Below are 57671 nucleotides of genomic sequence, written 5' to 3'. Positions count from 1 at the left end.
TAAAAAGTTAAGACTTAGCCATAGAATAAAGCCCACTAAAATACCTGCATAAACCCCCATCAAACTGGCTCTGCGCCAATAAAAAGCGGCAATTAGTGCGGGGGTTAACTGTGCGAAAGCACCAAACGCTACCTCACCTAGCGATGATAAGGTATCTGGCGATGCCATAATAAACACACCATAACCTAACAGAATCACCATCAAAGCCAGTAGTTTACGGATATTTAATAATCGCTGCCTAAAGTTATCATAATCTGTTTGAGCAACCTTCTGGCGTCGATACAGTAAAGGAAAAACAATTTCATTACTCAGCATAGTACTTAACGCGATGGATGAAATAATAACCATTGAGCTTGCTGCAGACACAGCACCTAAAAAGGCAAATAAGGTTAACCAAGTTTGATCTGCTAAACCCGGCAAGAAAAGTACATAAGCATCTGACGGTACGGTATCAGCAAGTAATAAATGCCCCGCTAAACCCAACGGTGCTGCGAAAAAAGCAAAAACTAACAAATAAATAGGGAAAATTCTTCGGCTCAGCCAAGTATCTCTTTGGTCTTTAAGTTCAACTACCATTACTTGAAATTGTCGAGGTAGTGATAAAAAGGCTGCCATAACAATGACTAACATCGCAACCATAGCAGCCATTTGGTCAACATTAAGTTGCTGATCTAATAAAACATTAGCATTAGCTTGTCGCCAAATGTCTAAAGGTGAATCAAATAGTGAGAAACAAACAAATAAACCAACAGCCAAAAAAGCAAACAACTTCACTAAGGATTCAAATGCAATTGCAAACATTACACCGGGATGGCGCTCCGTTACATCAATATGCCTTATACCAAAAAGCACAGTAAAACCTGCTAGTACTATGCTAACCACCAAACCGATATGCCAACTATTTAGGCTATGATCCACTTGTAATTGCTGAAATGAATACACCATCGCTTTTAGCTGCAGTGCTATATAAGGCATTGTGCCTACTAAGGCGACCAAGGTAACAATAATGGCTAAGTTATGTGATTTACCAAATCGCGCTGCTAATAAATCAGCAATAGAGGTCAGGTTCAGCTTTAAACTGACACGAATTATCCGTTGAATAAAAGGCCAAGCAAAAATAAATAACAGTATTGGACCGATATAAATAGGTAGATGAGAAAGGAAATTGCTAGATGCTTGCCCAGTTGTGCCTAAAAAACTCCACGAAGTACAATAAACGCCTAGGGTTAAAGCATAAATTAAGCTTTGCCCTTTTTTAGCCAGTTGATGACGGTATTTATCCCCCAAAAATGCAATTAAAAACAGTAGGCCTATATAAGCCAAACTTAATAATACTAATTGCCAATTTGGAAACATATCCACCCACGAGAGATAAAAGAAAAATCCTAATGCCAATATACCTAAGCGCATCAACAATAAAAAGATTCTTAATAAATTTTTTGCTAGAATAGCGCGCAACCAAGGGGTGCCTCTCTTATTTACTAGAAAAATAAGCCGTGGCTGAGAAATATACTCTTTGAACCTGGGCAGTGACTACATTCACTGGCATAGGGATGGTTAGCGATAATAAACATATCATCGTACATATCTCTTTGTTTTCCCTTACTTTGCTTAATATTGTTTTTAATTGAGATATCTATGACACTGTCTAAATCGATCATTAGCCTTGCTATCGCTTCCGCTTTATTTAACGTTTCCGCCTTCGCCAATGAATTATCAAGTAATGATACTGATGATATGGAAGTAATCACCGTTAGCAGTGATTTTCGCCAGCAAAACCTCCAATCTACACCATCATCGTTATCTGTACTTACTGCTGACGATATTAAATTGCGTAATGCACAGCATTTGGAAGAGCTAATTGCCATTAGCCCTAATGTCAATTACGCAAGTGGTTCTCAACGAGCTCGTTATTTTCAAATACGTGGCATTGGTGAACGTAGTCAGTTTAAAGAGCCTATTAACCCATCAGTGGGTATGATAATTGATGATGTCGACTTTACCGGCATCGGCAGTATCGCCACATTATTTGATGTTAGTCAGGCAGAAGTATTTCGTGGACCTCAAGGTACCCGTTTTGGCGCCAATGCCCTTGCAGGTATGATTAACATTCAAACTAATGTACCAACAGAGGAATTTGAAGGTGCTATCAAGCTCGATTTAGGCAACTATAACACTGCAGGTCTTGGCGTTGCCTTATCAGGCCCTGCAACCGAAAAAATCAACTATCGCTTTGCCATGAATAAACTTGTCAGTGATGGTTATATGGAAAATATCTTCTTAAACACTGAAGATACCAATAACCGTGATGAACTTAATATACGTGGCAAATTATCAATTGCAGCAACAAACGACCTTACCATTGATTTAACTGGCTTTTATTTCGATTTCAACAATGGTTATGATGCTTTTTCATTAGACAACAACAGAACCACCTATTCAGATGAACCTGGTTTTGATGAGCAAGAAACTACAGCACTAGCAGCTAAATTTACTTACGATGGTTTTGATAATTTTACTTTTGTCTCTATCCTCACGGCTGCAGACTCAGATCTTGGTTACGGATATGATGAGGATTGGGCTTATGTCGGTATCTCTGATCCTGACGTTATTGAAAATCCTGATTATGCTTATTGGGAGTACACTTCAACGGATCACTACTATCGAGAAAAGTCATCTCAATCACTTGAATTTAGAGCACTTTCAAAAGCAGGTAGTGAACTCTTTAATGGTAGTACTTCATGGGTTGCAGGCCTTTACTATAAGAGCGATGAAGAAGACTTACTTCGTCAGTATACTTATGCAGACAGCGATTTTAGCTCCAATAATCAAAGCGACTCTTTTGCCCTTTACGGTCAGTTTGATACTCAGTTAAATACAAAACTTACCTTAACGACTGGCTTACGTTTAGAAAATCGCGCTGCAGATTACCAAAACTCCGATCTTTTTACTGATGATACCAGCGACACTATGGTTGGTGGAAAAGTCGTATTAGCTTATCAAGCAAGCAATGACAGTCTTTGGTATGGTTCAATCAATCGCGGGTATAAAGCTGGCGGACACAATACTGATGGCAGTTTATCTGAAGAGTTTCGTAGTTTTGATCCTGAATACCTTGTGAACTATGAAATTGGCTATAAAGTCTCTTTATTGAATGATGATGCTTATTTACGTACTGCCATGTTCTATATGGACAGAACAGATATGCAGGTTAAATCATCACAAACAATCGTAAGAGAAGACGGTAGTACTGAATTTATCGAGTTTTTAGGAAATGCCGCTACAGGTAATAACTATGGCCTTGAACTTGATGCAGCTTGGCAAATCAATGAGCTTATTGATATTTATGGTTCTCTTGGCTTATTAGAGACTGAGTTCAACGATTTTACTGATTCTCAAGGTCAATCACTAAGCGGTGAAGCTCAATCACACGCTCCTTCTTATCAATTTAATCTTGGCTTTAATTATCGCCCATCAGACGCTTGGTTAGTTAACATCTCCGTTGACGGTAAAGATGAATTCTACTTCTCAGATACCCGCTATTATGATGGTGAACGAATTAGCAAAGCTGACTTAACTTCAGAATCAATCGTGTTACTTAATGCTTCAATATCATACTTGGCAGAAGCGTGGCAGCTTAAACTGTGGGGCCGTAACTTAACTGATGAAGACTACGCAAACCGTGGTTTTTATTTCCCTAATGACCCACGTGATGGCTATACTCCAAAACAATACACTCAATTATCTGAACCATTAGTGTTTGGCGTAACCTTTGATTATCAATTTTAACTAGGTGAACTGATGAACATCTCCATTGAATTAAGTTTGTATCCACTAGCAGAGCAGGAATTCAAGTCCGAAATCTGGGCTTTTATTAAACGATTACGTCAAGTTGACGGCTTAAAGGTAGTTACCAACGGCATGAGTACACAAGTATTTGGTGATTATGACTTAGCCGTCAAACATGTCATGGAAGAAATCAAGCTAGTTCATGAAAAGCTTGATGCTGCCGTGTTTGTCTGCAAATTTATTAATGGTGATCGCTCACACGTAGAAGCGGAAAGTTAATGTCGGAAATACTTAATTACTTCACTAATTTGCCCTTGCTAGAGCTAACAGCCATGCTGTTAGCGCTAGCCTATGTGATTTTAGCGGCTAAAGGCTCTTTATGGTGCTGGCCAGCCGCATTTATCAGCACTGCTTTGTATACCTATATTTTTTACGACGTATTGCTCTTAATGGATAGTGCCTTAAATGGCTATTACTTAGTCATGGCGGTCTATGGTTATTGGTGCTGGCAACAAAAACCTAGCAATAACAATGATAGTGATACGGCACTAGCTATCGTTTCTTGGCAACTAAGCTGGCATATAAAAGCTTGCTTAATCTTAGCTGTAATAGCTAGCGCACTCGGCTATTTCATGGCTAATTATACGCCAGCGGCCTTTCCCTACTTAGATACCTTCACTACCGTTTATGCGGTATTTGCCACTTATTTAGTGACGCAAAAAGTATTAGAGAACTGGCTGTATTGGATAGTGATCGATCTAGTGTCCATTTATCTTTATATCGAAAAATCACTCCTGCCAACAGCCGTACTTTTTGTTATTTATGTAGTGATTGCTGGATATGGCTATCTAGCTTGGCGCAAGCAATATCAACACAAAAAAATAACACTAGAGCCAGCTATTTTAGGTGAAAATTAGCAAATAAAAATGCCAGATAAATACTTAGCACAGCTGCAACAACTCCCTTGTTTTACTGTAGTTGAACAGATTGACCCCATCACAACAGGCTTAAGTCAGCCAAGTTATCGGGTCTTTGCTGATCACAAGCACTATTTCGCTAAATATGTGGCGCAGCCATACCTAAGTGACGAATTTGCCATTAGCCAAATTACCGCTAAAGAAAATTTGAGCCCTCGAATTATTTATCGTGATAAGCACTGGTTAATTAGCGAGTTTATTCGCAGCAAAGATATATACCAAACAACGCAGCCACTAGTGGATAGTATTAGCAATGCAGTAACATTGATGACTCGATTTCATCAACTCTCTGTTCCCTGTGAACCTCTCGATGTTACCGCCATCTATAACGGCTTAATCAAATCAAAGCAAAATCACTACAGTTCGCAACATCTTGCTCTATTTCAGCAATTAATAGCTACCATCAAAATCAACACTGATGCCACTAGCAAGCAAGTCAATTGTCATGGTGACTTAAATTTCAACAATATTCTAATGGATGAAGCAGGGCGTAACTGGTTAATTGATTTTGAGTGTAGTTGTAAGGCGCCTGCCGAATTTGATATTGCTATGCTCGTTGCTGTAAATGAATTACCACACTCGCATATTACTGCGATAACCAAGCAGTACTTAGCAGAAAAGCCACAGAATACACTCAGCCTGAAAGTAATTAACTACTTTCTTCTGTTTAGCTATTTAATCAATAGTTTATGGTATAACAATAAAAGAATTACTGAACAAGAATATGGTGAAAAGTTTGCCGTTTTAGCTAAGGCACAGTGGAAAAATTTACAAACGCAAATCATAAAAATGGAGCTACCCCTAGATAGCTCTATTTTAACTAAGCTTATTTAACGGTTTGCGTATAAAATTCAGAAATATATTGACCACCTTTGATTTTAGCGATCAAGCGCAATTTATAACTATCGCCTTTACCACTAGCTACATTTCTTAAATGTGTAGGGCTCTGCCAATAGTATGGGCTTTTTTGCATACCTAGTGGGTAAGGTGTCATCTTATCACTCTTATCTACCAAAAATAACGTAGCGCTATCTAATGGGAAAGTAGAGTTAATTTCTGTGATGCCTCCTTTATCTGAAACATTAATCTTAAACTCTCCCGAACTAAGAATGCAGTTTTGATTAATAACGTCACAATGTCCTTCAGTGACCAACTGTATTAATTTAGTTTCTTGTGCCTGATTCTCTTTATATAAGTCAGCGCCAATATAACCGAATATGGCTAAAAAAGGAGCCACCATAAAAGCAAGTTTAGTATGTCTATTCATCGCATTTTCTTCTTATAAAATTTTAGGCGTTTACTCATCACATTAATAACAAATTTAGGTCATTGATACAAACAAAAGCGTATTTTATTCAATATGTTATCTTAGTATATAAAAAGGCCAGACGACTTAGTTACTCTGGTCGGCTGGCCTTAAACTTTATAATTCAATGGGAGTATGAATTATTTGTCACTTAGCTTAGTGATCGTGTGCAGCACCTGCACCTGTTGGTATACGCATATTGTCAACAATATCTTGAATATGCGCTGGTGCTGGACCAGTTGCTTTCAATACTGCGAATGCTACACCGAAGTTCACTAATGCACCTACTGAACCGAAGGCATTTGGAGAAATACCGAAGAACCAGTTAGGACCCATATCACCTAAGAATGATGTACCTGGGATGAACATAATGCCTTTGTGTTGGAATACGTATAGCATTGTTACACCAATACCTGAAATCATACCCGCTATCGCAGCTTTACCAGACATTTTCTTAGAGAAGATGCCCATCATTAGTGCTGGGAAGATACTTGATGCTGCTAAACCAAATGCTAGGGCAACTGTACCGGCAGCAAATCCTGGTGGATTCATGCCGAGATAACCCGCAAATAGAATGGCAATGGTCATAGTGACACGCCCCGCTAATAGCTCATTCTTCTCAGACATATCAGGTACAAAAACACCTTTCATTAAATCGTGAGATACTGATGAGGATATCGCTAATAATAAACCTGCTGCTGTTGAAAGTGCTGCAGCTAAACCACCCGCGGCAACTAAAGCAATAACCCAGTTAGGTAAGTTAGCAATTGCTGGGTTAGCTAGTACCATAATGTCACGGTCAACTTTTACCATTTCATTAGTTTCAGCATTAGCTGTGTACTGAACTTTACCATCGCCATTTTTATCTTCAAACTTCAACAGACCTGTTTTTTCCCAGTCTTTGAACCACTGTGGACGCTCGTCATATACAAGGTTTTCACCTGCTGCTGGTTCAATGGTGTTCATTAAGTTGAAACGAGCCATAGCACCAACTGCTGGAGCAACAGTGTAAAGTAAAGCGATACAGATTAATGCATAACCTGCAGACTGACGTGCCGCTTGCACTGAAGGTACAGTAAAGAAACGCATGATTACATGAGGAAGACCCGCAGTACCAATCATAAGTGACATAGTGTAAGCGAACATATTTAATGTGCCACCTAAGTTACCTGTGGTGTACTCTTTAAAGCCTAAATCAGTCACTACCATGTCTAACTTATCTAATAAGTAAACACCGCTACCGTCAGCTAACGTAGAACCTAAACCTAATTGTGGAATCGGGTTACCTGTTAATTGAAGAGAAATAAACACTGCTGGAATTGTGTAAGCAAAAATCATTACTACATACTGTGCGATTTGCGTATAAGTAATACCTTTCATACCACCAAGTACTGCATATACCCAAACAACAACCATACCGATGACTAGACCTAAATCGTAATCAACTTCTAGGAAGCGAGAGAATGCAACACCTACACCTTTCATTTGACCAATAACATAAGTTACTGAAGCAATGATTAAACAAATAACCGCCACAATACGTGCAGTTTTTGAATAATAACGGTCAGAGATAAACTCAGGTACAGTAAACTTACCATGTTTACGCATATATGGCGCAAGTAACATAGCTAGTAATACATAACCACCGGTCCAACCCATCAAGAAGACTGAGCCACCGTAACCTAAGAAAGCAATTAAACCTGCCATTGAGATGAATGACGCTGCAGACATCCAATCGGCACCAATTGCCATACCATTTTGAAATGGTGTTATACCACCACCTGCTACATAGAAATCACTAGTTGAACCAGCACGTGCCCACCAAGCGATACCAAAATACAACGCGAACGTACCAAAAACGGCGATGTAAGTATAAAGTTTTAACTCATCCATTCTTAGCCCTCCGAGTGATATTTTTGATCAAGCTTGTTCATTTTGGCGCCATACCAAAAAATCAAACCTAAAAATGAATAAATTGAACCTTGCTGTGCAAACCAAAAACCAAGTTTGTATCCACCTAAACGAATTGCATTTAATGGTTCTACTAAAAGTAGACCTAGACCAAATGAAACCGCAAACCAGATTGCAAGACAGATAAAGATCAAGCGCAGGTTTTCCTGCCAATATGCTTCTTTATTTTCCACAATAGTCTCCTAGCGACGTAGCGTTTTTTGTATTGTTATTACGCTGTTTATAGTAATAATTATTTAGTTAAAGTCTGGATATAGATTTTTGTCTGAGCTTATTGTGCAAAAAGACACAGTGGCAAAAATCCATATTCAACTTCGACTATAAAAGACACTAACAAGCTTTCTTGTAACGAGATATTAAACTTTAGTCTAGATCAAAGTTTTCCTTGATTATTTTATCCAGTCTAATTCAATCTAAGACTCTATTTTTACTGGCCTTAACGCTTTTCAACCCCTTATATCACCTAAACACTGCAACTTTAGTCTAAATTACCCTATTTACTATTGCGTAACCCATAACAACCCTCTAAATTATCCATGTCACTCACCTATGCTATGTAATGAGCACTATGGACACTGAACTTTCAGAAATATCAGCTTTTATACAAAGTATTCCTCCCTTTGATAGCTTACCTAAACAAGTGCTTGCGCAGCTTGTTCGTGAATTAACCATAAATTACGTCAGAAAAAATGAAGCCTTACCACCACAAGGTATTACTGACCCTAGACTCTACATCTTGAGAAAAGGTGCCATTAGCTGTTTATCAAGTGGTAATGAATTGATTGCCCGATTAGGTGAAGGTGATTTATGTACAGCATTTTGCAGTGAAGATATTGCCCAACAAGATGGAATACATATTGTTCAAACTGATGAAGATAGCTTAGTTTATAGTGTAAGCATTGAAGTACTAGCTGATATCGGTGAAAGATTCCCTAGCATTAGCGATTTTTTCAGTAACGACTCAGCTCAACGACTGAAAAATAAAATGAATAAGGTGAACGAAGAAGCCATCATGGCGTCCACCTTAATGAATACCTCGGTAAGCAACTTTTATCAATCACCTGTAGAAACCATAGAATGCTCTAGTTCGATTCAACAAGCCGCTATTCAAATGACTGAACAGGGCTATTCCTGTTTAGTCGTCGTTGATGGCGAAGAACCTGTTGGTATTGTCACTGATAAAGATATTCGTCGCCGCTGTGTTGCTGCAGGGCTCTCAACCGAGCAAGCGATCAGTGAAATAATGACCACAGATATGTGCACAATAGACATTAAAAATAATGCCTACGATGCATTGATGACCATGACCGCCAAACACATTCATCATTTACCAGTGACTAAATACGGTAATCTTGCCGGAATGGTCAGTGTCACTGATTTAATTAATAATGAAGGTCATAATGCTATTAATTTATCTAGCATTATCCACAAAGCCAACTCTTTAGAAGAGTTAAAGCAAATCAGTGACTTATTACCAAAATTACAAATACGTTTAGCAAAACTTGGCAGTAGTGCAGATCATGTTGGTAAAAGTATTAGTGCTATCACTATGGCATTTACCAAGCGTCTTATTGAAATGGCTGAATATAAATTTGGCCAAGCCCCTGTACCTTATGCTTGGTTAGCTGCAGGGTCGCAAGCAAGACAAGAGCAACTGGCACATTCCGATCAAGATAATGCCATTATAATATGCGACACCATGAAACCCTATGATGATGCATGGTTTGAGAATCTAGCCAATTTTGTCTGTGATGGCTTGGCAGAATGCGGCTTTATTTATTGCCCTGGCGACATTATGGCAACTAACCCCAAATGGCGTCAGCCACGTAAAGTATGGCAAAGCTATTTTACTGACTGGGTTGAAACCCCAAGTCCTAAAGCATTACTAAACAGCAGCGTCTTTTTTGATTTAGATACTATCTACGGTGATAAAACATTACTGGAAGACGTTCGTCAAAATATGCTTAAAAGCACACAAAAGAGTACCTTGTTTATTGCTCATTTATCGAAAAATGCTTTAGGACTAAGGCCGCCTTTAGGCTTTTTTAGAGACTTTGTTTTAAAACCTAATGGTAAGCACAAAGCTACACTCGATTTGAAACATAATGGCATTGCGCCTGTTGTTGATTTAGCTCGAATTTATGCTCTTGCTGAAGGTATAAGTGCCGTAAACACCATTGAAAGAATTCAACAAGCTGCTGGCACTCGCTCATTAACAAAGGCTTCGGCGGAAAACCTGATTGATGCCTACGAATTTTTAGGCATGTTACGTGTTGAGCATCAAGCGCAAAAATTAATGCGTGGTGAAGAACCAGATAATTATTTATCGCCAAAAGAAATTTCAAAGCTTGAACGAGAACACTTAAAAGATGCCTTCAAAGTCATTAAAACGTTGCAAGATGCAAGACAATCGAGTTTCTAATGACTAGTGCCACCATCGCAAATAATGCATTACTTAATTGGCTAATCGGCTATGAAGCTAAGCGCAAGAAGCTATTACATAAATTACCTGACGGAGCACTGAAAGATTTCCTTTCAGTGCCTTTTCCTGATTTAAAGACGCCTATTCAACAAATACCAATACTATCTGTTGATTTTGAAACCACAGGCCTTGATGCCAAACAAGACAAATTGCTCAGTGTGGGTTTTGTTGAAATCGACCACCAACAAATTAAATTGAATTCGTGCTATCACCAAATCATCAAGACCAAGGCACAACTTGAAGAAAGCAACGTAATTATTCACCACATCACTGATGAGCAAAAAGATCGCGGTGAAAAACTGCGCATCGTTGTTGAAGCGCTTCTTAAAGCCTTAACAGGCAAAGTCATGCTGGTGCACTTTGCCCGCATTGAAAAGCAGTTTTTGCAGCAAGCCTGCTTTGAACTTTATGGTGTAATTCCGCCATTTCCGATGATAGACACTTTAGTGCTTGCAAAGCGAAAGCTTGATAAGCGAGATGTCGCTTACGACCCATCTGAATTAAGGTTATCTAACCTAAGAAATAAATATAAACTTCCTGAACATCACGCGCACAACGCCTTAAATGATGCCATTGCTACAGCTGAACTTTATCTTGCCCAAACCAGTAAACAACGTAAAAAGCAGCAAATTACGCTTAAAGATATCTTGCTATAACTTTCACTTCGAGCTCTATTTTATTCAACGTAGCTCTATTCTTTGTGTTTTTATTTCCTATCACTACTTTTAGTCTTTTTGACCCATTACTACGAATTAATTCGTAAATAATTTTGACTCTACGCAATCTTTCGTACATAGTGAAGTTGTCGTTTATTTTTTAAACGACAAGTTGAATACCTACCAATAATTACAATTAAAATTCAAGGAAGCACATATGCGAAGAAGAAAATTACCTACCGAACAAGATGCTCAAGTAGACATGACCCCTATGTTAGATATTGTCTTCATTTTATTAATATTTTTTATTGTGACCACCTCATTTATTAAGGAAGAAGGCATTATGGTTAACCGGCCAAAAATGAATAAATCAAATTCACCTTCAGCGCCTGCCATGTTAATTCAAATTAATGAATCAGGTGTCACTACTTTTAATGGTGATTTAGTAGATATAGAACGAATTCCTGCCAGAATAGAGAGCTTCATCGCGACAAATCAAAGCAACTCGGTCATCGTTATCCCTGCGTTTGATACTAACCATAATGATGTTGTTCAAGTACTTGACCAAGTAAAACAATTCTCGCAACTAACTATTTCCATTGGAAAATAGTTCACCTACTTAACTGCCATGAATAATTAACAAAAAGTTGATTAGAATTGAAAAAGAAATGAGTAAATTATGCTCTTCCTTTGCTATCTTAGGTTACAATCAAGACATACTTATAAATACAAAATGACACCAAGTTAGCAAAGGAATCTCATGAACAACTTACTTATTGCAGGTAGCCAAGGCACGCCACTTTCAGTTATCGAGAAATCAGAATATAACGATTGGTTAGCAAAACAAGATCAAGCTAGCCAAAACTGGTTAAAAAATATTAATTACACTGGCGATGGCTTGGCCATTTTTCCTAATGAGGCCGGTGAATTAACACAAGCATTATTTGTGGTCAGTGATGCTAGCCACTACTTTTCCTGTGGTGATTTAATCAATCAATTACCTAGTGGAAACTACCATTTAAATGCTGATGAGAAAAATCATCCAGCAATTTGTTTTGCTTGGTTAATAGGTGCATATCAATTTGATAGATACCTCAGCAAAAAGAATGAAAAGACGTTACCGATATTATCTATCAATAATCAACAAACCGTCGACGCAGCAATCAATTACGTACAAGCAACGAGCTTAGTCCGTGATCTTGTCAACACACCCGCTGCCGATATGATGCCTGAAGATTTAGCACATGCAGCACAAGATTTAGTTGATGAGTTTGGTGGCAATGTTAAACACACTATCGGTGATGAATTATTAGAACAGAACTACCCAACCATTCATGCTGTTGGTCGCGCTAGTGTTCATGCACCACGATTGATTGATTTAACTTGGGGTGACACCAACCACCCTAAAGTAACCTTAGTGGGTAAAGGTGTTTGTTTTGATAGTGGTGGTCTAGATGTAAAACCTGCCGCCGGAATGCGCAATATGAAAAAAGATATGGGTGGTTCTGCTCATGTTCTAGGTTTAGCGCGATTAATTATGGCAACTAAATTGCCTATTAACTTACGAGTATTAATTCCAGCGGTAGAAAATGCCGTATCAGGTAATGCACTTCGCCCGGGTGATGTTGTTGTTACACGTAAAGGAATTAGTGTAGAAATTGATAATACCGATGCTGAAGGCCGCTTAGTATTATGTGATGCCTTAGCAGAAGCAGAAAATGATAACCCAGACTTAATCATAGATTTTGCCACCTTAACAGGCGCTATGCGTGTTGCTTTAGGTGTTGAACTGCCTGGATTTTTCTCAACCAGCGATGAAGTTGCTGCAGGTATTACCTTAGCTGGTAGCAAAAACACTGACCCAGTATGGCGTATGCCACTGTATACCCCTTACCGTGACTTATTGAAAAGTACCGTTGCAGATATGACTAACTGTGCAACGGTTCCGTTTGGTGGTGCAATTACTGCCGCACTTTACTTACAAGACTTTGTGAATAAAGATACTGATTGGGTTCACTTTGATGTAATGGCGTTTAATATTCGCCAACAATCGGGTCGTCCACTAGGTGGTGAAGCTTTTGGTGTTCGCGCCGTGTTTGATTATCTAGAACAGCGCTTTAAATAGAGCTAAAGCGCTTTAGCCTTCTACAAGCCGCCATAATTATTGGCGGCTATCTTTTACCAGTTATCATTGTACCCACCTCAGCACAAACTGAGATAACAACGCTTTCATATTAACTAACCAACTAATTTTATAAAAGAAATTAGTATTGCACTCGATTTATCATGTCTTTAGTATAATGCCCATTATCTGGTAACTAAGAACTGATAACTAAAACGAATAACTGCAAAAGCTACCAGTTCATAGCACATTATTTTATCAATAGGGAAATAGATGAAACAAATTATACTCACTGTACTTTTATGGATGTTAATGCAGCCATGTTTCGCCACCGAGAACATAAGTACCCTTGGAAAACATCATATCATCGGCATAAACTTAGGCGTTGGTAAAATTACTACCGATTTACCTATAGAGCAGGATGATAACGAGATTTCCTCTGGTATTTATTACGGTTATAAATATGATACAAACTGGACTATTAATGCCGGAATATCTGAAGGGGATAGTATTGGTTGCGCAATACAATGTGTAGCAGATACCAATCTTTATCGGAAAATAAAATACAAAAGCTATCTATTAAATCTAAAAGGCTCTATTCCATTAAGTAATCGTTGGTCTATGTTTGGCAAGATTGGCGCCAATTATTATCAGTCTGAGTTTAGTGGTGAATATCGCGCCAAAATTTCGGAGAATGGTGTCGGGGCATTATTTGCCGCTGGATTTGAAGTGCGTGCTTTTAATGGTGTTGGTTTTGCTTTTGAAGCTAAGCGATTATCAATGGGTGATATAGCGGCAACAAATTATACTTTGAATTTCAGCTATATGTTTTAAAGCTTTCTTTGCGATTAAATCACCAGCGTTGTATTTATTCGTTTTGTTGCGAACAAATCAGTGAACCAAATGATAAACAACTAATTTATATGATATTTATCGTATATTTGTTCAAACACGCCTGCTGTAGATAACTCCGTGATGATCTTATCAACTGTATTTCTCAAAGCTTCATCTTTAAAAGCCATATGACTGTATACATCAGGCCAAAGTCGATGAATAGTAAAGTCATTTCTCTTTATATTCATGCCATTGCTGTATTGTTTATGGGTTAGGTCGTATAAGAAGATATTAATATCACCTATTCGCACTTGCTTTTTACCCGTTGCCAATAAATAAGTCGTCTCTTTCGGGTGTGAGTATTCAGCATAATTAGGATTATTTTTGGCAATAATATCTAGCTCTTTGCCAAGTAACTCTTTTGCTCCTTGATATGCAGCAATAGACAAGTTTTTCAAATCAGATACTTGCTCAATTACAAGGTTTTTGCTCTTTTGAGTTACCGCTACATCGGTATACCTGAATATTGGTTTAGAAAGGTGGCCTTTGACCTCAGAGCCAGCAAAAATATTGCATGCTACATCCAGTAATTTGCCCGAATTAATTTCATGAGCTAAGCGGCTATTACTCATAAAAATAAATTTGACTTGGTATTCAGGTAATTTTTCAAAAATAGCTTCTGTAATTTCAAGAAAGAGTCCAGACTGATCTTCCTCAACAAAAAAAGGGGGAAAATTGCCAACACCTATCTTTAACTCTTGCTTTGCAAACAGTTGAAATGATGCACTGAACAACATGCAAAACAAAATTCCTTGTAAAAATCTCAACATATATCCACTGTAGAAAAGCTATTTATAAATTTAGTATAACCAAGTGGTTAAAAAATAAAACCTTTGTTTTCTTATTAAGTAGTGCAAATCAATAATTCTCATGAAAGCACAAGCTAGTTATATAGTTGATTATTACATAAGGCTACAAATGTCTATTTAGTCTCAATTTTATCTCCATTTATCGAATTATTAGAATTCTTTATTGGTTTGCTTGCTAAAAACACATAAAATCAAGGGGTACTTTACTAGGATTTCCCGTGATCTAATGTAAGGGGTCATTACAACATGATGGTTAATACATTAGATTGTTTACTAGGACAAAGAATAGGAACTCAAATGAAATTGAAGATGAAATCAATTAAGCAAGCCCTAGCATTAGGATTAGGCTTACTTAGTTACTCTGCCTTAGCAGCTGAAAATACCATTACTGCTGAAAACTTAGCGACTTTACAAAGTGTAGGTCAAGTGCAAGTAAGCCCTGACGGCGAAAGCATCGCTTTTACTCGCTCAATTCCACGTGAAATTTACGTTGAAAAAGACGGCAAGAACTGGGGTGAATTATACTTAGTTGATGACAAAGGTGTTGAGCGCCCTTTCATCACGGGTAAAGTGAATATCCGCAATATCCAATGGTCACATGACGGTGCTTTCATTTACTTTTTAGCGAAGATGAAAGGCGACAAACACACCGCTTTATATCAAATCGCTTCAGATGGCGGTGAAGCACAGAAGCTTATCGGCTTAAAGAACACAAGTGTTAACTATTACACCTTAAGCGAAGACAACAAACAAGTCGCTATTTTAGCGAAAAAAGCCAAAGATAAATCAATTAAAAAATTGAAAGATCTCGGCTTTAAAGCAGAAGTTTATGAAGAAGATTTAACAGACCAATACCTATATGTTGTTGACTTAGCAAAAGCAGATAAGCCTTTAACACCAACGGCGTGGGATATTAAAGATTACGTTTCAGGCGTTCACTTTTCTCCTTCAGGTAAGAACTTATTGGTTAAAACACAGCCAAGTGCTCTTATCGATGATCAATACATGCGTTCACAGTGGCACTTAGTTGACGTTGAAAAGCAAAGTATTACTACGTCTTTTGCAACTGAAGGTAAGCTTGGCACAGCTGAATTCTCTCATGACGGTCAATACATAGCTATTTTAGGTGCTCAAGACAAGCACGACCCTGCGACTGGCAGACTTTACCTTGCTGAAACAAATACAGGTAAAATCAAGGAATGGTTACCAAATTTCATGGGCCATGTAAGCGACATTGAATGGGCAAATAAGCGCAACGAATTATACTTCATTGGTAATATCGATACGCAATCTATCGTCGGCAAAATTAAAGCTAGCTTAACTAAATACAAAACCGTTGTTAAAGGTGGCAAGTTCATCGCTGGTAATTTAAGCATTTCAGATTCAGATAAAACGGTAGCATTACGAGGTAATACTGCCAATCATCCAAATGAAGTGTTCATGTTGCGTGGTAAAAAGACGACACGTTTAACTGATTCAAACGAATGGTTAAACGACGTTAAATTTGCTAAACAAGAAAGCATTACCATTAAGGCGCGTGATGGTGTTGAAATTGGTGGTGTACTTGTTTATCCACTTAACCATGAAGAAGGCAAACGTTACCCGTTAATTATGTCTGTACACGGTGGCCCTGAAAGTCATGACAAGGATGGCTGGGTAACTGCATATTCACGTCCTGGTCAGCTAGGCGCAGCGAATGGCTATGCGGTTTTCTACCCTAACTACCGTGGCAGCACAGGTAAAGGCGTTGATTACTCAAAACTAGGTCAAAACGACTATGCAGGTAAAGAATTTGATGATTTAGTTGATTTAAAAAATCACCTAGTTGATATCGGTCTTGTTGACGTGAAGAAAGTAGGTATCACTGGCGGTTCATACGGTGGCTATGCTTCAGCTTGGGGTGCAACTAAATTAACTGAACATTTCGCAGCGAGTGTTATGTTTGTTGGTATTTCTAACCAATTATCAAAATTTGGTACTACTGATATTTCAAACGAAATGCACTTAGTTCACGCTCGTTCTTACCCTTGGGAAAAATGGCAATGGTACTTAGAGCGCAGCCCTATTTATTGGGTTGGTCAATCTAAAACACCATTACTAATTATGCACGGTAAAGAAGATCCACGTGTTCACCCTTCACAATCAATGGAGCTTTACCGCTACATGAAAGTTCGCGGTAAAACAGTACGTTTAGTTTACTACCCAGGTGAAGGTCATGGTAACCGTAAAGCAGCAGCAAAATATGACTACAGCTTACGCTTAATGCGCTGGATGGATCATTACCTGAAAAATGATGGTAAAGAAATGCCTGCACATGAACTACCGCATGCGGAAAACTTAAAAGCTAAAAAAGAAAGTTAATTTAAGTTATATCATTGTATAAAATTAAAAAAGCTGTCTGATGACAGCTTTTTTATTGGCAAGTTATAGCTACACACAAAAGTACAATAATATTCGCTAAATTGCGTGCCATCAAAATTTAACATATGCTGCTCGCTAAAAAACTGACCAAAGTACCTTATATGTTAAAACGTTTATTATTATCATTTTGCTTTCTATATATTTTTACTGCCCCTAGTGCTTTTGGCAATATGCTAGGCCAACGTATTGAAATTGATTCTCAAATATTAGGTGAAGAAAGAGCATTGCAAATTCTTCTTCCTGAAAACTATCAAGCTGATAAAACAGCAACTTATCCTGTTATTTACCTTATGGATGGCGATTACAATTTTAACGCTGTTGCGGGTATGCTTGATCTACTCGCCAATAAAGGTCAGCGGATTCCTGATGTGATTTTAGTAGGCATCGCCGATAAAGGAACACAAAGTTATCGCACCTATATGACCCCTAATGCTATTTCAACATTGCACGATAAAAATGTTAAAGGACAAGCAAATAAGTTCTTATCCTATCTCACTGATGAGGTACAACCTTATATCGACAAAAAATATAGAACTGCGCAGCACTCTACTATTGTTGGTCACTCAATGGGGGGACTCTTTGTTTTAAATGCACTTATTGAACAACCAACTTCGTTTAATAACTATGTCGCCATTAGCCCTTCCGTATGGCTGGATGAAAACGCGATTGTTAACCATGCTAAAAAAAAGTTAAGTATTGATGATGAGCATCCCGTTTCGTTATTTCTCTCATTGGGTGATGAAACTCAAATGGGTCAATATGACTTCATTAATGTGCTCGATTTAACTCAACCGGCAAACTTAACTTGGTCATTCAAACATTACCCTGACGAAAACCATAACTCAGTTGGAGTTATTTCAATCAGAGATAGTTTAAAAACATTATTTAATGATTGGTATATCTCTGAAAAGCACTTAAGCACAATGAAATCCTCAGATGATATTGTTAATCATTATCTACAAGTGATGACAAAATTTTCTTTTCAACAAAGTTTACCAAGCGCAAGCATCAAAACGATCATGAGAAATCATTATCGCCAGAAAAAGCAACAAAACCTACCGGCGTTTATTAATAAAGCAAGTCAATCCCTACCTGAAAGTAAGCGTTCACTTATTTCAATGCAAGCAAGCTATGCTGGTCATTTTGACTCACCTGCTGCTGAACTCGCCTTATTGAAGTCAGTTGAAGTTGAATATAAACATGTCATAGAGCACATTAAAAGCATTGCTAACAGCTACGAAAATCTGGGCGATATAAAAACCGCCCACCATTATTATCAAAGGGCATTAGTCGTAGCCATGCAACAAAAAGCGCAGCAATGGCAGCTAAACATCATTAACGCAAAGATTAATGCAACAGATAAATAGGCTTAATACTGCTAAGTGAGCATAGCTAACTTAGCAGTTTCCTCTATACTTCTAGTCATGGGTAAATTTGATCTCAGTCAAATTACAACTAATGTCTAATCACCTGATCATTTATTTCTATACTTTTAGTGTTATTCTGCTGAGATAACAAGTAAAAAGGAATAAATTCAGCTGCTTTCAAGGACTGGCAGCATTAAAAGAGTAGATAGTTATGTCCAATAATATCAGCAGAATACTCATTTCTACATTTGGTATAGCTATTGCTGTCACCATTATTGCTTTTTTAAGTCATAACCTTTTTACCAGCGAACTGTGGCAACTTACCAGCCTATTTATCACCAGCACGATAATAGTTTTCGCAGTAATGTTCTTTTCTCGTAGCACTTTACCCAAAGAACTTGATGAAGAAATTAAAGAAGAAAGTGATAATTCACAATTAGCTAGCATTATTATTACGCAAGCAAGCGAACTCGCCATTAACTCAGCAGAGGTGAGCTTTTTCCTGCAAGAGCTCAGTAAAGCCATCGAAACTTCCAGTGAAGATGTTGACCGATTAGCCACTGCAGCGAGTCAGCTTTCTTCTAACAGCAAACAAATCAATGACAATGCTGCACTCGCTTCTGAACAATCTAATCAAGCAATGTCAGCTAGCTCGACAAATGCAAAACAGTTAGGTGAGAATATTGCTATCGTTAACCAACTTAATGAAGCGGTTAATAGCGCCTCAACTAAAATACAATCTCTTGAAACAAAAGCCGCAGAAATTCAAAGTATTACTGATGTAATTGACGGTATATCTGCTCAAACTAATTTACTCGCGTTAAATGCCGCCATAGAAGCCGCTAGAGCAGGTGAGCAAGGTCGTGGTTTTGCCGTTGTTGCTGATGAAGTTAGAGCATTAGCAGCCAAAACCGCTGATGCAACTGCAAAAATAGGTGAAATGTTACAACAAATTGGTGACGAAACCCGCGATACAACAACGGTTATGAGTGCCATTGTGGAGCAAACAGACTGTGTAGTAACGACAATGACTGATTTATCTGATGGGTTTGAAGAAATTAATCAATTAATGTCTGACTCTTCTAACGCCAGTAAACAAATCAGTCATGCTTTAGCAGAACAAGATACTGCCGCCGAAGAAATTTCTTCCTCGGTTGTTAACTTACATGACTTTTTAATTGATAAAAGTGAGCAAACTGCCAAAATATCTACCCAAGCAGCAAGTTTATCGCATAATACTGAAGCAATTTTCCTCCAATTATCTGATCATGATGAAGGCTCACTCATCAGTACGATGTGCCAGCAAGCTCAACAAGCTGCGAACAATGTTAGTGCTTTATTTGAAGAAAAAATTATCAGTAACCAAATATCTACAGATGCCTTATTTGATTTCAATTACAAACCATTAGGCTCATCAGTTCCCGCTAAATATACAACAAGATTTGATAAATTCACTGATCAATATTTGCCGACAATTCAAGAACCTTTATTAATTGAATTTAAAGAAATGATTTATGCTGGTGCTGTTGATATTAATGGCTACTTCCCTACCCATAATCAGTGTTTTTCTAAACCATTAACTGGCGACCCTGCAATAGATGTTGTTAACAATCGCACTAAGCGATTATTTGATGACCCTACAGGCATACGTTGTGCTAAAAATAAAGATAAGTTCCTATTACAAACCTACAAACGCGATACCGGTGAAATCATGCACGATGTTTCCGCGCCCATCTTCGTAAATGGTAAACATTGGGGCGGTTTTAGAATTGGTTTTAGAGCAAAATAACCTAAAAACTCACCTTCCCTAAATACGTCTGGTGAATATTTCACCGACTAAAGTCTACATACTAAACACCTCATTTTAGACTTAGGTCTAATACCTTTTGTACACTTTTAGCTCTAACTTATTAACTCGAAAGCAGAATAAATGAGAACAAAATAAACTTTCATAAAAAAAATTTTTAATTTGTCGCTATGTAAATAGAAAAGACATAAAGATCTTAGACAGGTTATTCAAAGTTAAAAACAACAAGTAATGAAACAATAATAATCTGGCCTTAGGTAATAAACAGCTAACTACGCTGTAACCGTCGGCCTATTAAATGGGGAAAAGCAATGTTTAAAATGAAAAAAATATTACTCGCTACTGGCCTTCTTGCAATGACTGGCGCGGCCAATGCAGGTTACACCATTGATTTAGGTGACGACAACAAAATTACCTTTGGCGGTTATATAAAAGCAGATGCACGCTATGTTGATGGTACTATTGCAGCTACAGATTACTGGTACGGTGGTGGTACTGTATTGACAGATAGTCAGTCAAATTTTGGTATTTCAGTCAATGAAACACGTTTTAATACTAAGTATGTCCATGGTGACGTAACTGGCTTTATCGAAATGGACTTTTACGGTGACGCTATTGCCGGAGGAGGTAACGAAGTTATTTCAAACTCTTCTAAACCGCGTTTACGCCATGCTTTTATTAAATATAAGAATGTACTTGTTGGTCAAACTTGGACAACATTTCAAAATACCAGTTCATTAGCAGAAGCAGCTGATTTTGGCGGCCCTTTAGTTGCATCAGCCTTCATTCGCCAAGGACAAGTTCGCTATACTTTAGGTGGCTTACAATTAGCCATTGAAAACCCAGAAACTTATGGCGGCTATCGTGGTGATAAATCTACTAAAGATGATTCAATACCTGATTTCATTGCTAAATACACCTTCAAAGGTGACTGGGGTAACGTATCAGTTTCAGGTTTAGCCCGCCAATTGAAAAGTGTTACTAACGAAAGCGAATCCGCTTTTGGTTATGGGGTAGCTGGTCGCATCAAAACATTTGGTAAAGATGATTTCCGCTTCCAACTACATGGCGGTAATGTTGGTCGCTACGTTGGTGTAACCGCATCAACAGATATGGTTGGTGAAGAAGTTGAAGACACAACATCAATTATGGTCGCATATCGTCATTTTTGGACAGAAGATATGCGTAGCTCAGTTTTCTATGGTAATACACAAACTGACCTAACGGATAGAGATCGCTCACATTGGGGCGTTAATATCTTTAAGAATTTTACAAAGCAATTATCGTTTGGTTTAGAAGTAGGTAACTTTGAAATGGCAGAATCCAATGCTGATTCAGATTACGTTCAATTCTCAGCTAAATACGTTTTATAGTACTAACAATAGTACCAACCATCTTGCGTTAGTTAACCTCTAGTCGAGGTTGTTTTGGGGAAGCATTTGCTTCCCCTTTTTTTGTCTAAGAACATTGTAATTTTAACTCAGTCACTCACTTATAAGAGAATTACAAAAAGATATGATAAAGCAGGTATTTACCAGAATGTAGGCTACACTATTTTAATATAGTCTTTGGCTTGAGAGGTCCCAATGAGCTTTTTAAGAAAATATACCATTCAACAACGGCTGGCCATGTTAGTCGCTCTTATTATTATCGGGTTAATTACCTTAGACAGTTTCAGTTTATCGCAAAACTATTCATCATTATTTAACCAAAAAAAGAGCACAACCAAAGAGCTAGTTGAGACTGCGCATTCTATTATTTCACATCATTATGATTTGCAACAAAAAGGTGAGTTGACCATAGATGAAGCCCAGCAACGTGCTTTAAGTGCAATTAATAGCTTACGCTATAGTGATAGTAATTATTTCTGGGTCAATGACTTCACCCCCAAAATGGTAATGCACCCTATTAAACCAGCATTAATCGGTAAGAATGTTGCGGATGTTAAAGATCCTGATGGCAACTTACTCTTTATGGACATGGTTAACATTGTTCAATCAAAAGGCGAAGGTTTTGTTCCTTATAAATGGGCTAAACCTGGTTTTGATGAACCTGTCGATAAAATAAGTTTCGTGAAGGGTTTTACACCTTGGCACTGGATAGTCGGTTCTGGTACCTACCTTGATGATATTGATGTCATTTTTTCTCAACAACGAAATCTGCTTATCATCAAGAGCTTAATTATTGCCCTTGTCATCATCACACTCAGTTATATCATCGGTAAAAGTATTTTGTTACCCACAAGAGCCGCATCAGAATTAATGCGAGATATAGCACATGGGGAGGGAGATCTAACTAAAACCCTTGATAATTCAGGTCATGACGAAATATCAAAGCTGTCTAATTATTTTAATCAATTTACTCATGCCATGCGGCAATCCTTATCTGACGTTGCGAACAATTCAGCTCAAGTGTTAACACAATCAGAGTCTGTAGCTTCCGCTAGCCAAAGCGCGCAAGGCCTAACACAAACGCAAAATGATATTACCACGCAAGTTGCTACAGCAATGGAGGAAATGACCTCACAAATTAGAGAAGTCAGTGAAAACGCTAATTCAGCAGATCAAGCAACCGATGACGCTAAAAGCAATACCTCTGCAAGTAAAGAAATAATTTCTCATACAATTAACCAAATGGAATCTCTCTCAGATAATATCGATGGAGTAAACCAAGTTGTTTCTAGCTTAGCGCAAGAAAGTGATAATATCGGTTCAGTACTTGATGTAATTCGTGGTATTGCAGAACAAACCAATTTACTTGCATTAAATGCTGCCATTGAAGCTGCACGAGCTGGTGAACAAGGTCGTGGCTTTGCCGTGGTTGCTGATGAAGTACGAACCCTAGCTAACCGTACAGAGCAAAGCACCAATGAAATTCAGCAAATGATTCAAAAATTACAATCAGGTGCTCAAGAAGCAGTTTCTGCGGTAAAAGTCAGTCAAGATATCTCAGCAAAAACAGTCGAGCAAACTAGTAAAGCAGATGATTCATTAACCGAAGTAAATCGCTTAATGGAGCTTATTTCTGATATGAATACTCAAATTGCTCGCGCGACCGAACAACAGAGCCAAGCAGCGGATGAGGTTAATTTACGTATTAACGACCTTGCAGGGATGACAGATGAGTCATTAGCTACTACAGAGCAGCTCGCTCAAGCCAGCCAATCGTTAAAAGATAGCAGTAACTCAATGTCTGATATCGTTGGACGATTTAAGTTTTAAAAATCCTAGGCAAAAAAAAGCCAGTAGTATAAACCTACTGGCATCCATCAAAAATTTTAAATCGATTGCTCTTAAGAGCTACAAAGGGTGACTTAGTGGTTATGTGTCCTGGAGCATAACCACTAAGTTACTTACTTTGCTGTTAGTCAGTATAGTGAGAGAGCATTCACTTGCCCCAACCAACGATACAAATGATAATGATTATCATTTGTGGTGTCAACACTATTTTATAAGTTTTTTTCTTTTACTTTTTTAACTTAGCAAAGGCATCAGCAAAAGCATTGCCCATGGCTGCATTCTCAACCTTTTTAGGCTTATTTTTTCTTTGTTTTAAATTATTGTTTTCTGGTTTTTGGCTAACTGTTTTATGTTTAGGTGCCGTGCTTTTATTCGATGAAGTTTTCATTGTAGCTTTTTCATCTAAACGCATGGTTAAACTAATGCGCTTTCGTTCTACATCAACTTCAAGCACTTTCACTTTTACAATATCACCTGCTTTTACCAACTTACGCGGATCTTCAACAAATTTATCGGTAATTGATGAAATATGTACCAAACCATCTTGATGAACACCAACATCAACAAAGGCACCAAAATTAGCGACATTAGATACAACACCTTCTAAGATCATGCCTAACTTCAAGTCGGCAACGGTATTAACCCCTTCTGCAAATGTTGCTGTTTTAAATTCAGGCCTTGGATCGCGATTTGGCTTTTCTAATTCGGCAATAATATCTTTAATGGTAACGACACCAAATTCTGCTGTGGCCAAGGTATTTACATCAATTTTACTCAGCTGTGAATTGTTAATAACCTCATTTAACGACATATTCAATTGACTAATAATTTTCTCAACAACAGGATACGTTTCAGGATGAACTCCTGATTGATCAAGAACGTTATCACCGGCGGTAATGCGCAAAAAACCCGCTGCTTGCTCAAACGCTTTAGGCCCTAAGCGAGCCACTTTTTTCAGTTGCTTTCTATTGGTAAAGCGCCCATATTCGTCTCGATAATTAACAATATTATTGGCCATGGTTTTGTTTAAGCCTGAAACCCTTGTTAGCAATGCAGCTGAGGCGCTATTTAAATCAACCCCCACAGCATTTACACAGTCTTCAACAACATTATCAAGGGTTGCACTCAATTGGCTTTGACTAACATCGTGCTGATATTGCCCAACACCAATCGCTTTAGGGTCAATTTTTACTAATTCTGCTAAGGGATCCTGTAGACGCCTTGCAATTGAAACAGCACCACGAATAGACACATCTAAATCTGGAAATTCTTGCGCTGCACTTTCTGACGCAGAATATACTGAAGCACCAGCTTCACTCACTATAACTTTGTTCGGTTTATTGGAATCTAATTGAGAAATCGCTTCTGCTACTAATTTATCACTTTCGCGAGAGCCGGTACCATTTCCTATAGCAATGAGCTCAACTTTATATTGTCTGCAGATATTAACTAATGTCCGAACTGATTTATCCCAATGATTTTGTGGAGCGTGAGGAAAAATCGTACTGGTATGGAGTAACTTACCTGTTTCATCGACAACGGCTAATTTGCACCCTGTACGTAAACCTGGATCTAAGCCTAAAGTTGATTTATCACCCGCCGGCGCCGCCATTAATACGTCATGTAAATTACCTGCAAAAACATTAATTGCTTCTGTTTCTGCTTGTTCTCGTAATTGGGTCAGTAATTCTGTAGATAAACTTACACTCAGCTTTGCTTTCCAAGTTAGCTGAACCACTTTAGTTAAGAACTCAGCAGCAGATTGCTTGCTTAATGTTAAATTAAAGTGCTCTAGTATTATTTGCTCAGCACTTGAATAACTCTTGCTTTCACTTTGAGGGTCAACATTGAGTGATAACTGTAAAACACCTTCATTTCGACCTCTTAACATGGCCAACATGCGATGTGAAGGTACTGATTTTAATAGTTCACTATGCTGAAAGTAATCTTTAAATTTGCCCGACTCTCTTAATTGTTCTTTCCCTTTGATGACCTTACTGGTCAAATGCGCCTGCTTTAACAGGTGTCGCCTTAACTTCTGTAGTAAATTAGCATCTTCAGCAAACTGTTCAGCCAAAATATAACTAGCCCCTTCAAGCACTGATTTTTCATCTTCAAAGCCAGCAACTTTATTAAGGTACTTACTGGCTTCAATCATCGGGTTTAATTGCCAATTATTTAACAGCGCTTCGGCTAACGGAGCAATACCTGCCTCATTGGCAATTTTTCCTTTAGTGCGTCGTTTAGGCTTATACGGGAGATACAAATCTTCAAGTCGGGTTTTATTATCAGCTTGCTCAATTTGTTTCTGTAAGGCGTCGGTTAATTTATTTTGCTGTTTTATGCTAGTTAAAATAACTTGTCGACGATCGGCGAGCTCTCTTAAATAGATTAATCGCTGTGCCAAATGACGTAAATGACTATCATCTAACCCTTGTGTTGCTTCTTTTCTATAACGGGCAATAAAGGGTACTGTAGAGCCGTCATCTAATAAGTTGATAGCCGTATTAACTTGTGTGGTTTTTACATTTAATTCTTGAGCAATTTGCTCAGCAATCGATAACATGGAGTGAACATTCCAAGGTGTTTAATTTTAATAGCGAAATAATACCAGAAAACGAGTTTTCAACATATCGTTTCTAATTTTGTTATTATTTGCACTAAATAGCCTGTAAAACATAGCTAACAGATGAAAAAAACAAATTACATTACCCGAGCTGGCTGGGATCGATTAGATCAAGAGCTGAAATATTTATGGAAAGAAGAAAGGCCCATAATTACGCGCTCAGTCAGTGAAGCCGCAGCATTAGGTGATCGTAGTGAAAATGCTGAGTATATTTATGGTAAAAAACGATTAAGAGAAATTGACCGCCGAGTTCGTTTTTTAGTAAAACGTACTGAAGAACTCACTATTGTTTATCCTGACAAGCAACAAGAAGGACGTGTATTTTTTGGTGCATGGGTTACATTAGTTAATGAAGAAGATAAAGAAGTCACTTATCGACTCGTTGGTCCCGATGAGTGGGATGTAAAGCGTGGTGAAATAAGCATCGACTCTCCCATGGCAAGAGCTTTACTTGGTAAATCACTAGACGATGAAGTTGTAGTGCAAACTCCTGAAGGTGAACGAGTGTTTGATATTATTGCCATAAAATATGACCTAGGAAATAACTAATAAAGTGATCTTAATAGAGTCATTTTTTCTTAATAGTCAAATTGCACACCTAAGCGAACATTGATACCACGCCTATATTTTTCACCATCAAGAGTAACCGTATCTAATGTTGTGGCAACATCTAAATTAACAAACTTCATAAAGGTTACGCCGGCATTTAAATAACCCAGTTTTGTCCCTGCCAAATTCCGACTAAAACCAACGCGAGCGCTGGGTAACCACCAACTATCTGCTGCATAGCCTGCTGTTACTGTCAACCATTGGTATCTATCGCGCATAGGATCTTCTACCGGGTTAGCATCTAATTCTGCATGCAAACTCCAGTGTCTTTGCTCAGTAAAAATACCGGCTTCAAATTTCACCTGCCGTTGCATAGTAAACTCTGAATGATGATCTAATTGTTGTAATATCTTTGGTGAGTTAAATTTTTCCCGATCAAGTTCAGGAAAACGGTAGGTATTTTCAATAACATTAGTTAGTGTCGCACCGAGTTGATAATGGGGTGCAGCCCAAACAGCGCCAAAATCAAAGTCAAAACCATTTTTATAGACATAATCTGCGTTCTTAATATCTTCAAAAATGGCTTCAGCATCAGTCACTTCACCTAGTCTTGCACTAACATTTGTTAAACCGACTCGATAAAAAGTAGGCTTTACTCCCCAGTAAAGTGCACCAGCATCTGATTCATACGCTTGCTTACTGTAAGCAAATGAAAACTCCATAATTTTTGTTGATTTAACTAACAATAGACTATCGTTATCTATGTGTAGCTTAACTTTTTGGTTAGCGGGGTTATAGAACAGTGAAATCCCGCCTGAGAGATCTAACTCTTGAATAGGATCTGTTTCATCAAATTCAGGTATTGTCTTTAAAGCTTCAAGGGCTTGGTCACTATCAAACTCAATCGTTTCAAGTAATCCAACAACCTTGGCATTGCCTTTAAGCGCCATGCTCATTAATAACGAACCACCGTATAAATCTTCATTTAACACAAAACTAGCATTACTGGTTGCTTCAGCTTTTCCGTAACCCTCTGAAGCAATCAATGCTAATAGGCCAGCAGCGCTAACAACTTTATCTTCCAGTGCATCTAATCGATCTGCTAATTCAGGATACTCGAGTAGTAAATCATCCCAAGTGTAATCTCTGATCGGATTTTCGGGTGTAGGAGGCGGAGGCGGATTGCTACCATCATCTTCAGGTGGTTTAAAGGCATTTGAGATATCATCTATCTTAGAAAATAGCTCATCTAAATCGCCATACTCTAAGCCCGCACCAATTTCTATTGAGCCACCAGTCATCACATGAGGATCTTTTCGTTTAATGACTAAGGCCGCCGCGGCTGGGTTGCCTGCATTTGATAATGCTTTTTGTGAATAATTCAGACTAGCGCTTTGAGGCTGTATATCAGCTATAACCGTTGTAGAACCCAGGGCCGATAGCACTAGTAAGCCAGATTTTACTAGCGCACTTTTTTTACAACATTTTAGCGACAATGGGGACTTCACAAGCAATTATTCCAACCTCAGTTCATTACTTGCTCTATTATCTCCGTATTTGTAACTCAACTCAATATCGCTAAAAAGAATTTAACAAAGGTATTACAATTGTTATCACACTATTTACTTAACTAACCGACTTCGTAATGGAATTTGACAAACATCAAGCACAGGTAGTGGTTTTTGGTAGAAGAATTCATGAGTGCGGTGGCGGCGCTTTTCTATCCGCTCTGCAAATGCGGGTGAATCAGTGTTTTCCACTTCAATTATGATTTGCTGCTCTTTGGGTACATCTGCCATCATTTCCATTTTCACTATTGGTGTATGTTCACGACTATCTACTGCGTACTCACCTTCAATGGCTGCTGTTCGTTGGATTGCTTGAATATGCTGCATGCCGTAAACCACTCGACCAAAAATCGTCATAATGCCATCTAAATAACGTGGTGCTTGCCCAATGACAAAATAAAAGTGGCTTGAGGCAGAATCAGCTTCATTTTGCCTTGCCATTGCTAGCACACCTGGACAATGCGTTAACCAAGCTTTGCCAGTGCTTTCTGCTTTACTTGCAGGCTCAAAGGCAACGGCAAAACTATCTTTAAAGCCTGTTTGAGCAGCATAAAAGTCTTTATCTTGCACTTTAGTAAATGACCAAGTTGCTGGCGTTGACCAATGACTTTCCATGCCCACCAATGGTACTGACTTATCTTTCTCGCTATCTTCTTTTGGACCTGCTTGAGCAACAAAACCATCAATGACCCGGTTGAAAGTAATGCCATCATAAAAACCTTGCTTAACTAGACCTTTAAATTGTGCGACATGTTTAGGAGAGAATTGCGGTGCAAGCTCAATGATGACTTTACCATGAGGCAAAGTAAGTAAAACGGTATTTTTATTATCAAGTGCTCGCCATTCCTTATCATTATTATCTGCACTACATGAAGTCACACATAGCAAACTGGCTATTAGCCCCATAAAATAGATACTAATTTTCATAGTAAAACCTTAAACCCGCATTATTTATAATTAAATTGCCGCTCAGTTAAGCAAAAAAAGCCTTGCTGTACCAGCACTAATGCTTTTTGTTACTATAGCGATAGTTATTGTTCATCAGGAAAGTGTTGATCTATCGAAAGAGCATTACCACAAAATTCTATTTAGTGACTTGCTCAATATGGCCGATAAAACATGAGTGCTAAGCATAAACACAATGTATGCGACAGGTAATCAACATCCCTTAATTAGAATGGAAAGTTCATGAATAAAAGTGTTATCACCAATACTTTGGCCTTAATTGCAACTATTTTGGGCTATACCTTAGGGCAACCTATTTTATTTACTGTTGGTTTATTTGCTTTATCAGGCGCTGTAACAAACTGGGTCGCTATTCATATGTTGTTTGAAAAGGTACCTTTACTTTATGGTTCAGGTGTTATTCCAGCACGTTTTGAAGATTTTAAATTGGGCATTCGTCAACTGATGATGACGCAATTTTTTACTCAAGAAAATATCGATAGATTTCTCTCAGATAGTTCAGGTAATGCTAGCGCGATAGATTTACATCCCATCATTGAAAAAGTCGATTTATCACCCGCTTTTGACAGCTTAGTCACGGTCATCGAAAACTCTTCTTTTGGTGGTATGCTAGCCATGGTTGGTGGCAGTGAAGCAATTCAACCGATGAGAGCGCCTTTTGTTGAGAAGATGAAAGAAGCTGTGCAAGATATTACCAGTACCGATCATTTCAAGCAGCTATTACGCGATGAACTTGAGCAACCCGATGTTATTGCCGGTATGCAAGAAAAAGTAAGCGACATTATCGAAAAGCGCTTAAATGAATTAACCCCGCAACTTGTGAAAGAAATCATCCAAGAAATGATACGTAAACACTTAGGCTGGCTAGTAGTTTGGGGAGGGGTTTTTGGTGGTTTAATTGGCTTAATTGCCGCCCTAAGCAATACCCTCTAATAGCACTGTAAACCCGTAAAATTTTGTATACTAAAAATAGATGAAATAAATATAGATTATTACGTTAAAAACCTTTAAGTATCAGGTGAAATTACGTTATGCTTGAGCCTTAATTAATCGGGTGTTTTGCTGCTTTTTACAGTGGCGTAATTGCTAGCTAACATCCATCGAACCAAAAGGTAAACTTCTGTCATGTTTGGTAGTTTAAAGGCTTTGCCTGCCGACCCAATTTTAGGGTTATTGGCTAAATATAGAAAAGATGACAATCCAAATAAAATCGATTTGGGTGTTGGCGTGTACAAGAATGAAGCAGGTGAAACCACCGTACTTGATTGTGTTAAAAAAGCTGAATTACATCGCCTAAATACCGAAGACAGTAAAGTTTATATTGGTCCAACAGGGTCTGAGCTATTTAACGAGAAAATGGCTGAGCTCATTTTTGGCGATCATAAAGTATTAGCTGACAACCGCGCGCGTACGGTTTCAACACCAGGTGGCACAGGTTCACTAAGAGTTGCTGCTGAATTTATCAAAAGTTGTAAAGCGGGTGCTACTATTTGGGTTAGTAATCCAACATGGGCTAACCATACGGGCTTATTTGAAGCGGCTGGCATTACCGTTAAAACCTACCCATATTATGACTACGAAAATAAAAACTTAGATTTTGACGGCATGTTAACGGCCCTTAAAGCAGTGGCTAGCGATGATGTAGTGTTATTACATGCTTGTTGTCATAACCCAAGTGGTATGGATTTAAATAAAGAACAGTGGCAACAAGTGGCTGATGTTGCTAAATCAGTTGGATTTACACCACTGATTGATATGGCATATCAAGGTTTTGGTGAAGGTTTAGATGAAGATGCTTACGGTTTACGCTTAATGGCTGATACTGTAAATGAAATGATCGTTTGTAGTTCATGTTCTAAAAACTTTGGTTTATACCGCGAACGTATTGGTGGTTGTACTATCATAGGTGAATCAAGCATCAGTGCTGATATCGCCCATTCAGTTTTATTATCTGTTGTTCGTGTTATTTACTCAATGCCTCCTGCACATGGTGCCGCCATTGTAGAAACTATTTTAAGCTCTGATGAATTACGCAACCAATGGTATGCTGAGTTACAAGAAATGCGCGATCGCATTAACGGTAATCGTCAACTTATCGTTGATAAATTAGTAGAAAATGGTGTTGAGCGTGACTTTAGCTTTATTACACGCCAAAGCGGTATGTTCTCTTTCTTGGGTATTACGCCAGAACAAGTACAACGCTTACAAGAAGAGTTTAGCATTTATATGGTAGGCTCTAGCCGTATGAGCATTGCGGGCATTGCTAATAGCAATGTTGATTACCTTGCTAAATCAATTGCTAAAGTACTTTAATTAACGCAACTTTAGCTAAAGCAAACAAGCTGAGCTTTTTTTATTCGAATAGAGTAAAATATCGCTCAGCTTTTTTATTGCTTAATTTTTGATGTCACTCATCCCGACTCACGAGCAATATCCAGATTAAAATTATTGAGGAATTACCGTGTCTGTTACAGGTAACTTATTTATTCTATCTGCACCAAGTGGTGCAGGAAAGTCTAGTCTAATCAAAGCGCTACTTGAAAAAAGCCATGATGACAACACACGTGCTATGCAAGTTTCTGTTTCACACACAACGCGCGACCCTCGTCCAGGCGAGCAAAATGGTGAGCATTATCACTTTGTTTCAGTAGATGAATTTAAAAGCCAAATCAGCCAAGGTGCTTTTTACGAATACGCTGAAGTCTTTGGTAATTATTACGGCACCTCAGAAGCCGCGATAGATGCTCAGCTTGCCCAAGGTATTGATGTATTTCTAGATATTGATTGGCAAGGTGCTCAGCAGGTACGTATAAAGAAACCAGAAGTAACAACCATTTTCATTAGCCCTCCATCCAAGCAAGAACTCGAAAATCGCTTACGCGGTCGAGGACAAGACAGTGATGAAGTTATTGCAAGTCGCATGGCTGAAGCACAAGCAGAATGTTCTCATTTTAATGAATTTGATTACATCATCATTAACGATGATTTTAGCCAAGCATTGGCTGACTTGAAGACCATCGTATATAATCAAAGACTTACATGTAATCAACAAATTGAAAAGCATGAACAACTACTTAGTGAATTAATTAAATAAATTACTCAAGAAACTAAGTGATTACATTCGCAAGTAAATATTGTGAATAGAGAAAACCTTTTTTATCCGTAAAGTTGTGGAATTTACGACCTTATTCGCTTGAACTCAGGTTTATTAGTCATTTATATGGGCTGATACTTGCTTAATTAGCAAGCGAACAGTAAACTACGCAACTATTTTATTAGTTGGAGTGACCAAATGGCTCGCGTAACTGTTGAAGATGCCGTAGAAAAAATCGGTAATCGTTTTGACTTGGTGTTAGTTGCATCACGTCGTGCTCGTCAAATTGCAACGGGCGGAAAAGAACCTTTGGTTGATATTGAAAATGACAAACCAACGGTACTTGCTTTACGTGAAATTGAAGCTGATTTAATTTCTACTGAAGTAATGGATAACTCAGAGCGCCAAGAACAAATTGAACAAGATACTGCTGAATTAGATGCAGTAGCTGCAATTGTTGGTGGTCAACAAGACGAATTAAGTTAAGTTTAAGCCTTTTCATATCTATTTATAAGAAAAGGTCAATTTAACTTAACGAAAAGCGCGTACCTAACTCTGTTACTCAAAGCAGACTGGTTACGCGTTTTTTATTGCTTTGCATTTAATAAAAATGCCGCGTATTCTAGTATATATACTCAAATTACTTATCGATTTGGAGTGGTAGGTGTACCTATTTGAACCTTTAAAAGAACTCAGCTCTTCCTATCTATCAAAAGTACAAATTGATCTACTCAAGCATGCCTATATTGTGGCCAGAGATGCACATGAAGGACAAATGCGTTCAAGTGGTGATCCATACATTACTCACCCTGTCGCTGTTGCCATCAATTTAGCTAAAATGCACCTTGACCACGAAACGCTTATGGCGGCTTTATTGCATGATGTCATTGAAGACACTGAAGTGACTAAAGATGAGCTAGCAGAATTGTTTGGTCATACTGTAGCAGAACTAGTGGAAGGGGTTAGTAAGCTAGATAAACTTAAGTTTGATAACAAAGAAGAAATGCAAGCGGAAAACTTCCGTAAAATGGTACTTGCCATGGTGCAAGATATCCGCGTTATCTTAATAAAGCTCGCTGATAGAACTCATAACATGCGTACATTAGGCTCACTAAGGCCTGATAAACGTCGACGTATTGCTCGTGAAACCTTAGATATTTACGCACCAATTGCCAATCGCCTTGGTATTCATGATATTAAGAATGAATTGGAATTATTAGGCTTTCAGGCTCTTTATCCTATGCGCTCACGTGCATTAGCATCAGCCGTGAAGAGTGCTCGTGGCAATCGTAAGGCCATTGTAAATAATATTCAGGAAGAAATAGCTGCACGCCTTGAAGAAAGCGGTATAAAAGCGCAAATAACGGGCAGAGAAAAGCACCTGTATTCTATTTATCGTAAAATGCTAAATAAGGAGTTAATGTTCAATGAAGTCATGGACATTTACGCCTTCAGGGTTATTGTTGATGAAAAAATAGATAACTGTTATCGCACGCTTGGGGCAGTACATAACTTATTTAAGCCTATTGAAACTCGCTTCAAAGACTATATTGCCATCCCTAAAACTAATGGCTACCAATCACTGCATACCTCGTTAATTGGTCCGCACGGTATTCCTGTAGAGATTCAAATCAGAACGCAAGATATGGATCAAATGGCAGACATGGGTGTCGCTGCACACTGGCTTTATAAACAAGCAGGCGATGACACCGGCACAACTGCGCAAATGAAAGCTCGACGCTGGATGCAAAGCTTACTTGAGCTGCAACAGAGTGCTGGTAGCTCATTTGAGTTTATTGAAAACGTAAAATCTGATTTATTCCCTGAAGAGATTTATGTTTTTACACCTGATGGTCGCATCATTGAACTCCCAATGGGAGCAACAGCTGTCGATTTTGCTTATGCAGTACACACCGATGTAGGTAATTCTTGTGTTGGGGTAAAAGTTGATAGAAAGCCTTATCCATTAAGCCAACCTATAGATTCTGGTCAAACAATTGAAGTCGTCACTTCTGCGGCGGCAAGACCTAACGCAACTTGGTTAAACTTTGTCGTTACCGCCAAAGCGCGTCTACAAATACGAACCTATTTACGCTCTAGAGAGAAAGACGAATCACATGCTCTGGGTCTTAGATTACTTAGTCATGCTTTAGGTAAAACGAAAATAGATGACATTGAGCAAGCAAAAATTGATGAAGTTGTTCAGCAAAGTGGTAATGAAAGCTTTGATGAGCTCATCACCAATATTGGTCTAGGTAATGCCCTTAGCATAGGTATTGCAAGGCAGCTTACTGACGAATTCACTGAAGATGTTGAAGAAAATGATAATGTCAGTAAGGCCAAAATGCCAATTAAAGGCACTGAAGGCATGTTGGTTAGCTATGGTAAATGTTGTCGTCCTATACCTGGCGATTCCATCTTAGCTTATTTAAGCCCAGGGAAAGGCTTAATGGTCCATCAAAATGGTTGTCGAAATATTAAAGGTCATGAGCAAGGCAGTTTATTCCCAGTAAAATGGGATACCGATATAGACCGAGAGTTTATTGCTAAATTACGGGTAGAAATTATCAATCATCAAGGTGCATTAGCCCTATTAACCAGTGTAGTCGCCAAAAGTGGCTCAAATGTTCATAACCTTAATTCGGGTGAAAAGGATTCTGGCTTATATGTTATTGATATGGAAATCACCTGTCGCGACCGTATTCATTTAGCTGATATTATTAGAAAAATTAAAGTTATGGTTGATGTTCAGCGCGTCATCCGTAACAAGTAAAAACTATAAAATTTGAAGTAGGATTAACTATGAAAAGCATAATTTCAACAGATAAAGCCCCAAGTGCCATTGGTACCTATAGCCAAGCAGTTAAAGTAAAAAACACGGTCTATTTATCAGGTCAAATTCCTTTAGTACCTGAAACCATGGAAGTCGTTTCTGACGATTTTGCCGAACAAGCAGAACAAGTATTCAAAAACTTATCTGCCGTGTGTGAAGCCGCAGGCGGTTCTATTAACGATATGGTTAAAGTAAATATCTTCATGACTGATTTAAGTAATTTTGCCACGGTAAATGAAGTCATGGCGCGTTATTTCGAGCAGCCTTACCCTGCACGTGCTGCGATACAAGTTTCAAGATTACCAAAAGATGTCGCTATTGAAATTGATGGTGTATTGGAATTACCAAGCGTTACATAAGCTAGCCACCCCTAGAAAAATTAACCCTCTCACTTGAGCTATTTTATATTCGAATAGCTCAAGCATTCACTTAAGAATTAATAACACTATGACACCAGAAAGACTTGATCGTATCAATACTATGTTAGACAAACGCCAACCAGATCTAACGGTTTGTATGGAAGGCGTCCACAAGCATCACAATTTAGCTGCTGTGGTTCGAACTTGCGATGCTATTGGTGTTAGCGATGTTCATGCGGTGTGGAAAAGTGAAGAAACAGAGGTTAGAGGTGGCAGTGCCGCAGGTAGCCAAAACTGGATTGATGTTCACAATTATCACCAAACAGCTGATGCAATTGCGGCACTGAAAGCACAAGGTATGCAAGTATTAGTCACTAACTTATCAGATACTGCGGTAGACTTTAAAGAAATTGATTACACCAAGCCGACTGCCATCATATTAGGCCAGGAAAAATTTGGAGCCTCTAAAGAAGCTCTAGCGCTTGCCGATCAAGATATCATCATACCTATGGTTGGTATGGTGCAATCGCTGAATGTCTCTGTTGCATGCTCTGTAGTATTATATGAAGCCCAAAGACAACGACAACTCGCGGGTCTATACGATAAACCTAGGTTAAGTGAAGAACGACGTCAACGAGTATTGTTTGAGGGCGGACACCCCATTTTTGCTGAAGCCTGTCAACGTAAAGGCTTGCCCTATCCTGCCATTGATGAGCAAGGGCAAATAGTTGCTGATGAAGCTTGGTGGCAAAAAATGCAGATGAATAAAGATGCTTGGCAGCATATTGATGACTAAACCACATAGGTAACCCCCATAGTCATGGAAGCACTCACTAAACTCTCTCAAGTAAGCCTAACCAGTCTTAAAGGTGTAGGCCCAAGCTTAGCAAGTAAACTTGAGAAAATAGGCCTAGTGTCTGTGCAAGACATGCTATTTCATTTGCCGTTACGCTACGAAGATAAAACACGGGTAACTAGCATAAGAGACCTGTTACCCGGCACGTCAACCAATATCATCGGTGAGATAACCAATAGCCAAATAACACACGGCAAGCGACGTATGTTAGTGGTGACACTTAATGATGGTACAGGCAATATTCAACTGTGTTTTTTTAGTTTTTCAGCCAGCCAAAAAAACAATCTCAGTATTGGTCGTGCAATCCGCTGTTATGGTGAAATAAAACGTGGCCCTCGAGGCTATCAAATTGTTCACCCTGAATACAAAGCACTGGATCAAGATTCACCGTTAACACCCGTTGAAGAAACCTTAACCCCTGTTTACCCAAGTACCGATGGCTTAAGACAAATATCTTTGCGAAGTATAAGTGAGCAAGCACTACAACGATTGCAACGGGGGATTATTGATGAACTGCTGCCCGATGCATTATTTGATGAACAATACTCACTAAGCCAAGCACTCACCATTATTCATCGACCACCACCTGATATCTCCGTTGAGCAGCTAGAACAAGGTAAACACCCAGCGCAGTTACGATTAATTAAAGAGGAATTACTTGCTCATAACCTAAGCATGCAAAAGTTAAGGCAAAACAGTGATATTCATGAAGCTATTTCATTAAAGGTGAATGAAGAATTATCACAGCAATTTCTTGATTCCTTGCCATTCTCACCAACCAACGCTCAAACACGCGTAGTTAATGAGGTGCAAAATGATTTAGCTAAATCATTACCTATGATGCGCTTAGTACAAGGTGATGTAGGCTCAGGTAAAACCTTAGTGGCTGCGTTATCAGCGCTAACGGCTATTGGTCAAGGTTATCAAGTTGCCTTAATGGCACCGACTGAAATTCTAGCAGAGCAGCACGCCATTAATTTTCAAAATTGGTTACAAGCACTTAATATCTCTGTTGGTTGGTTAGCTGGAAAAACTAAAGCAAAGGCGAGAAAACTTGCCCTTGAACAAATAGCCAACGGTGACATGCAAATGGTCATAGGCACCCATGCTTTATTTCAAGCCGATGTAATTTTCAAAAATATGGTACTGGTTATTATTGATGAACAGCATAAATTTGGCGTTCAACAGCGCTTATCTTTGCGTGATAAAGGTGCATTTAATAATAAATTTCCTCATCAACTGATCATGACAGCAACCCCTATTCCACGTACGCTTGCCATGACAGCCTATGCCGACTTAGACACTTCCGTTATTGATGAATTACCACCAGGTAGAACACCAATTAATACCATTGCTTTACCTGATAGTAGACGGGACGATATTGTTGAACGCATTCGACAAGCATGCAGCCAAGATAACCGACAAGCGTATTGGGTTTGTACCCTTATTGAAGAATCTGAAGTACTGCAATGCCAAGCCGCTGAGGATACTGCTCAATATTTGCAAGCACAACTAACCGAGCTTAAAGTAGGCTTAGTTCATGGCAGAATGAAAGCCATTGAGAAACAAGCGGTAATGGATAATTTTAAAGCGGGTGAATTGCACTTATTAGTCGCTACAACTGTCATTGAAGTTGGTGTCGACGTACCCAATGCCAGCCTGATGGTTATCGAAAATCCAGAGCGCTTAGGCTTAGCGCAACTGCATCAACTGAGAGGGCGAGTGGGTCGTGGTTCCATTGCTTCTCATTGTGTACTAATGTACAAGCCTCCTTTATCTAAAACCGCCACCAAGCGATTAGCCGTGCTTCGAGAAAGTAATGACGGCTTTGTCATCGCTGAAAAAGATTTAGAAATTAGAGGCCCTGGCGAATTGCTCGGTACTAGGCAAACAGGCCTTGCTGAATTAAAGATTGCTGACTTAGTTCGTGATGCCTACTTGATTAGTGACATTCAGCAAAAAGCCTATCTAATGGCAAGACAACATCCGATGCAAAGCCAAGCACTTATTCAGCGTTGGCTCGGTAATAAAGAACGTTTTTCAAACGCATAAAGACAACCTTATCTCACCTAAAGCACTTACCTTTGCATATGAGCCAATGGCGACTATAGTTACTAAATAAAGACCTTTAGGGCAGTTAAAGCCATTTATTTGAGTTTTTATCTGCTGTGATTGGATAACACCAATGAAAATTCTTTTCTTATTCGTTCTACTAAGTAGCCTATCTATTGCTCCTATGTCTTTGGTGGCAAGTAACTTAACGGTGAGTTACTTCAAAAATAATATTGAACATTCCGTTCAAGGTGTAAAAACTGAAAACGGCTATCAATTTAATAAAGAGTCTAACAAAATACTGAATCTCGCCACATTAAATTGGCCTCCTTATATTAGCGAAGAAGTCTGTAACAATGGTTGGGTATTTCAATTTACTGTCGCTGTATTAGTAAGTAAAGGCTATCAAGTTAATATTCATTTCTACCCATGGGCACGTTCCGTGAAATTAGTAGAACAAGGGGATATGGATATACTTTTTCCTGAGTACTTTATTGAAAGTACTGCCCCTTCAGACGTCATTGAAGGTAAAAAGCGTCGGGAACTCTTGGCCTTATCAAATAGATTTTCAGGCGGAGAATTAGCGTTAATGAAAAGAAAAGGTGACGAATTTGAACTTAAAAAAGACTTAAGTAATTTAAAGGGAAAGATGATCGGTGTAGTTCGTGGTTATCAAAATACACCAGAGTTTGATGCCATGATGGATAGTGAGCAATTTATGACTATTGATGCGGTAGATGAATTGCAATTAATGAAGCTCCTTGTTGCAAAACGTGTTGATCTGATTGTCGGTGACCCTGAAGTATTTAATTTTAGTGTGAGCTTTTCCAATCTCTCTAATAGAAATAAGCAAGCATTATTAAATGGCGTAGAAGCCGTACAACCAGTGTTAAAATACAATCATTTATATTTTGCAGTTAGCCAACAGTATCCCGAGTTATACACATTACTCGACGATATCAATCTAGCATTGCTTGAATTTCAACAAAGTGGTGAAACCGATAGAATCGTAAATTTAGGCAGTGGTTGTCAGTTAGATTTCTAAGCAAATTTATAAGCCTTCATGCATAAAAAAGGCTGCCCACTAATTTCTTACTTGAAAATAGTGCAGCAGCCAAACATGAAACACGCGGAGTAATCGGGAAAAACCACCGCGCATATTATATGAACGCTAAAAGGTCAGAATTATTTCATTGTTGAGTAATTAATGTGCTTCATCCCAATTGTCACCAATACCAGCTTCAGCAATCAAAGGTACAGATAACTCTACCGCATCATTCATCAACTCAACCAACTTTTTAGTGGTTTCTTCAACAATATCTTGATGAATTTCAAACACTAATTCATCGTGTACTTGCATGGTCATTTTTACTCGGTCATCATTTTGAGCTAGTAACCATTCATCAACTGCCAGCATGGCTTTTTTGATGATATCAGCTGCAGTACCTTGCATGGGCGCATTAATCGCGGCACGTTCTGCCGCTTTTTTCCTCATACCATTTTTAGCATTAATGTCAGGTAAATACAGTCGACGACCAAATAGTGTTTCAACATAGCCTTGTGCTACGGCTTGTTCTCTAGTCTCTTCCATATAAGTTAATACGCCAGGATAACGCTGGAAGTATTTATCCATATAATCTTGAGCTTGATTGCGGCCAATATTTAGTTGTTTCGCAAGCCCGAAAGCAGACATACCGTAAATTAAACCAAAGTTAATGGCTTTCGCACTGCGGCGCTGATCACTAGTCACTTCATCTAGTTCTACAGCAAATATTTCTGCCGCTGTGGCTCGGTGAATATCTTTGCCTTCACTAAAGGCCGTTACTAAACCTTTATCATTAGATAAATGCGCCATAATTCGTAATTCAATTTGTGAGTAATCAATCGCGACAATTTTATGATCTTTAGGCGCGATAAATGCCTGACGAATTTTTCGACCTTGCTCACTACGAATTGGAATATTTTGTAAATTAGGCTCTGTTGACGACAAACGTCCCGTTGCCGTAACTGCTTGATGGTAAGATGTGTGTAAGCGGCCACTTTTGTTACTCACCATTAATGGCAACTTGTCGGTGTACGTTGATTTTAGCTTGCTTAACCCGCGGTTTTCTAAAATCACTTTCGGTAAAGGATAATCAAGGGCAAGCTCTTGTAAAACTTCTTCAGCCGTTGAAGGCGCTCCTTTAGGTGTTTTTTTGATGACCGGGATTTTTAAGTCTTCAAATAAAATTTTCTGCAACTGCTTTGGAGAGCCTAAATTGAAACTCTGCCCGGCTAAATTATGTGCTTCAACCTCCAGTTCACTTAAGCGCTGACCTAACTGCTGACTTTGCTCATCAAGTAAATCGCTGTCAATTAATACACCACCTTGTTCCATACGGGCAAGTACTGGCAATAATGGCATTTCAATGTCGTTAAAAACGCTTAATTGCTCTGGTAATTGCTCAAGAGCTGGAAACAGTGTTAAGTGTAACCTAAGGGTAATATCAGCATCTTCAGCAGCATAATGACCCGCTTTTTCAACATCAATTTGATTAAAGGTTAATTGCTTCGCCCCTTTACCAGCAATATCTTCAAAATGTACCGTTTTATAATCTAGGTAAGTGGTCGCTAAGGCATCCATATTGTGGCGTGTAGCGACACTGTTAAAACAATACGATTCAATCATGGTATCAAATTCAATACCCTGCATATTAATATCGTAATGACTCAGCACATTGGCATCATATTTAAGATTTTGGCCAATTTTGTGAACGGTTTTACTTTCTAGTAGTGGCTTTAATTGTGCTAATACCCAAGAAAGTTCTAATTGTTCAGGTGCATCGGCATAATCATGTGCCAAAGGTACATATGCAGCCTTACCAGCTTCACAAGCAAATGATAAACCTACAAGTTCAGCTTTCATATAGTCAACGCTTGTGGTTTCAGTATCAAATGCAAACCGCTCACTCTTCTCTAACAGCGACAACCATTTTTGCAGTGACTCCTTACTGTAAATAATGTCATATTCTGTCTCGCTAACCTCAACAGGTGTCACCACAATATCGCCTGATTTTGCAGGTTGAGTCACCTTAGTATCAGTTTTACGGTCTTGCTCTTCAGTAGGCTCTCCACCGGTTATTTCAGCAAGTAAGCGTTTTAGTTCAAAGGTTTGGTAAAGCTTGACCAAGGCTTCTTTATCAGGCGAACTCGGTTGTAATTGCGCTACCGTTTGATCTAACTCAACATCACATTTAATCGTGGCGAGTTGATAAGATAATGGTAATTGCTCAAGCGCATCTCTTAAGTTTTCGCCAATTTTTCCTTTAACTTTGTCAGCATTTTCAATGACCTTTTCAAGGGTACCATGCTCAGTTAACCATTTAACGGCAGTTTTAGGACCACACTTTACAACACCTGGTATGTTATCAACCTTGTCACCCATTAAGGCTAGGTAGTCAATAATTTGATCAGGGCGAACGCCAAATTTTTCACTAACCCCTGCAACATCCATCTCAACATTGGTCATGGTATTAATCAATCGCACATGCTCGGTGACTAATTGCGCCATATCTTTATCACCAGTCGAAATAACCGTTTCAATGCCCTGCTCTGTAGCTTGCTTTGCTAAGGTGCCAATCACATCATCCGCTTCAACACCGGGTATCACTAATAATGGTAGACCCATTGCGGCAATAATCTCATGTAACGGCGCAATTTGTGTGCGTAAGTCATCAGGCATTGGAGGGCGATTAGCTTTATACTCTGGGTACATGTCATTACGAAAGGTTTTACCTTTAGCATCAAAAATTACCACTACATTGCCGTTAGGGTAATCTTTTTTCAGGCTTCGAATCATATTCAAAACACCTGTTATTGCCCCTGTTGGCTGTCCTGATGCCGTAGAAAGCGCTTGTAAATAAGGCACATGATAAGCCCTAAATAAATAGGAAGAACCATCAACCAAAATTAACGGTGAAAGAGGTGAATTTTGCAAAGTAGTGTCAGTAGCATTGGACATAAGCGTAAAAAGAATTTTCAAAAGTGGCTAAAGTTGGCTAAGGATGCCATAAAGCGAAGGTTGCCACCACATTCTTAGTCAATTCAGATGTGATTAATGTCAAAAAAACTGTGGATAACTTTGTGAACGAACAGGAGTTATCGCCAAAATAGAATTGAATTCTTTTTGCTTTGGCTTAATCATGCGTTTGATTTAATTAGAAAAATGCGTGTACTAATGCCTTTTAGTACCTTTCTTTATTATTTTTGTTATATGTGGATAAATTATTATCGCTGTTAAATACGTCATGTGCAAAAAACAAGCAACAAGTAAATAACGAGGTAAAAGATTATCAGAATCTGACACGATTACCAGCGCAATATTAAACTTTTTTTAAAGATTAATTACAGCTATAAATAACAAAAAAACATAAGCTAGGTTTCATAAGCGTTGGCAAGAAGTGTTAATTAATTTTAAAATTTTCTGCTTAACTTTTTACTTAAAAATGTTGAGCTTTTAAATGACTCACCTAGCAAAAAATTGACAGTTTAATTTGAGTCAACTACCTTTGCACGTTACACAAGATACGTTTGTATAAAAACTGAACTAATAAAAACAACAAGGAATAAAAAATGAATAAGTTATCAACCTTATCACTTGTCACCTTGGCAAGTCTTGCTTTGAGCCCAATGGCATTTGCTCACGATCATGGTGAAGGAAATCATATTAAACAATCTGTCGCACCTAAGACAGCCAATGCTTATATTATTTCTCCAGCCGATGGTGCAACGGTTAGCGAAACTTTCACAATAAAGTTTGGTTTAAAAGATATGGGGGTATCACCAGCTGGCATCGAGAAAAAGCACACGGGCCATCATCACTTATTAGTTGATATGGATAAATTACCGCCACTTGATAGACCACTAGGTAGCGATGTAAAACATTTTGGCGGTGGACAAACAGAAACCACGCTCACCCTGCCTAAAGGCAAGCATACCTTACAATTAATTTTGGGTGATCATCGTCATATTCCTCATAGCCCTGCTGTAGTTTCTGAGAAAATCACCATCACGGTGAAATAAATCATTGCTTTTGTTCGATAAAAAAAGGGGCTGATTGCCCCTTTTTTAAACTCTTTTTCACCGTTTACATCGTTACGAATTCTTCCGCAGAGGTTGGGTGAATGGCAATAGTGTTGTCAAAGTCTGCTTTTGTCGCGCCCATTTTCATCGCTACAGCAAAACCTTGTAATAGCTCATCACTACCAAAGCCAATACTGTGAATACCTACTATGCGCTCCTCTTTACCAACACAAACTAATTTCATACGTGTTGGGTCTCTATGCTCTTCGGTCATTGCTTGATATAACGCGGTAAATTGCGAGGTATAGACTTTTACTTGCTCTTCACCATACTGATTAATCGCTTCTTGTTCGGTTAAACCGACTGTACCAATAACAGGGTGACTAAATACTACAGTCGCAATATCGTTATAATCTAAATGCTCATAAGGCTTATTGTTAAATAAACGCTCACATAATCGTCGACCGGCGGCCACAGCAACAGGTGTAAGCTGAGCACGCCCTGTGTTGTCACCCACCGCATAAATACCTTCAATTTTGGTATTTTGATATTTATCGGTAGGAATAAAACCACGCTCATCTAGTTCAATACCTGTTGATTCAATATTGATATTATCTGTTGCTGGCTCTCTGCCAATGGCCCAAACCAGTTTTTCTACGGGGCCTACTGTATTACCGTTAGTTAAGTGCACCATCAGCTGACCATCAGCCAGTTTTTCAATACGTTCAGGTGTACTGTGATTATGCAGAGTTGGACCATGCTTAGCCATTTGCTCAACTAAGGTGTCACTGAGCATATCATCAAAGCCACGTAATGGTTTTTCTTTGCGCACTAATAAATGAGCTTCTGTACCTAACGCGTGAAATACTCCGGCTAATTCAACTGCAATATAACCAGCACCAACCACAGCAACAGATTTAGGCTGTTCTGTTAAAGCAAAGAAGCCATCTGAATCTATACCGTATTCCGCGCCTGCTATAGATGGAATAGACGGTCGACCGCCTGTCGCTACAGTAATATGATCAGCAGTGTATAGGGTGCCGTTAACCTCAACGGTATTCTTATTTACAAACTTGGCAAACCCTTGAATAACCGTTACATCATTGGCATCAAAACCACGTTGATAAGCCGCATGAATTCTCTCAATATAAGCTTCTCTATTACTAACTAAACGAGCCCAGTCATACGCTTTATTCTCAACATTAAAGCCATAATCATGCGCGTACTTTAATGCATCACTAATTTGCCCAGCGTACCACATCGCCTTTTTAGGCACACAGCCAACATTGACACAAGTACCACCAATATATTTGGCCTCTATTACCGCCGCTTTTTTGCCTAATCTCGCTGCTCTATTTGCAGAGGCTATGCCACCACTACCTGCACCAATGGCTAAATAATCGAAATGTTGTGTCATGAGTTCTCCAAAAATATTGATCGCTAACTACAGTTATATGTATTAGCTTAGTACTACAAGATATATGTGCAATAGACAGTAAATTCAAGCGATATATTTCATCTCGACCCTTGATTTTTTCTTACTAAGGGCATACATAATAATTACTTAATCACCAATAAGCCTGCATCATGACTAACCCTTTATTACCTGAAAATATTAAAAAATCACATTTACCCGCTTTTTCTCAAATCAAACCAGAGCACGTAAAACCGGCCGTTGAAGAAGCTATTAAGCAATGCAAAGCAACAATCGCAGCATCGCTCGCTAACAATGAGAAATATACTTGGGCAAACTTAGTGATGCCACTGGATGATGCCGATGATGTGTTAGAAAAACTATGGTCACCTGTATCGCACATGAATTCTGTTATAAGCAATGATGAATTGCGTGAAGCCTATGAATCATGCTTACCGTTATTATCAGAATACGGCACCTTTGTAGGACAACACGAAGCACTGTACAAGGCCTACCAAGATATTCAAGGCAGTGATGAATTTGCTCAGTTATCAACTGCTCAACAAAAAGTTATCACTAATGCGCTACGAGACTTTAAACTGTCTGGCATTGCGTTAAATGATGACGACAAAAAACGCTATGGTGAAATTGTTAGTCGTTTATCTGAACTCAGCTCAAGTTTTAGTAACAATGTGTTAGATGCAACGCAAGCGTTTACCGTTAATATTGAAGACGAAAAAGAATTGGCAGGGTTGCCCGATAGTGCCTTAGCTGCAGCCAAGGCGCTAGCAACCAGTAAAGAGTTATCAGGATATAGCTTTACCTTAGATTACCCGAGTTATTTGCCTGTTATGATGTACTGCGATAATGCTGCATTACGTGAACAACTTTATACTGCCTTTGTTACTCGCGCTTCAGATCAAGGGCCTAATGCCGGTGAGTTTGATAATAGTGACATAATGAACGAGCTGCTTGGTTTAAAACATGAGTTAGCGCTATTACTTGATTTTAATAATTATGCTGAGCACTCATTAGCCACGAAAATGGCAAACTCCACCCAAGAAGTGATGAGTTTCCTTGAGGATCTCGCCGTTAAATCTCAACATCAAGGCGAACAAGACTTTAATGAGTTAACCCAATTTGCACAGGAAGAGTTTGGCCAATCAAATCTTCAAGCGTGGGATCTTGCTTACTATGGCGAAAAATTAAAGCAAAGTCGGTACGCCATTTCCGATGAACAATTACGTCCTTATTTCCCTAAAGACACCGTAGTAAAAGGCCTGTTTGAAGTGGTTCATCGCTTGTTTGGTTTAACGGTAAGTGAGCGAAAAGGCGTTGATGTTTGGCATAAAGACGTGAACTTTTATGACGTCTTCGACGCCAACAATAACTTGCGCGGCAGCTTTTACTTAGATTTATACGCTCGAGAGAAAAAGCGTGGTGGCGCATGGATGGATGATTGCGTAGGAAGACGTGAATTAGCTGATGGTAATATTCAATTTCCAGTAGCCTATTTAACCTGTAACTTTAATGGCCCTGTTGGCGATAAACCAGCCTTATTTACTCACGATGAAGTAGTCACTTTATTCCATGAGTTTGGTCATGGTATTCACCACATGTTAACGCAAATTAACGCCAGTAGCGTCGCCGGAATTAATGGCGTGCCATGGGATGCGGTTGAGTTACCAAGTCAATTTTTAGAAAACTGGTGTTGGCAACCCGAAGCCCTAGCCTTTATTTCTGGTCACTTTGAAACAGGCGAGCCGCTACCACAAGCGCTACTTGATAAAATGCTAGCGGCCAAAAACTTTCAATCAGCAATGCAAATGTTACGTCAGCTTGAATTTAGTATTTTCGATTTCATCATGCACGCCAGTTACAACCCTACTGCTGATAACAGTCTGCATATTCAACAGACATTAGACAAGGTTCGAGATAAATATGCCGTAATCAAAACACCTAGCTTTAATCGATTCCAACATGGCTTTGGTCATATTTTTGGTGGTGGCTATGCCGCTGGTTATTACAGTTATAAATGGGCAGAAGTGCTATCAGCTGATGCATTTAGCTTATTTGAACAACAAGGTATATTCGATGAAGCTACCGGCCAGTCTTTCTTACATAACATCTTAGAAAAGGGTGGCTCAGAAGAACCCAGTGAACTGTTTAAAGCATTTCGTGGTAGAGCCCCAAAAATTGATGCATTATTAACGCATAGTGGTATCAATGCCTAATAATCTAACTTAAGTTGAGTATCTTCATGAATAAAGTTTTCCTGCTAGCATTGGGGTTACTAAGCAGTTTTTCTCTTTTTGCGCAGGAAAAGCATCATGAAGATCCTACTAAAGTCATTACTCGCATCGGTGCAGGTTATACCGATAACCTAACAGTCTCAGGCTCTCTGGCACTCGATCAAGTGCGAAAGCTCAATGCCAGATCGAATATTACAGGGGATGAATGGCGATTAGGTGGCTCTTGGCTATTTAATTTCGGTATTGTGAACTTCTCATTTAGCCGCTCTGAATATGATGATGGCGGCCACAAAAAAACTTACTCAGTTGGCACCTTCCTGCCTCTTTCTGCCTTAGGTATAGATACAGGTAAATGGATGATATTCCCCATGGCTGGCTTTAGCCACACTAACGGTGAAATAGCCATTAATGATGATGAAATTATAAGCTTAAATGATGTGGTAATGGTACAAAACACTAGCAATGGTGGCTATTTAGGTGTTATGGCTTTAAGACCCATTGATGATAACTGGACCTTTATGACTTTTGGTGGAGGTGGGGCTGGATCTGGTGATTATCGCAATGTCTGGGGTGGAGCAGGTGCTAGCTATAAAATTAATGAGCAGCAATCCTTTAATGTTTTCGGCTTTGTTTCAGATGATGATTATGGCACCAATAACAAACTAGGAATTAGCTACACTTATGAATTCGATTAAACCTGAAAATTTTAGCGATTTATATGCTCGAGCAGCCAAACGTAAGGGCGGGGAACAAGCCTTAACCTTACTTATGGGTGAAAATATTGCTCAGGAGCACTTAAGCCAACTTTCTGATGATAGAATTTTAGCAGCATTTACTAAGCAAATCTTTAAATCAGGCTTTGTCTGGCGTGTTGTTGAGAATAAATGGCCTGACTTTGAAAGCACTTTTTTTAATTTTGATATTGAAAAAGTACTGATGATGCCAGAGGAAATGCTCGAAAGAAAAGCCAGTGATCCTAAAATCATACGTAACTTCAATAAAGTAAAAACCATTAAAGATAATGCGCAAATGATTTTTGATGTGCAAATAGAAGAAAAGCAAAGTTTTGCCCAGTTTATCGCAGACTGGCCAAGCACCAATATTATTGGTTTATGGTTATGGCTTAAAAAACACGGACAACGATTGGGTGGTAATACTGGACCATACGCCTTGCGATTATTAGGCAAAGATACTTTTATTTTAAGTTCAGATGTTGAAGCCTATTTGCGCGCGCAAAAAATTATTGATGGTGGCTTACACAGTAAGCGAAGTCTTGAAGCTATCCAAAACTACTTTAATCAATTACACGCAGATACGGGTTATAGTTATGCTCAACTTAGCCGCTTAATTGCTTTCGCCAACGGCGATAATTACGTTCAACTTGATGAAGTCTAATAGCTATTGCTAAATTTACTTACCTACTTAACTAAATGATTCAAGGCGTGAAATGACAATCAAACTATGGCATGCCCATAATACTCGTTCATTAAGACCACTATGGGCTCTAGAGGAGATGGCATTACACTATGAATTAGTGAACTTACCATTTCCGCCTAGATTTCATCAAAAAGAGTACAAAGATATTAATGTATTGGGGACTGTACCTTATCTAGTTGATGGAACATCACAGTTAACAGAGTCATCTGCAATGCTACTTTTTCTTGCTGAAAAATATGACAAACAATCACTACTTGTACCAAAAGAACACCCCGAATACGGCGATTTTCTTAATTGGCTATTTCATAGTGACGCAACATTAACTTTTCCATTATCTATTGTGCTGCGTTATGACCAATTTGAATCCCCTGAGCGCCTTCAACCACAGGTTGCTGAAGATTATAGGTTGTGGTTTCATGCACGGTTAAAACGTATTAATCATCACTTAGAAACCAACCTTTTTCTTTGTGCAAACCGCTTTACTATTGCCGACATTGCCATTACTTACGCTTTATATTTAGGTGAATTGCTTGGATTAACAAAGGATTACCAACCACAAACCTTAGCGTATTTACAACGTATGAAATTAAGGCCTGCATTTCAAAGAATTAAAAATATTGGCCAAGAACAATCTAAATATAAAATTGCTGAGGCCAAGACATACAATAGCTAAGTTATTTTTATAAAATAACTTAGCGTAAATAGGACAATTATGGGGTGTTTTGTAAATAATAATTGTATAGCTGCCCCTCATATTGTCCTAACCATGGCCCCCAATTACCATAAGCCCTCACACCACCAACCCCTTGTTGGACAAAATTTATCGCATGTTCAGCATACTTATTTTCTTTACTATGTAATGAATACCATATAGCGGCATCAACAAACGTCATGCTAGAGCCTGATGCAGATTGCGTTACCTCATAATCAATAACGCTACGGTAATAATTAAAATTTGAATAGGCAAAATTCCAATCTACGTAATTCTTAATAAGCGTTAACGTTACTTCCTGATTTGGAAATTCATTATAAATATCAATAAACGACTTCACTAAATAGCCTTGTTGGAAAACAGCTGCTTTAGGGTTTTCTCTATCTAGTCTACCAATAGATATATTATGTGGAGCAAGTAAGTACTTACTATGTATATTTGCTGTATAACCATTCAATAAATTACCTAAGCTAGAATCACCTGTCACTCGGTATGCCGCAAGGGCAATATTTACCGCTTGTCCTTCTCCTCTATTTGAGCGATCTGGCCAAGGATCAAGTTCTTGCAAATACACTTGCTTAAATTGAGCCATAAACTCAAACCAATCTTTCAACCATTTGTTACCTGACATTAAATAAGCTTGCTCGATATGATAAAACCAAGCATGTTGATCGTCTCTTGGGTTAGCAACTTGTTGGCTACCCTCAATATAATCTCGCATCAACGTAGAGGATTGATTATTAACAAACTTTCTCCAAGTATCACCACCATAAGGGTTAGTTGAAGGTTTGAGTTGTTCAAAATGTTCTTGATGTGTATAACCTGCAAGCCATTGCGGTCTTATGTTTATTTCAGCTTTTGCCATGTCTTGGGCGAAGTAATAATCCTTCGGATTGCCTGAAGCAAAAAACTGTCGGTTAGAGTATGCCCAGCCTCCACCGTTGCCTGTTCGTATTTTTCGATAAAGGTCTATTGCAAAATTATCTTGCCCAAATTTTGCTGCACCAAAAAATATTTCAGTAAAGTCAGCATTTTGATATTGCGGAAGTCGGCTCAATTCAGTGGGTATATCGCTTAAAGGAAAATACCCTCCCAAATTTAAGGTCGCTTTAGCATGTTGATAATAGTGCTGAGGTAGTACAGCTACAGGAGGATGTTGAAAGTTTTTTGCTATTGATTCTAATGACGCTATTTCATTGCCCTTTGAAAAATCAAACATGATTTCTTTATAACTGTGCTTCATATCATCAAGCCAATAATAGTTGCCTGCAATATAGTCACTATGTAAAAATTGTTTTGACCAGCTTGGCCAAAGTTCAATATGAAGCTTTCCTTGCGCCGTAGTTTTCAGGCCATTAGGAAATGTCTGCCAAAAATTTCTGAAAAACACATTGGCATTTTCACCGGCAATAAAGCCAGCAGCGCCTGACTCAATTTCTTGCTTACTTATTTGTTGGGCAATTTTTTCAGCATCACTTACCGAACCTGCGTTATCAAGTACTAATTCATGGCTTTTGAAATATAGCGGTGCGGAATAAATAGTGTTAATAGCAGAGTTTTGTAATTGAAAATCAACCTTAACTAAAGGCGAGTTAGCATAGACATATAGCCTTAGTGCCCAGCCATGTTTTATTGATGTTGGACTATTATAACGAGTTAATGATGATACTTTCACCACGGTACGTTGAAAACCAACTTCCTCAAGTTCTATCTGAATATTTTCATGATTAAATGAACTATCAAGTTCACCTTGTTCGTTGAAAAAATTAGAACTCAACTTACCGGCAGGTGTTGATATAGTAAAAGGCGCTTTCTCAAGGGTGATAGCCACTAAGCCATTATCTATGTTAACGGCTCTGTCATCTTCGGTTATACATACCGCATTGGTGGGTGTAACATTCTCAGCGCCAGCATATAAAAAGAGCTTTTGACTACCTGAACCTGATTGAGCAAGCTGATAGGCAGCTACATTTACATTAAAGTGGGCTTGCACATGTCTTAAGGATTTATCTTTTGACCACCAACGATTTAGCACATTAAATTGCGCAGGAATAACCTCTCCTTGTGCATTTTTTATATGAAAATCACTACCATAAAAATATTGCCCATAAGGCAAAGGAAAAACCATCGAAATAGGGTAGTTAGTCACCCCAAAACCAGAAGTTTCCTTAACAACAAACTCTGTTAACAAGGTTTCTTGAGGAGTACTTTCAGGATCGCTCGCTGGGTACTCTGCATCAAAACTATGCTCACTTACAGTAGCTTGATTAGCACAAAATTCTGGTTCTGGATCGGGTACAATAACTGGTGGTGTTGGCGGAACAACGACAGGTGGGTCTTGAATAGGCAGTTCCTTCGCCTGCTCACTAGAACTATCGCCACAGGCTGTTAACAAAAAAACAGCAAGGCTAAATATAATTGTAGTTAATTGCTTCATTTCTTCCTTCCTTTCGCTCAGAAAGATATTTCTGAGTTCCTTTACGCCTACCTGAACAAATAACTACTTAATATTTTTCTTCACAGTCTCTGCTTATTCTGCACGACCGTATCTATCTTCAAAGCGGACGATATCATCTTCGCCTAAATAGCTACCTGATTGTACCTCAATCATTTCTAAAGGAAGCTTGCCTGGGTTTTCTAATGCATGTACAGCACCTATTGGTATATAGGCTGATTGGTTCTCACTTAATAAGACCGTTTTTTCATCAATGGTCACTTTTGCAGTACCAGATACAACAATCCAATGCTCAGCTCTGTGGTGGTGCATTTGTACAGAGAGTTTAGCACCAGATTTAACTGTGATACGTTTTACCTGAAAGCGCTCGCCCATATCAATACTGTCGTACTTACCCCATGGGCGATAGACTTCTCTATGCAGTGATGCTTCTGAGCGATTTTCCACTTTAAGTTGCGCAACGATATTTTTAACGTCTTGCACTTTATCTTTATCGGCAACTAACACTGCATCGGGCGTATCAATAACTACTAGGTTCTCAACACCTAGTGTAGCCACCAACTTATGTTGGCTATGAATATAACTACTCGAGGTTTGCTGAGCTATAACATCACCTTTAAGTACATTACTGTTTTCATCTTGATCGCAAACATCCCAAAGCGCAGAATATGAACCCACATCGCTCCAGCCAGCATCAAGTGGTATCACTACTGCTGAATCAGTTTTCTCCATTACAGCATAGTCAATAGATTCATTAGCACAAGATAAAAAGTCTGACTTGTTTGGTCGCACAAAGTCTAAATCTTGTTGAGTGTTTTTCATCGATTTTTGGCAACTCTCTAAAATATCTGGACGATATTTTTGTAATTCTTCTAAGTAGCGCTGTGCTTTAAATAAAAACATTCCGCTATTCCATAAGTATTCACCTGATGAAAGGTACTCATTTGCTACTTGTTGATTAGGTTTTTCAACAAACTGTGCTACCGAAAAAGCGCCTTGCTGCTGCTCTGAGCCTTTTTTAATGTAACCATAGCCTGTTTCTGCGTGGGTAGGGACTATACCAAATGTCACTAATTTACCTTGCTGTGCAGCAATACTTGCTTGTTCAATAGCAACATGAAAAGCCTGCTCATCTTTAATAACATGATCTGCCGCTAAAACTAACAACAAAGCATCATCATCTTTTGCTAAGGCGTCAATGGCCGCCAAAGCGATAGCTGGTGCTGTATTTCTACCTTCGGGCTCTAATAAAATAGAATGATTTTTGTAGCCAAGTTGCCTTACTTGTTCAGCTAATAAAAAGCGATGCTCTTCATTACAAATGAAAACAGGTTCATTTTTCAATTCAGGCAGTCGAACTAAAGTATCCTGCAGCATACTGGTCTTATTTACTAATGGTAAGAACTGCTTTGGAAATAAGGCTCGAGAAAGAGGCCAAAGGCGTGTACCACTGCCTCCGCACATAATCGCAGGAAAGATAGTTGCTAGGCTCATGTAGATTCCATTAATGAGTTTAATTAGAGTAAAGTTCAATAGCTTTATGATAAGCCATGGCATAGTGGATTGAAATAACTAAACAGTATTTATCTATTCCTAATGACTCAGCCAGTTTAATTAAGCTATGTAGAACATTAAAAATGCTTTAATTAATCTTTTTGCCTTCCATGGTAACTCGGTATTTTCGCCATGTGTCCTTACTAAACCTAGAGACAACATTTTTTAATCGCTGACCAAGAAGCAACTTAGCTAGCTCTTCAAGATGATATTTTATTTTATAGCGGGTAATAATACGTTGAAAAATTGCAGCTTCTTTTGGGCGGTTTTGCTGCTTAGCAAGTACCAAAAGATCTTCTATAACAGGTAAGCCTGAAATACCATTAATAGTCATACCCTTTAACAAATTTATGTCTTCAATTGCAGCTAAGCGCTCACAGGTCATGTTCAATAAATGTAAACTTGCCCGTGTTCTTATGCATTTAGAGCATTGCCCACAATTATGATCAATTCTCGACCAACACACTTGTAAGTTATTTAATAAATCGGGAAAATTTGCCAAATATTTCAGCTTATCAGAGCGTGACACTTCAATACCGTCATGTACGAGTTTTCTATGCTCAATCCCCCATAGAGGATCAGTTAAAGGATGACAGCTCCAAGGATAAACATTATCAATTGTTAATCCTGTTGGTATGTATACCTTTGAAAAACCTAAAGTAACACCAGCGCCAGCAAGGATGAGTCCATGCACAAAAAATTTACTTATTTTTCTTTGCTCACTAAATTGTCGAAAGTTATTTTCAATATCAACAAAAGAAACTGACATTTTATCTGCAAGTGATTGATTGTTACTCACTACATTCTGCCATTGAGGTTTGTTCTCTAAAACATCAAAGCCCGAAAGCGTAATTAAATGCGTAACCTCATTAATATGTTTAGAAAAACTATAAGCACCATCCACGCCGCCAGAATAAAAACAACCAACAAACTGATTACTGCTACTGGCTATTCGTTTGCCGCCCGTTATTTCAACCTTATGTAAATCTGTGTTCCAAAAACAGTAAATATCTTGTAGCTTATCGAGTCGTTCTATTAACAGAGGTGATACTGGAATATCATCACTTAACTCTAGGGGTAAATTACTGACCATCGCCTCTAGCAAAGCAATGGCGATAAAGGCCTCACCTCTTGCCTCAAGTTGAATGGTATTAGGAAAATCCAGATATAAAAGCTCATTATCAACAACCGCTGATAATCTCTGTCTGTTATTGATATGTTGTAATGACAATTGTGTAATTGTGACAGACAGTCTAAGCATATATCACTCCCTTAACTCAATAATAAAACTACCGTTATAATTAATCAGTTTCATATTTCCAACAGTAAACTGAGTATAGTTTAGTACTCATATTTTTTCTTATCCTTACGAATTTGCTCTTTTGAAAGCAAGGGTAATTGTGGTGCCCTGGGTAATGAGGCCTCTGCCCTATTAGTAAAGAAAAGATTATCTTCCTTTGTAAACCCTAAAATTTGACCGATTACTATGTTGTTCACTACGCGTAGAGTTTTAGGGCTATCACGTAACGAAATTAATCGGGCTTTTGCTTTATCTGAGATGAAAACATTGTTTTCTATGATGATAGAGCCTGTCGAATGTTTAACACCTTCAACTCCCCAGCTTAATAAATCATGATTCTCGCTATAAATTCCTTCAACTAATAAGTTATCTCGTAACACAAAGACACCACCATTAGGTACATCAACTAATCGGCTATCTCGACTTTGACTGGCTGCAATTGTCGAGTTTACTATCTCAGTGTGAGATGAACGTGACTTAATTTCATGCCCAGCATTACGGTTATTCAAAAAGTAAGAGTTATTGATAAATAATCGTGTACGCTCCAAGGTATAAATACCATGGTAAAACGCTCCATCTCCTAAATGTTCGAATCGACTCTGTTCTATTCGAATATCCCCCCCTTTTGGCGAACCCAGTAAGCCACCTTGTGCATGATGAAAGTAAACATTGTTTAAGGTAAGTCCCTTGCCTTCTAAACGAACACAAACACCATTATTATCAGGCACATAAATAGAGTGACACTCAAGCCCTTCAATATAGGTATTATCGCCTTTAATAACGATCGCCCCTTTACCTTCAACAGTTTTACCAAAAAGAACCGCTCCTTTCTCGGCAATGATAGAAACATTGCTCGCCTTTAAAATGGCCGCTTGTTGATAAAAACCAGTACTTAATCGAATGAAGTCGCCATCTTGAGCAAGCTCAAAAGCCGACTTCAAGTCAACCATAGGCTCATTGTTTAGGAATACTTGTCCCGCGGTAATAGTCTTAGGAAGGTAGGCTGTGGATGAATCAATGGCATAGTTTTGCTTATGAGTATTAGCGAAATGTTGCTGTAAGGTCTGCCAATGTAATTGCTCGCCAAACAAACGGTTACCGACATAAACAATACATGCAATAGCCAAAACAACAACGGTACCTTTTTTTATTAACGGTATAGCGGCACGATTTACCTTGATAGATTTAATGGATTCAAGCCAAAAGTAGCCCAATATAAACACCCATTGCACAAGGAAAATACCTATTGACCACCTGATCATTAATGCACTGGTTACAATTTTATCTTCTCTACTTCCAGCTAATATAAAATCAAAAGCAGAAAAAACGTGGCCATATTTAATAATGACTGTTTCAAAAACATATTGTGCTAAAAACCATGATAAACCAGCAAATAAGCAAGTGACTATAATGGCTTGAATAACACTCCCTTTTTTAATTTGGATGATTGAATAGACAGTACTCACTGTTAACAGCATCAGCGCTACAACAAATAACAAAGGGCTCGCAATAAGTTCAGTAAGGTTATCGGTCACTGCAAAAGTAAACACAACTAAATAAGCAAGGATAATCAGGGCAAAACTAACACATGTGGCTTTGAGTTTACTGGCTGCTGAGAGCTTGCTATGGCTAATCAATAGCCATAGGGTTAAAGGTGTCTGAATAAGGGTAACTAAAAAGATAAAGCGAAATGAAAATTCTAGATAACGCGCTGCAATAGCTATATTAGTCAAGCTAAATACTTTTACTAACACCATGCCAAAGTGCTCTGATGTTTGGTGTTTATAAAGTAGTTGTGGCAACTTAGCTGAACCAACAATATCTTCAATACTTTCAAACGTTACTGCAAGAGATAATGCAACAAAACAACAGAATAGCAGGGCAAAATGTAATATTAACATCTGACTCACTTTTACTGTGTCTATTTCGGTTAAGTATCTAACAATCAATGCACTACTTGTTGCAAATATAATCAAGAAAATAAAAAAGAAAAATACATCAGTAAGGGATCCCTGATGTCTAAATAATTCGACAACATTAGTTGGTAACGCAGACAATGAAAAGAGTGTGTTAATGCCAAGATATAGCAAAAAGAATACACCACTAAAAATAATAATTTGTTTTAACCTAGTAGGCTGCATATTTATGTTAAGACTTACTTGCTTCTTAGTATTCAATGCTACCGAATTATCAGCGACAGCCTCTTGGTGCGAAGCTAAAAAATCACCTAAATTTCGCACTAGCCTATAGGCTAGATAAACTAGTAGAACATCGGCAAAGTCTGTTGTTTTACTGGGCATGAAAAGCTGGGCCAACTCAATTGTTAGTACTAAAGCGCCCAATAATAGTGCTACCTTTTTCACCGGCCACATAAGCTCAAAGGCTAACCAAATAACCGCAGAAAACAAAAACAGTTTAAATAGCACACCCTGGACAGCAACAGCCAAATGACCTGATAAATAGCCATGAAAAGGAATAAACAACTCAAGAGTGATATTTTTATCACCAAAACTTGCCATTGAAGAAGTTAAGAAACAAGCTAGCACCACAGAAAGAAGTAACTTTGTGAAGCTCTCACCTTGTAGAGTAAGAAAAGAAGCAAGCATTATCGCAATTAAAGGTGCTATAAGATCAACATAGCTTAACGAAACACCATAAACTAGGATTTTTGCGACTATCATGAACAACCACACTTGAGCCGCTCTTTTTACAGGTACATAATCACATTGAAATGAAAAAAGCC

Annotated in this window: 43 protein-coding genes (2 of these 43 cut by a window edge); 29 read left to right on the top strand and 14 right to left on the bottom strand. The window is 38.5% G+C overall.

Annotated features, from left to right (window positions below):
• A protein-coding gene (locus tag EPA86_RS14210) for a hybrid sensor histidine kinase/response regulator (RefSeq protein WP_140604742.1) crosses the window boundary here: on the bottom strand, positions 1 to 1356 show its 5' portion. Its footprint begins 2115 nt before the window's first position; the window shows 1356 of its 3471 coding nt (coding positions 1-1356); the start codon lies at positions 1354 to 1356; its stop codon lies beyond the left edge, outside the window.
• 282 nt (positions 1357 to 1638) lie between these two features.
• On the opposite strand from EPA86_RS14210, the gene EPA86_RS14205 reads away from it, so the two are divergent.
• Genes EPA86_RS14205 through EPA86_RS14190 form a run of 4 tightly spaced genes read left to right on the top strand, consistent with a single transcriptional unit; the run spans position 1639 to position 5600 of the window.
• Entirely contained in the window at positions 1639 to 3789 is a 2151-nt protein-coding gene (locus EPA86_RS14205) for a TonB-dependent receptor (RefSeq protein ID WP_140604740.1), read from the top strand.
• A gap of 12 nt (positions 3790 to 3801) precedes the next feature.
• Positions 3802 to 4068, top strand: coding sequence for a hypothetical protein (locus EPA86_RS14200; RefSeq protein ID WP_140604738.1), 267 nt, complete (start codon positions 3802 to 3804; stop codon positions 4066 to 4068).
• On the top strand, positions 4068 to 4706 hold the full coding sequence (gene pnuC, locus EPA86_RS14195; protein ID WP_140604736.1) for a nicotinamide riboside transporter PnuC: 639 nt from the start codon (positions 4068 to 4070) through the stop codon (positions 4704 to 4706). The genes EPA86_RS14200 and pnuC overlap by 1 nt, the downstream gene beginning before the upstream one ends.
• Before the next feature lie 9 nt (positions 4707 to 4715).
• Complete coding sequence (locus EPA86_RS14190; protein WP_140604734.1) at positions 4716 to 5600, top strand: phosphotransferase; 885 nt, start codon at positions 4716 to 4718, stop codon at positions 5598 to 5600.
• On the opposite strand, the gene EPA86_RS14185 is transcribed toward EPA86_RS14190, so the two are convergent.
• The 3 genes from EPA86_RS14185 to EPA86_RS14175 all read right to left on the bottom strand — a co-directional run bounded on the left by EPA86_RS14185 (position 5593) and on the right by EPA86_RS14175 (position 8216).
• Positions 5593 to 6033: a hypothetical protein gene (locus EPA86_RS14185; RefSeq protein WP_140604732.1), complete on the bottom strand. Its 441-nt coding sequence runs from the start codon at positions 6031 to 6033 to the stop codon at positions 5593 to 5595. The two genes, EPA86_RS14190 and EPA86_RS14185, sit on opposite strands and share 8 nt — an antisense overlap.
• Before the next feature lie 195 nt (positions 6034 to 6228).
• Positions 6229 to 7965, bottom strand: a complete 1737-nt coding sequence (locus tag EPA86_RS14180; RefSeq protein WP_140604730.1) for a sodium:solute symporter family protein — start codon at positions 7963 to 7965, stop codon at positions 6229 to 6231.
• A gap of 2 nt (positions 7966 to 7967) precedes the next feature.
• A complete protein-coding gene (locus tag EPA86_RS14175) occupies positions 7968 to 8216 on the bottom strand; it encodes a DUF4212 domain-containing protein (protein ID WP_118959723.1) in 249 nt (82 codons plus the stop codon).
• Positions 8217 to 8611: 395 nt separating this feature from the next.
• Here EPA86_RS14175 and EPA86_RS14170 point away from each other — a divergent pair, with 395 nt between their 5' ends.
• The 5 genes from EPA86_RS14170 (at position 8612) to EPA86_RS14150 (ending at position 14137) form a co-directional block, all read left to right on the top strand.
• Positions 8612 to 10465: a putative nucleotidyltransferase substrate binding domain-containing protein gene (locus EPA86_RS14170; protein ID WP_140604728.1), complete on the top strand. Its 1854-nt coding sequence runs from the start codon at positions 8612 to 8614 to the stop codon at positions 10463 to 10465.
• A complete protein-coding gene (locus EPA86_RS14165) occupies positions 10465 to 11181 on the top strand; it encodes an exonuclease domain-containing protein (protein ID WP_140604726.1) in 717 nt (238 codons plus the stop codon). The genes EPA86_RS14170 and EPA86_RS14165 overlap by 1 nt, the downstream gene beginning before the upstream one ends.
• 217 nt (positions 11182 to 11398) lie before the next feature.
• Positions 11399 to 11791, top strand: coding sequence for an ExbD/TolR family protein (locus EPA86_RS14160; RefSeq protein WP_140604724.1), 393 nt, complete (start codon positions 11399 to 11401; stop codon positions 11789 to 11791).
• Between the two features lie 150 nt (positions 11792 to 11941).
• Positions 11942 to 13306, top strand: a complete 1365-nt coding sequence (locus EPA86_RS14155) for a leucyl aminopeptidase family protein (protein WP_140604722.1) — start codon at positions 11942 to 11944, stop codon at positions 13304 to 13306.
• 270 nt (positions 13307 to 13576) lie between these two features.
• Positions 13577 to 14137 (top strand): outer membrane beta-barrel protein, encoded by a 561-nt coding sequence (locus tag EPA86_RS14150; protein WP_140604720.1) that lies wholly within the window; start codon positions 13577 to 13579, stop codon positions 14135 to 14137.
• A gap of 80 nt (positions 14138 to 14217) precedes the next feature.
• Here EPA86_RS14150 and EPA86_RS14145 read toward each other — a convergent pair whose 3' ends face one another.
• Positions 14218 to 14934 (bottom strand): substrate-binding periplasmic protein, encoded by a 717-nt coding sequence (locus EPA86_RS14145; RefSeq protein ID WP_246058403.1) that lies wholly within the window; start codon positions 14932 to 14934, stop codon positions 14218 to 14220.
• Positions 14935 to 15315: 381 nt separating this feature from the next.
• Here EPA86_RS14145 and EPA86_RS14140 point away from each other — a divergent pair, with 381 nt between their 5' ends.
• From EPA86_RS14140 to EPA86_RS14120, 5 genes are all read left to right on the top strand, one after another.
• A complete protein-coding gene (locus EPA86_RS14140) occupies positions 15316 to 17367 on the top strand; it encodes an alpha/beta hydrolase family protein (RefSeq protein WP_140605031.1) in 2052 nt (683 codons plus the stop codon).
• 161 nt (positions 17368 to 17528) lie between these two features.
• Positions 17529 to 18794, top strand: a complete 1266-nt coding sequence (locus tag EPA86_RS14135; protein WP_140604716.1) for an alpha/beta hydrolase — start codon at positions 17529 to 17531, stop codon at positions 18792 to 18794.
• A gap of 211 nt (positions 18795 to 19005) precedes the next feature.
• Positions 19006 to 20583, top strand: a complete 1578-nt coding sequence (locus EPA86_RS14130; protein ID WP_140604714.1) for a methyl-accepting chemotaxis protein — start codon at positions 19006 to 19008, stop codon at positions 20581 to 20583.
• Positions 20584 to 20921: 338 nt separating this feature from the next.
• Complete coding sequence (locus EPA86_RS14125; protein ID WP_425462577.1) at positions 20922 to 21974, top strand: DcaP family trimeric outer membrane transporter; 1053 nt, start codon at positions 20922 to 20924, stop codon at positions 21972 to 21974.
• 213 nt (positions 21975 to 22187) lie between these two features.
• On the top strand, positions 22188 to 23822 hold the full coding sequence (locus EPA86_RS14120; RefSeq protein ID WP_140604710.1) for a methyl-accepting chemotaxis protein: 1635 nt from the start codon (positions 22188 to 22190) through the stop codon (positions 23820 to 23822).
• A 244-nt stretch (positions 23823 to 24066) separates the two neighbouring features.
• On the opposite strand, the gene EPA86_RS14115 is transcribed toward EPA86_RS14120, so the two are convergent.
• Positions 24067 to 26406 (bottom strand): Tex family protein, encoded by a 2340-nt coding sequence (locus EPA86_RS14115; protein WP_140604708.1) that lies wholly within the window; start codon positions 26404 to 26406, stop codon positions 24067 to 24069.
• A gap of 123 nt (positions 26407 to 26529) precedes the next feature.
• Here EPA86_RS14115 and greB point away from each other — a divergent pair, with 123 nt between their 5' ends.
• Positions 26530 to 27015 (top strand): transcription elongation factor GreB, encoded by a 486-nt coding sequence (gene greB, locus EPA86_RS14110; RefSeq protein WP_140604706.1) that lies wholly within the window; start codon positions 26530 to 26532, stop codon positions 27013 to 27015.
• Between the two features lie 29 nt (positions 27016 to 27044).
• Here the strand turns inward: greB and traF are convergent, their stop codons facing one another.
• The gene (gene traF, locus EPA86_RS14105; RefSeq protein ID WP_246058400.1) at positions 27045 to 28460 is read right to left on the bottom strand and encodes a conjugal transfer protein TraF; all 1416 of its coding nucleotides are present in this window, start codon (positions 28458 to 28460) and stop codon (positions 27045 to 27047) included.
• A 177-nt stretch (positions 28461 to 28637) separates the two neighbouring features.
• Complete coding sequence (locus EPA86_RS14100; RefSeq protein ID WP_140604702.1) at positions 28638 to 29510, bottom strand: peptidylprolyl isomerase; 873 nt, start codon at positions 29508 to 29510, stop codon at positions 28638 to 28640.
• 261 nt (positions 29511 to 29771) lie between these two features.
• Between EPA86_RS14100 and EPA86_RS14095 the strand changes: the two genes are divergently transcribed.
• The 9 genes from EPA86_RS14095 to EPA86_RS14055 all read left to right on the top strand — a co-directional run bounded on the left by EPA86_RS14095 (position 29772) and on the right by EPA86_RS14055 (position 39788).
• Positions 29772 to 30482 carry a DUF445 domain-containing protein gene (locus tag EPA86_RS14095; protein WP_140604700.1) on the top strand — a complete coding sequence of 237 codons (711 nt, stop codon included), beginning with the start codon at positions 29772 to 29774 and terminating at the stop codon, positions 30480 to 30482.
• A 192-nt stretch (positions 30483 to 30674) separates the two neighbouring features.
• The gene (locus EPA86_RS14090; protein WP_140604698.1) at positions 30675 to 31862 is read left to right on the top strand and encodes an amino acid aminotransferase; all 1188 of its coding nucleotides are present in this window, start codon (positions 30675 to 30677) and stop codon (positions 31860 to 31862) included.
• Positions 31863 to 32004: 142 nt separating this feature from the next.
• Entirely contained in the window at positions 32005 to 32643 is a 639-nt protein-coding gene (gmk, locus tag EPA86_RS14085; protein WP_425462576.1) for a guanylate kinase, read from the top strand.
• Between the two features lie 198 nt (positions 32644 to 32841).
• A complete protein-coding gene (gene rpoZ, locus EPA86_RS14080; protein ID WP_140604693.1) occupies positions 32842 to 33129 on the top strand; it encodes a DNA-directed RNA polymerase subunit omega in 288 nt (95 codons plus the stop codon).
• Between the two features lie 178 nt (positions 33130 to 33307).
• Positions 33308 to 35416: a bifunctional GTP diphosphokinase/guanosine-3',5'-bis pyrophosphate 3'-pyrophosphohydrolase gene (spoT, locus tag EPA86_RS14075; RefSeq protein ID WP_140604691.1), complete on the top strand. Its 2109-nt coding sequence runs from the start codon at positions 33308 to 33310 to the stop codon at positions 35414 to 35416.
• A 29-nt stretch (positions 35417 to 35445) separates the two neighbouring features.
• Positions 35446 to 35835 (top strand): RidA family protein, encoded by a 390-nt coding sequence (locus tag EPA86_RS14070; protein WP_140604689.1) that lies wholly within the window; start codon positions 35446 to 35448, stop codon positions 35833 to 35835.
• An 88-nt stretch (positions 35836 to 35923) separates the two neighbouring features.
• A complete protein-coding gene (trmH, locus tag EPA86_RS14065; RefSeq protein WP_140604687.1) occupies positions 35924 to 36631 on the top strand; it encodes a tRNA (guanosine(18)-2'-O)-methyltransferase TrmH in 708 nt (235 codons plus the stop codon).
• A gap of 24 nt (positions 36632 to 36655) precedes the next feature.
• A complete protein-coding gene (recG, locus tag EPA86_RS14060; RefSeq protein WP_140604685.1) occupies positions 36656 to 38743 on the top strand; it encodes an ATP-dependent DNA helicase RecG in 2088 nt (695 codons plus the stop codon).
• Positions 38744 to 38876: 133 nt separating this feature from the next.
• Positions 38877 to 39788, top strand: coding sequence for a substrate-binding periplasmic protein (locus EPA86_RS14055; protein ID WP_140604683.1), 912 nt, complete (start codon positions 38877 to 38879; stop codon positions 39786 to 39788).
• Positions 39789 to 39947: 159 nt separating this feature from the next.
• Here EPA86_RS14055 and polA read toward each other — a convergent pair whose 3' ends face one another.
• A complete protein-coding gene (gene polA, locus EPA86_RS14050) occupies positions 39948 to 42719 on the bottom strand; it encodes a DNA polymerase I (protein WP_140604681.1) in 2772 nt (923 codons plus the stop codon).
• Positions 42720 to 43354: 635 nt separating this feature from the next.
• On the opposite strand from polA, the gene EPA86_RS14045 reads away from it, so the two are divergent.
• Positions 43355 to 43804, top strand: coding sequence for a DUF4399 domain-containing protein (locus EPA86_RS14045; protein WP_140604679.1), 450 nt, complete (start codon positions 43355 to 43357; stop codon positions 43802 to 43804).
• A 64-nt stretch (positions 43805 to 43868) separates the two neighbouring features.
• Here the strand turns inward: EPA86_RS14045 and gorA are convergent, their stop codons facing one another.
• Complete coding sequence (gene gorA / locus EPA86_RS14040) at positions 43869 to 45221, bottom strand: glutathione-disulfide reductase (RefSeq protein ID WP_140604677.1); 1353 nt, start codon at positions 45219 to 45221, stop codon at positions 43869 to 43871.
• Positions 45222 to 45391: 170 nt separating this feature from the next.
• On the opposite strand from gorA, the gene prlC reads away from it, so the two are divergent.
• Genes prlC through EPA86_RS14020 form a run of 4 tightly spaced genes read left to right on the top strand, consistent with a single transcriptional unit; the run spans position 45392 to position 49580 of the window.
• Positions 45392 to 47452 carry an oligopeptidase A gene (gene prlC, locus EPA86_RS14035; RefSeq protein ID WP_140604675.1) on the top strand — a complete coding sequence of 687 codons (2061 nt, stop codon included), beginning with the start codon at positions 45392 to 45394 and terminating at the stop codon, positions 47450 to 47452.
• Between the two features lie 26 nt (positions 47453 to 47478).
• Entirely contained in the window at positions 47479 to 48165 is a 687-nt protein-coding gene (locus EPA86_RS14030) for a hypothetical protein (RefSeq protein WP_140604673.1), read from the top strand.
• Entirely contained in the window at positions 48152 to 48865 is a 714-nt protein-coding gene (locus EPA86_RS14025) for a DNA-3-methyladenine glycosylase I (protein ID WP_211664941.1), read from the top strand. The genes EPA86_RS14030 and EPA86_RS14025 overlap by 14 nt, the downstream gene beginning before the upstream one ends.
• Before the next feature lie 52 nt (positions 48866 to 48917).
• Entirely contained in the window at positions 48918 to 49580 is a 663-nt protein-coding gene (locus tag EPA86_RS14020) for a glutathione S-transferase family protein (protein ID WP_140604671.1), read from the top strand.
• Between the two features lie 37 nt (positions 49581 to 49617).
• Here the strand turns inward: EPA86_RS14020 and EPA86_RS14015 are convergent, their stop codons facing one another.
• The 4 genes from EPA86_RS14015 to EPA86_RS14000 form a co-directional block, all read right to left on the bottom strand.
• Entirely contained in the window at positions 49618 to 52056 is a 2439-nt protein-coding gene (locus tag EPA86_RS14015; protein WP_140604669.1) for a hypothetical protein, read from the bottom strand.
• A gap of 93 nt (positions 52057 to 52149) precedes the next feature.
• The gene (locus EPA86_RS14010) at positions 52150 to 53568 is read right to left on the bottom strand and encodes a mannose-1-phosphate guanylyltransferase/mannose-6-phosphate isomerase (protein WP_140604667.1); all 1419 of its coding nucleotides are present in this window, start codon (positions 53566 to 53568) and stop codon (positions 52150 to 52152) included.
• A gap of 148 nt (positions 53569 to 53716) precedes the next feature.
• The gene (locus EPA86_RS14005; RefSeq protein ID WP_140604665.1) at positions 53717 to 54889 is read right to left on the bottom strand and encodes a hypothetical protein; all 1173 of its coding nucleotides are present in this window, start codon (positions 54887 to 54889) and stop codon (positions 53717 to 53719) included.
• An 80-nt stretch (positions 54890 to 54969) separates the two neighbouring features.
• Positions 54970 to 57671: the 3' portion of a right-handed parallel beta-helix repeat-containing protein gene (locus EPA86_RS14000; RefSeq protein WP_170309666.1), read on the bottom strand. 568 nt of this gene lie beyond the right edge of the window; only the last 2702 of its 3270 coding nucleotides appear in the window; its start codon lies beyond the right edge, outside the window; the stop codon is at positions 54970 to 54972.

It is taken from the genome of Litorilituus lipolyticus, from assembly GCF_006439335.1.
Taxonomy (GTDB): domain Bacteria; phylum Pseudomonadota; class Gammaproteobacteria; order Enterobacterales; family Alteromonadaceae; genus Colwellia; species Colwellia lipolytica.
The sequence above is the reverse complement of the archived record's forward strand: the minus strand, read 5'-3'. Positions and strand labels throughout refer to the sequence as shown.

Bases quoted from the DNA above. Each gene is read 5' to 3' on its own strand.
- EPA86_RS14045 (WP_140604679.1), top strand. From the start codon at position 43,355: ATGAATAAGTTATCAACCTTATCACTTGTCACCTTGGCAAGTCTTGCT.
- EPA86_RS14165 (WP_140604726.1), top strand. From the start codon at position 10,465: ATGACTAGTGCCACCATCGCAAATAATGCATTACTTAATTGGCTAATC.
- EPA86_RS14100 (WP_140604702.1), bottom strand. From the start codon at position 29,510: ATGAAAATTAGTATCTATTTTATGGGGCTAATAGCCAGTTTGCTATGT.
- EPA86_RS14095 (WP_140604700.1), top strand. From the start codon at position 29,772: ATGAATAAAAGTGTTATCACCAATACTTTGGCCTTAATTGCAACTATT.
- greB (WP_140604706.1), top strand. From the start codon at position 26,530: ATGAAAAAAACAAATTACATTACCCGAGCTGGCTGGGATCGATTAGAT.
- EPA86_RS14005 (WP_140604665.1), bottom strand. From the start codon at position 54,889: ATGCTTAGACTGTCTGTCACAATTACACAATTGTCATTACAACATATC.
- EPA86_RS14145 (WP_246058403.1), bottom strand. From the start codon at position 14,934: ATGTTGTTCAGTGCATCATTTCAACTGTTTGCAAAGCAAGAGTTAAAG.
- gorA (WP_140604677.1), bottom strand. From the start codon at position 45,221: ATGACACAACATTTCGATTATTTAGCCATTGGTGCAGGTAGTGGTGGC.
- EPA86_RS14160 (WP_140604724.1), top strand. From the start codon at position 11,399: ATGCGAAGAAGAAAATTACCTACCGAACAAGATGCTCAAGTAGACATG.
- prlC (WP_140604675.1), top strand. From the start codon at position 45,392: ATGACTAACCCTTTATTACCTGAAAATATTAAAAAATCACATTTACCC.
- EPA86_RS14025 (WP_211664941.1), top strand. From the start codon at position 48,152: ATGAATTCGATTAAACCTGAAAATTTTAGCGATTTATATGCTCGAGCA.
- EPA86_RS14200 (WP_140604738.1), top strand. From the start codon at position 3,802: ATGAACATCTCCATTGAATTAAGTTTGTATCCACTAGCAGAGCAGGAA.
- EPA86_RS14015 (WP_140604669.1), bottom strand. From the start codon at position 52,056: ATGAAGCAATTAACTACAATTATATTTAGCCTTGCTGTTTTTTTGTTA.
- EPA86_RS14170 (WP_140604728.1), top strand. From the start codon at position 8,612: ATGGACACTGAACTTTCAGAAATATCAGCTTTTATACAAAGTATTCCT.
- EPA86_RS14130 (WP_140604714.1), top strand. From the start codon at position 19,006: ATGTCCAATAATATCAGCAGAATACTCATTTCTACATTTGGTATAGCT.
- pnuC (WP_140604736.1), top strand. From the start codon at position 4,068: ATGTCGGAAATACTTAATTACTTCACTAATTTGCCCTTGCTAGAGCTA.
- EPA86_RS14140 (WP_140605031.1), top strand. From the start codon at position 15,316: ATGAAATCAATTAAGCAAGCCCTAGCATTAGGATTAGGCTTACTTAGT.
- EPA86_RS14180 (WP_140604730.1), bottom strand. From the start codon at position 7,965: ATGGATGAGTTAAAACTTTATACTTACATCGCCGTTTTTGGTACGTTC.
- EPA86_RS14185 (WP_140604732.1), bottom strand. From the start codon at position 6,033: ATGAATAGACATACTAAACTTGCTTTTATGGTGGCTCCTTTTTTAGCC.
- EPA86_RS14055 (WP_140604683.1), top strand. From the start codon at position 38,877: ATGAAAATTCTTTTCTTATTCGTTCTACTAAGTAGCCTATCTATTGCT.
- EPA86_RS14155 (WP_140604722.1), top strand. From the start codon at position 11,942: ATGAACAACTTACTTATTGCAGGTAGCCAAGGCACGCCACTTTCAGTT.
- trmH (WP_140604687.1), top strand. From the start codon at position 35,924: ATGACACCAGAAAGACTTGATCGTATCAATACTATGTTAGACAAACGC.
- recG (WP_140604685.1), top strand. From the start codon at position 36,656: ATGGAAGCACTCACTAAACTCTCTCAAGTAAGCCTAACCAGTCTTAAA.
- EPA86_RS14115 (WP_140604708.1), bottom strand. From the start codon at position 26,406: ATGTTATCGATTGCTGAGCAAATTGCTCAAGAATTAAATGTAAAAACC.
- EPA86_RS14120 (WP_140604710.1), top strand. From the start codon at position 22,188: ATGAGCTTTTTAAGAAAATATACCATTCAACAACGGCTGGCCATGTTA.
- EPA86_RS14030 (WP_140604673.1), top strand. From the start codon at position 47,479: ATGAATAAAGTTTTCCTGCTAGCATTGGGGTTACTAAGCAGTTTTTCT.
- EPA86_RS14135 (WP_140604716.1), top strand. From the start codon at position 17,529: ATGTTAAAACGTTTATTATTATCATTTTGCTTTCTATATATTTTTACT.
- EPA86_RS14190 (WP_140604734.1), top strand. From the start codon at position 4,716: ATGCCAGATAAATACTTAGCACAGCTGCAACAACTCCCTTGTTTTACT.
- EPA86_RS14125 (WP_425462577.1), top strand. From the start codon at position 20,922: ATGAAAAAAATATTACTCGCTACTGGCCTTCTTGCAATGACTGGCGCG.
- EPA86_RS14090 (WP_140604698.1), top strand. From the start codon at position 30,675: ATGTTTGGTAGTTTAAAGGCTTTGCCTGCCGACCCAATTTTAGGGTTA.
- rpoZ (WP_140604693.1), top strand. From the start codon at position 32,842: ATGGCTCGCGTAACTGTTGAAGATGCCGTAGAAAAAATCGGTAATCGT.
- EPA86_RS14150 (WP_140604720.1), top strand. From the start codon at position 13,577: ATGAAACAAATTATACTCACTGTACTTTTATGGATGTTAATGCAGCCA.
- EPA86_RS14205 (WP_140604740.1), top strand. From the start codon at position 1,639: ATGACACTGTCTAAATCGATCATTAGCCTTGCTATCGCTTCCGCTTTA.
- EPA86_RS14070 (WP_140604689.1), top strand. From the start codon at position 35,446: ATGAAAAGCATAATTTCAACAGATAAAGCCCCAAGTGCCATTGGTACC.
- EPA86_RS14010 (WP_140604667.1), bottom strand. From the start codon at position 53,568: ATGAGCCTAGCAACTATCTTTCCTGCGATTATGTGCGGAGGCAGTGGT.
- EPA86_RS14020 (WP_140604671.1), top strand. From the start codon at position 48,918: ATGACAATCAAACTATGGCATGCCCATAATACTCGTTCATTAAGACCA.